59 protein-coding genes, 2 tRNA genes and 1 pseudogene (1 of these 62 only partly in view) are annotated in these 54,696 nt (G+C 71.3%); 26 read left to right on the forward strand and 36 right to left on the reverse strand.

The features are described from left to right. Window positions 1–200 (forward strand): annotated as a pseudogene (locus NH339_RS02800) (hypothetical protein); the annotation flags it as partial. Window positions 201–233: 33 nt separating this feature from the next. On the opposite strand, the gene NH339_RS02805 reads toward NH339_RS02800, so the two are convergent. From NH339_RS02805 to NH339_RS02820, 4 genes are all read right to left on the reverse strand, one after another. Then, window positions 234–992, reverse strand: a complete 759-nt coding sequence (locus tag NH339_RS02805; protein ID WP_253022247.1) for an SDR family oxidoreductase — start codon at window positions 990–992, stop codon at window positions 234–236. Window position 993: 1 nt separating this feature from the next. Then, entirely contained in the window at window positions 994–1,809 is an 816-nt protein-coding gene (locus NH339_RS02810) for an SDR family oxidoreductase (RefSeq protein ID WP_253022249.1), read from the reverse strand. Between the two features lie 203 nt (window positions 1,810–2,012). After that, window positions 2,013–2,861, reverse strand: coding sequence for a rhomboid family intramembrane serine protease (locus tag NH339_RS02815; protein WP_253022251.1), 849 nt, complete (start codon window positions 2,859–2,861; stop codon window positions 2,013–2,015). Between the two features lies 1 nt (window position 2,862). Beyond that, entirely contained in the window at window positions 2,863–3,387 is a 525-nt protein-coding gene (locus tag NH339_RS02820) for a peptidylprolyl isomerase (protein ID WP_067853058.1), read from the reverse strand. A gap of 118 nt (window positions 3,388–3,505) precedes the next feature. On the opposite strand from NH339_RS02820, the gene NH339_RS18325 reads away from it, so the two are divergent. Then, window positions 3,506–3,628, forward strand: a complete 123-nt coding sequence (locus tag NH339_RS18325; RefSeq protein WP_256474899.1) for a hypothetical protein — start codon at window positions 3,506–3,508, stop codon at window positions 3,626–3,628. Beyond that, on the forward strand, window positions 3,625–4,407 hold the full coding sequence (locus NH339_RS02825; protein ID WP_253022253.1) for an enoyl-CoA hydratase/isomerase family protein: 783 nt from the start codon (window positions 3,625–3,627) through the stop codon (window positions 4,405–4,407). The genes NH339_RS18325 and NH339_RS02825 overlap by 4 nt, the downstream gene beginning before the upstream one ends. 3 nt (window positions 4,408–4,410) lie before the next feature. On the opposite strand, the gene NH339_RS02830 is transcribed toward NH339_RS02825, so the two are convergent. The 5 genes from NH339_RS02830 to NH339_RS02850 all read right to left on the reverse strand — a co-directional run bounded on the left by NH339_RS02830 (window position 4,411) and on the right by NH339_RS02850 (window position 9,254). Continuing rightward, the gene (locus tag NH339_RS02830; protein WP_253022255.1) at window positions 4,411–4,749 is read right to left on the reverse strand and encodes a DUF3817 domain-containing protein; all 339 of its coding nucleotides are present in this window, start codon (window positions 4,747–4,749) and stop codon (window positions 4,411–4,413) included. Continuing rightward, complete coding sequence (locus tag NH339_RS02835) at window positions 4,746–5,564, reverse strand: SURF1 family protein (RefSeq protein WP_253022257.1); 819 nt, start codon at window positions 5,562–5,564, stop codon at window positions 4,746–4,748. The genes NH339_RS02830 and NH339_RS02835 overlap by 4 nt, the downstream gene beginning before the upstream one ends. A 2-nt stretch (window positions 5,565–5,566) precedes the next feature. Then, window positions 5,567–6,841, reverse strand: coding sequence for a serine hydroxymethyltransferase (gene glyA, locus NH339_RS02840; RefSeq protein WP_253022259.1), 1,275 nt, complete (start codon window positions 6,839–6,841; stop codon window positions 5,567–5,569). Window positions 6,842–6,951: 110 nt separating this feature from the next. Further along, on the reverse strand, window positions 6,952–7,602 hold the full coding sequence (locus tag NH339_RS02845; protein ID WP_253022261.1) for a response regulator transcription factor: 651 nt from the start codon (window positions 7,600–7,602) through the stop codon (window positions 6,952–6,954). Between the two features lie 29 nt (window positions 7,603–7,631). Beyond that, window positions 7,632–9,254 (reverse strand): GAF domain-containing sensor histidine kinase, encoded by a 1,623-nt coding sequence (locus NH339_RS02850; protein ID WP_253022263.1) that lies wholly within the window; start codon window positions 9,252–9,254, stop codon window positions 7,632–7,634. Between the two features lie 269 nt (window positions 9,255–9,523). On the opposite strand from NH339_RS02850, the gene NH339_RS02855 reads away from it, so the two are divergent. The 7 genes from NH339_RS02855 (at window position 9,524) to NH339_RS02885 (ending at window position 17,150) form a co-directional block, all read left to right on the forward strand. Continuing rightward, window positions 9,524–11,080, forward strand: a complete 1,557-nt coding sequence (locus tag NH339_RS02855) for an ABC transporter substrate-binding protein (RefSeq protein WP_253022265.1) — start codon at window positions 9,524–9,526, stop codon at window positions 11,078–11,080. An 84-nt stretch (window positions 11,081–11,164) separates the two neighbouring features. Then, entirely contained in the window at window positions 11,165–12,259 is a 1,095-nt protein-coding gene (locus NH339_RS02860; RefSeq protein WP_253022267.1) for an ABC transporter permease, read from the forward strand. Next, window positions 12,259–14,952 carry a dipeptide ABC transporter ATP-binding protein gene (locus tag NH339_RS18760; RefSeq protein ID WP_253022269.1) on the forward strand — a complete coding sequence of 898 codons (2,694 nt, stop codon included), beginning with the start codon at window positions 12,259–12,261 and terminating at the stop codon, window positions 14,950–14,952. The genes NH339_RS02860 and NH339_RS18760 overlap by 1 nt, the downstream gene beginning before the upstream one ends. A gap of 241 nt (window positions 14,953–15,193) precedes the next feature. After that, window positions 15,194–16,054, forward strand: coding sequence for an oxygenase MpaB family protein (locus NH339_RS02870; RefSeq protein WP_253022271.1), 861 nt, complete (start codon window positions 15,194–15,196; stop codon window positions 16,052–16,054). 96 nt (window positions 16,055–16,150) lie between these two features. Beyond that, window positions 16,151–16,564 carry a hypothetical protein gene (locus NH339_RS02875; RefSeq protein WP_253022273.1) on the forward strand — a complete coding sequence of 138 codons (414 nt, stop codon included), beginning with the start codon at window positions 16,151–16,153 and terminating at the stop codon, window positions 16,562–16,564. Continuing rightward, window positions 16,561–16,950, forward strand: coding sequence for a phage holin family protein (locus NH339_RS02880; protein ID WP_253022275.1), 390 nt, complete (start codon window positions 16,561–16,563; stop codon window positions 16,948–16,950). Before NH339_RS02875 ends, NH339_RS02880 begins: the two co-directional genes overlap by 4 nt. Continuing rightward, window positions 16,947–17,150 (forward strand): DUF3618 domain-containing protein, encoded by a 204-nt coding sequence (locus tag NH339_RS02885; RefSeq protein ID WP_253022277.1) that lies wholly within the window; start codon window positions 16,947–16,949, stop codon window positions 17,148–17,150. The genes NH339_RS02880 and NH339_RS02885 overlap by 4 nt, the downstream gene beginning before the upstream one ends. Window positions 17,151–17,152: 2 nt before the next feature. Here NH339_RS02885 and NH339_RS02890 read toward each other — a convergent pair whose 3' ends face one another. Then, on the reverse strand, window positions 17,153–17,644 hold the full coding sequence (locus NH339_RS02890; protein WP_253022279.1) for an FBP domain-containing protein: 492 nt from the start codon (window positions 17,642–17,644) through the stop codon (window positions 17,153–17,155). 81 nt (window positions 17,645–17,725) lie between these two features. On the opposite strand from NH339_RS02890, the gene NH339_RS02895 reads away from it, so the two are divergent. After that, window positions 17,726–18,310, forward strand: a complete 585-nt coding sequence (locus NH339_RS02895) for a TetR/AcrR family transcriptional regulator (protein ID WP_253022281.1) — start codon at window positions 17,726–17,728, stop codon at window positions 18,308–18,310. Between the two features lie 18 nt (window positions 18,311–18,328). Here NH339_RS02895 and NH339_RS02900 read toward each other — a convergent pair whose 3' ends face one another. Then, a complete protein-coding gene (locus NH339_RS02900; RefSeq protein ID WP_253022283.1) occupies window positions 18,329–18,967 on the reverse strand; it encodes an MBL fold metallo-hydrolase in 639 nt (212 codons plus the stop codon). Then, on the reverse strand, window positions 18,967–20,055 hold the full coding sequence (locus NH339_RS02905; RefSeq protein ID WP_253022285.1) for an S-(hydroxymethyl)mycothiol dehydrogenase: 1,089 nt from the start codon (window positions 20,053–20,055) through the stop codon (window positions 18,967–18,969). Before NH339_RS02905 ends, NH339_RS02900 begins: the two co-directional genes overlap by 1 nt. A gap of 266 nt (window positions 20,056–20,321) precedes the next feature. Between NH339_RS02905 and NH339_RS02910 the strand changes: the two genes are divergently transcribed. After that, entirely contained in the window at window positions 20,322–20,786 is a 465-nt protein-coding gene (locus NH339_RS02910) for a PGPGW domain-containing protein (protein ID WP_253022287.1), read from the forward strand. A 19-nt stretch (window positions 20,787–20,805) separates the two neighbouring features. Here the strand turns inward: NH339_RS02910 and NH339_RS02915 are convergent, their stop codons facing one another. Continuing rightward, a complete protein-coding gene (locus NH339_RS02915) occupies window positions 20,806–21,150 on the reverse strand; it encodes a GNAT family N-acetyltransferase (protein ID WP_253022289.1) in 345 nt (114 codons plus the stop codon). Between the two features lie 26 nt (window positions 21,151–21,176). Then, window positions 21,177–22,166, reverse strand: coding sequence for a pirin family protein (locus NH339_RS02920; RefSeq protein ID WP_253022292.1), 990 nt, complete (start codon window positions 22,164–22,166; stop codon window positions 21,177–21,179). Window positions 22,167–22,248: 82 nt separating this feature from the next. Here NH339_RS02920 and NH339_RS02925 point away from each other — a divergent pair, with 82 nt between their 5' ends. Continuing rightward, window positions 22,249–23,073, forward strand: a complete 825-nt coding sequence (locus tag NH339_RS02925; RefSeq protein ID WP_253022294.1) for a DUF3152 domain-containing protein — start codon at window positions 22,249–22,251, stop codon at window positions 23,071–23,073. Between the two features lie 241 nt (window positions 23,074–23,314). On the opposite strand, the gene NH339_RS02930 is transcribed toward NH339_RS02925, so the two are convergent. Together NH339_RS02930 and NH339_RS02935 are read right to left on the reverse strand one after the other, a co-directional pair. Next, on the reverse strand, window positions 23,315–24,229 hold the full coding sequence (locus NH339_RS02930) for a cation diffusion facilitator family transporter (RefSeq protein ID WP_253022296.1): 915 nt from the start codon (window positions 24,227–24,229) through the stop codon (window positions 23,315–23,317). Then, a complete protein-coding gene (locus NH339_RS02935) occupies window positions 24,229–24,624 on the reverse strand; it encodes a metalloregulator ArsR/SmtB family transcription factor (protein ID WP_308207020.1) in 396 nt (131 codons plus the stop codon). Before NH339_RS02935 ends, NH339_RS02930 begins: the two co-directional genes overlap by 1 nt. Window positions 24,625–24,811: 187 nt before the next feature. Between NH339_RS02935 and NH339_RS02940 the strand changes: the two genes are divergently transcribed. Beyond that, the gene (locus tag NH339_RS02940; protein ID WP_253022298.1) at window positions 24,812–25,369 is read left to right on the forward strand and encodes a copper resistance protein CopC; all 558 of its coding nucleotides are present in this window, start codon (window positions 24,812–24,814) and stop codon (window positions 25,367–25,369) included. A 21-nt stretch (window positions 25,370–25,390) separates the two neighbouring features. Here the strand turns inward: NH339_RS02940 and NH339_RS02945 are convergent, their stop codons facing one another. The 5 genes from NH339_RS02945 to NH339_RS02965 all read right to left on the reverse strand — a co-directional run bounded on the left by NH339_RS02945 (window position 25,391) and on the right by NH339_RS02965 (window position 30,825). Then, the gene (locus NH339_RS02945) at window positions 25,391–25,999 is read right to left on the reverse strand and encodes a response regulator transcription factor (RefSeq protein ID WP_253022300.1); all 609 of its coding nucleotides are present in this window, start codon (window positions 25,997–25,999) and stop codon (window positions 25,391–25,393) included. Continuing rightward, window positions 25,996–27,114: a sensor histidine kinase gene (locus NH339_RS02950; protein ID WP_253022302.1), complete on the reverse strand. Its 1,119-nt coding sequence runs from the start codon at window positions 27,112–27,114 to the stop codon at window positions 25,996–25,998. Before NH339_RS02950 ends, NH339_RS02945 begins: the two co-directional genes overlap by 4 nt. A gap of 17 nt (window positions 27,115–27,131) precedes the next feature. Continuing rightward, window positions 27,132–27,908 (reverse strand): ABC transporter permease, encoded by a 777-nt coding sequence (locus NH339_RS02955; RefSeq protein ID WP_253022304.1) that lies wholly within the window; start codon window positions 27,906–27,908, stop codon window positions 27,132–27,134. Beyond that, complete coding sequence (locus NH339_RS02960) at window positions 27,905–28,852, reverse strand: ABC transporter ATP-binding protein (RefSeq protein ID WP_253022306.1); 948 nt, start codon at window positions 28,850–28,852, stop codon at window positions 27,905–27,907. The genes NH339_RS02955 and NH339_RS02960 overlap by 4 nt, the downstream gene beginning before the upstream one ends. 89 nt (window positions 28,853–28,941) lie before the next feature. Then, entirely contained in the window at window positions 28,942–30,825 is a 1,884-nt protein-coding gene (locus tag NH339_RS02965) for a penicillin-binding transpeptidase domain-containing protein (protein WP_253022308.1), read from the reverse strand. Window positions 30,826–30,932: 107 nt separating this feature from the next. Here NH339_RS02965 and NH339_RS02970 point away from each other — a divergent pair, with 107 nt between their 5' ends. The 3 genes from NH339_RS02970 (at window position 30,933) to NH339_RS02980 (ending at window position 33,993) form a co-directional block, all read left to right on the forward strand. Further along, the gene (locus tag NH339_RS02970; RefSeq protein ID WP_253022310.1) at window positions 30,933–31,769 is read left to right on the forward strand and encodes a hypothetical protein; all 837 of its coding nucleotides are present in this window, start codon (window positions 30,933–30,935) and stop codon (window positions 31,767–31,769) included. Between the two features lie 35 nt (window positions 31,770–31,804). After that, window positions 31,805–32,278 carry a GNAT family N-acetyltransferase gene (locus NH339_RS02975; protein WP_253022313.1) on the forward strand — a complete coding sequence of 158 codons (474 nt, stop codon included), beginning with the start codon at window positions 31,805–31,807 and terminating at the stop codon, window positions 32,276–32,278. Between the two features lie 239 nt (window positions 32,279–32,517). After that, window positions 32,518–33,993, forward strand: a complete 1,476-nt coding sequence (locus tag NH339_RS02980) for a M4 family metallopeptidase (protein ID WP_253022315.1) — start codon at window positions 32,518–32,520, stop codon at window positions 33,991–33,993. Here NH339_RS02980 and NH339_RS02985 read toward each other — a convergent pair. The 4 genes from NH339_RS02985 to NH339_RS03000 are packed head-to-tail and all read right to left on the reverse strand — an operon-like array spanning window position 33,980 to window position 36,601. Further along, window positions 33,980–34,636 (reverse strand): SDR family NAD(P)-dependent oxidoreductase, encoded by a 657-nt coding sequence (locus NH339_RS02985; RefSeq protein WP_253022317.1) that lies wholly within the window; start codon window positions 34,634–34,636, stop codon window positions 33,980–33,982. The two genes, NH339_RS02980 and NH339_RS02985, sit on opposite strands and share 14 nt — an antisense overlap. Further along, window positions 34,633–36,000 (reverse strand): ThiF family adenylyltransferase, encoded by a 1,368-nt coding sequence (locus tag NH339_RS02990; protein ID WP_253022319.1) that lies wholly within the window; start codon window positions 35,998–36,000, stop codon window positions 34,633–34,635. The genes NH339_RS02985 and NH339_RS02990 overlap by 4 nt, the downstream gene beginning before the upstream one ends. Continuing rightward, window positions 35,997–36,362: a hypothetical protein gene (locus NH339_RS02995; protein WP_253022321.1), complete on the reverse strand. Its 366-nt coding sequence runs from the start codon at window positions 36,360–36,362 to the stop codon at window positions 35,997–35,999. Before NH339_RS02995 ends, NH339_RS02990 begins: the two co-directional genes overlap by 4 nt. 2 nt (window positions 36,363–36,364) lie before the next feature. Beyond that, window positions 36,365–36,601 carry a hypothetical protein gene (locus NH339_RS03000; RefSeq protein ID WP_253022323.1) on the reverse strand — a complete coding sequence of 79 codons (237 nt, stop codon included), beginning with the start codon at window positions 36,599–36,601 and terminating at the stop codon, window positions 36,365–36,367. A 285-nt stretch (window positions 36,602–36,886) separates the two neighbouring features. Between NH339_RS03000 and NH339_RS03005 the strand changes: the two genes are divergently transcribed. After that, window positions 36,887–37,252, forward strand: a complete 366-nt coding sequence (locus tag NH339_RS03005; protein WP_253022325.1) for a helix-turn-helix transcriptional regulator — start codon at window positions 36,887–36,889, stop codon at window positions 37,250–37,252. 6 nt (window positions 37,253–37,258) lie between these two features. Next, a complete protein-coding gene (locus NH339_RS03010; RefSeq protein WP_253022327.1) occupies window positions 37,259–37,834 on the forward strand; it encodes an ImmA/IrrE family metallo-endopeptidase in 576 nt (191 codons plus the stop codon). An 88-nt stretch (window positions 37,835–37,922) separates the two neighbouring features. On the opposite strand, the gene NH339_RS03015 is transcribed toward NH339_RS03010, so the two are convergent. From NH339_RS03015 to gyrB, 6 genes are all read right to left on the reverse strand, one after another. Then, a complete protein-coding gene (locus NH339_RS03015; protein WP_253022329.1) occupies window positions 37,923–38,111 on the reverse strand; it encodes a hypothetical protein in 189 nt (62 codons plus the stop codon). Between the two features lie 119 nt (window positions 38,112–38,230). Continuing rightward, window positions 38,231–38,303, reverse strand: a tRNA-Ala gene (locus NH339_RS03020). A gap of 151 nt (window positions 38,304–38,454) precedes the next feature. Next, window positions 38,455–38,532 (reverse strand) — tRNA-Ile (locus NH339_RS03025). Window positions 38,533–38,605: 73 nt separating this feature from the next. Continuing rightward, complete coding sequence (locus tag NH339_RS18765; protein ID WP_253022357.1) at window positions 38,606–39,442, reverse strand: DUF3566 domain-containing protein; 837 nt, start codon at window positions 39,440–39,442, stop codon at window positions 38,606–38,608. Beyond that, window positions 39,439–42,057 (reverse strand): DNA gyrase subunit A, encoded by a 2,619-nt coding sequence (gyrA, locus tag NH339_RS03035; protein WP_253022359.1) that lies wholly within the window; start codon window positions 42,055–42,057, stop codon window positions 39,439–39,441. Before gyrA ends, NH339_RS18765 begins: the two co-directional genes overlap by 4 nt. Window positions 42,058–42,112: 55 nt before the next feature. Then, complete coding sequence (gene gyrB, locus NH339_RS03040; RefSeq protein ID WP_370201035.1) at window positions 42,113–44,143, reverse strand: DNA topoisomerase (ATP-hydrolyzing) subunit B; 2,031 nt, start codon at window positions 44,141–44,143, stop codon at window positions 42,113–42,115. 220 nt (window positions 44,144–44,363) lie between these two features. Between gyrB and NH339_RS03045 the strand changes: the two genes are divergently transcribed. After that, a complete protein-coding gene (locus NH339_RS03045) occupies window positions 44,364–45,206 on the forward strand; it encodes a phosphatase PAP2 family protein (protein WP_253022362.1) in 843 nt (280 codons plus the stop codon). Window positions 45,207–45,905: 699 nt separating this feature from the next. Here NH339_RS03045 and NH339_RS03050 read toward each other — a convergent pair. The 5 genes from NH339_RS03050 to dnaA form a co-directional block, all read right to left on the reverse strand. Beyond that, the gene (locus NH339_RS03050) at window positions 45,906–46,424 is read right to left on the reverse strand and encodes a DUF721 domain-containing protein (protein WP_253022364.1); all 519 of its coding nucleotides are present in this window, start codon (window positions 46,422–46,424) and stop codon (window positions 45,906–45,908) included. Between the two features lies 1 nt (window position 46,425). Continuing rightward, entirely contained in the window at window positions 46,426–47,559 is a 1,134-nt protein-coding gene (gene recF / locus NH339_RS03055; RefSeq protein ID WP_253022366.1) for a DNA replication/repair protein RecF, read from the reverse strand. 3 nt (window positions 47,560–47,562) lie between these two features. Continuing rightward, on the reverse strand, window positions 47,563–48,483 hold the full coding sequence (gene gnd, locus NH339_RS03060; RefSeq protein ID WP_253022368.1) for a phosphogluconate dehydrogenase (NAD(+)-dependent, decarboxylating): 921 nt from the start codon (window positions 48,481–48,483) through the stop codon (window positions 47,563–47,565). A gap of 46 nt (window positions 48,484–48,529) precedes the next feature. After that, entirely contained in the window at window positions 48,530–49,672 is a 1,143-nt protein-coding gene (gene dnaN / locus NH339_RS03065) for a DNA polymerase III subunit beta (protein WP_067852972.1), read from the reverse strand. A 451-nt stretch (window positions 49,673–50,123) separates the two neighbouring features. Next, window positions 50,124–51,671, reverse strand: coding sequence for a chromosomal replication initiator protein DnaA (gene dnaA, locus NH339_RS03070; RefSeq protein WP_253022370.1), 1,548 nt, complete (start codon window positions 51,669–51,671; stop codon window positions 50,124–50,126). Window positions 51,672–52,015: 344 nt separating this feature from the next. Here dnaA and rpmH point away from each other — a divergent pair, with 344 nt between their 5' ends. From rpmH to rsmG, 6 genes are all read left to right on the forward strand, one after another. Then, window positions 52,016–52,153 carry a 50S ribosomal protein L34 gene (gene rpmH / locus NH339_RS03075; protein ID WP_067862010.1) on the forward strand — a complete coding sequence of 46 codons (138 nt, stop codon included), beginning with the start codon at window positions 52,016–52,018 and terminating at the stop codon, window positions 52,151–52,153. Between the two features lie 3 nt (window positions 52,154–52,156). Then, a complete protein-coding gene (gene rnpA, locus NH339_RS03080) occupies window positions 52,157–52,534 on the forward strand; it encodes a ribonuclease P protein component (RefSeq protein WP_308207021.1) in 378 nt (125 codons plus the stop codon). After that, complete coding sequence (yidD, locus tag NH339_RS03085) at window positions 52,531–52,848, forward strand: membrane protein insertion efficiency factor YidD (protein ID WP_308207022.1); 318 nt, start codon at window positions 52,531–52,533, stop codon at window positions 52,846–52,848. Before rnpA ends, yidD begins: the two co-directional genes overlap by 4 nt. Beyond that, window positions 52,833–53,804 carry a membrane protein insertase YidC gene (yidC, locus tag NH339_RS03090; RefSeq protein WP_067861118.1) on the forward strand — a complete coding sequence of 324 codons (972 nt, stop codon included), beginning with the start codon at window positions 52,833–52,835 and terminating at the stop codon, window positions 53,802–53,804. Before yidD ends, yidC begins: the two co-directional genes overlap by 16 nt. A 7-nt stretch (window positions 53,805–53,811) precedes the next feature. Next, window positions 53,812–54,285, forward strand: coding sequence for a R3H domain-containing nucleic acid-binding protein (locus NH339_RS03095; protein ID WP_253022383.1), 474 nt, complete (start codon window positions 53,812–53,814; stop codon window positions 54,283–54,285). Window positions 54,286–54,412: 127 nt separating this feature from the next. Continuing rightward, on the forward strand, window positions 54,413–54,696 hold the 5' portion of the coding sequence (rsmG, locus tag NH339_RS03100; RefSeq protein WP_253022431.1) for a 16S rRNA (guanine(527)-N(7))-methyltransferase RsmG. The gene runs 220 nt beyond the window's last position; 284 of the gene's 504 nt are visible here — the first part of the coding sequence; it begins with the start codon at window positions 54,413–54,415; its stop codon lies beyond the right edge, outside the window.

Here is a 54,696-nt window from a genome sequence, read left to right on the forward strand (position 1 = left end):
TGCGGGCCGTGCCGGCCTGGGCGCTGCGGGCGGTCGGCGTCGTCGACGCCGACGTCCGGGCGATGGCCGAGATGTCCTACCTCTTCACCGAGCCGCTGCTCGTCGACGAGGGCGCGACGATCCTGCCCGCCACCCCCCTCGACGTCGCTGCGGCTGCGGTCGTCGACCTGACGCGTCGGGACGTCGTCGCCGGTCGCTGAGACCCGCGCGGACGACGTCCCGCGACCGGGCGGTCAGACCAGCTTGCGCACGACACCGCGCGGCGCGTACTTCATGACCTGCCCGAGCGGGACCCAGGGCCACGCCGGGGTCGCCGCGGTGTCGACCTCCTTCTGGATGGCCTTCACCATCGAGCGGACGCCGGTGGCGGTGTCGACCATGAGTCGCTGCTCCTGCTCGACCTGCTCGTTCATCTCCGAGGCGATGTACCCGGGGAAGAGCGTGGTGACCGCGATGTCGAGGCCCCGGCGACCGACGAGGTCCATCCGGATGCCCTCGGCCAGGTGCGCGATGCCGGCCTTGGTGGCGGCGTACGACGTCATCGAGCCGGGCATCCCGCGCATCGCCGACAGCGAGGAGATGACGACGAGGTGGCCGGCCTTGCGCTCGTAGAAGTGCGCCATGGCGGCCTCGCACTGCGCCATCGCGGCGATGAAGTTGGTCTGGGCCGTCTCCTTGTTGGCCTCGAACTTCCCGGTGCCGATGCGTCCGCCCTTGCCCAGCCCGGCGTTGACGATGACGCGGTCGAGCCCGCCGAGGTCCTGGATGGCCTGGGCGAAGACGTCGAAGACCTGGTCGTGGTCGTTCACGTCGAGCGCGTGCACGACTACCTGGACGTCGGGGTGCGCCGCGGTGATCTCCGCGGCCAGGGCCTCGAGCCGGTCGACGCGTCGTGCGGTCAGCGCCAGGGAGTGGCCCTGGGCCGCGAGCTGGCGGGCCATCTCGGCGCCGAGCCCCGAGCTGGCACCGGTGATGAGCACGTTCGTGCGCACGTCAGTCCCTCCGCCCCATGCGCACGGCCGCCTTCGCCATCTCGCGGTAGTACAGCGGCCGCAGGAACCGCTTGGCGGCGTAGGCCAGCTTGCCCTCGCGGTCGGTCAGGACGATGTGCCGGCCCTTCTCGACCTCCGCGATGACGATGGCGGCGATGTCGGCCGCGGTGCGCTTGGAGCCGTCGATGAGCTTGGCCGCCGACTTCTGCGCCGACTCGTCCTTGCCGCGCAGCGAGGCGGTCAGGTTGGTCTTGAAGAAGGTGGGGCAGACGACGCTGACCTGGATGCCCGAGGGCTTGAGCTCGTGGAACAGGGTCTCGCTGAGGGCCACGACGCCGGCCTTGACCGCGTTGTACTCGCTCATCCGCGGCGGGTGGATCAGCCCGGCCGCCGACGCGGTGTTGACGATCGTGCCAGCGCCCTGCTGCTTCAGGAGGGGGACGAAGGTCCGGCAGCCGCGCACGACGCCGAGCAGGTTGATGTCGACGATCCACTGCCACTGGTCCATCTCCGACAGCTCGATCCGACCACCGGCCGCGACGCCCGCGTTGTTGAAGAGCACGTCGAGCCCGTCCCACGTCTCGACGACGTGGTCGCGCACGGTGCTCCAGTCGACGTCGGACGTGACGTCGAGCGTCCGGTAGGACACCTCGGGGTGGGCGGCCGAGAGCGCCTGCAGCACCTCGGGGACCTCGGCGTGGACGTCGGTGGCGAGCACGCGGCACCCCTGCTCGGCCAGCTGGGTGACGAGGGCGAGGCCCAGCCCGGAGGCCGCGCCGGTGACGAGCACGCGCGTGCCCGGGACGAAGATCGACATGCTCAGATACTAACGGTATCCGAAACCTGTCGTCCACGAGGCGGCCCGTCGCGCGACGCGTGTGCACAGGTGTGGACGGTGCTGTGCACGAGTTACACCGGTGTTGTTCACAGGTGTGGACATGCCTGTGAGCGAGTTACACGCGTGTTGTTCACAGCTGTGGGCAACGCTGGGGAGAACGACAGAGATGTGATTCAGCGCACTCAGCCCAGCAGCTGCTGGGAGCGCACCACGACCGCGAGCACCACGACCGCCCACAGGAGGGCGAAGGCCGCCACCTGCACGAGCGTGCGACGGGTCCGCGGACCGTACGCGAACACCGCGCCGAGGAGCACGCCGGCCACGAACCCGCCCAGGTGGCCCTGCCAGCTGACCGGGCCGAGGAAGCCGATGGCCACGTTCACGGCCAGCAGTGCGAGCAGGCCGCGCACGTCCTCACGCGCCCGGAGCATGAACAGCAGCGCCATGCCGAACAGGCCGAACACCGCGCCCGACGCGCCCGCCGTGCCGCTCAGCGGCGCCGACAGCCACAGCACGAAGACGCCGGAGACGACGGCGGTGGTCACGTACGCCGCGATGAAGCGCACCGTGCCGAGCTTCCGCTCGACGAGCGGGCCGAACAGGTAGAGCGCGTACATGTTGAAGAGGATGTGCAGGGTCCCGAGGTGCAGGAACGCCGACGTCAGCAACCTCCACCACTGCCCGTCGGCCACGCCGACCGGGTACATCGCACCCTGCTGGTACAGCGGGCTGCGCAGGTCACCGGTGAGCAGCTGCACGACGTAGACGACGACGTTGATCCCGATGATCACCAGCGAGACGGCGCCCTCACGCGTCTGCAGCGCACCGCCGGCGACCGTGCGCGGCAGCCGCACCGACCTCGCACCGCGCTGGACGCACTCCGGGCACTGGAAGCCGACGGACGCGTCGTCCATGTCCTGCGTGCAGATGGGCCGCTCGCACCGCTGGCAGGTGATCAGCGCCTCGCGGTCCGGGTGGCGGTAGCACCGGGGCGCGCCGTCGGGGCGCGACCCCGGTGCCGTTCCGGTCATGTCAGCCGCGGTCGATGGTGACCTTCTCGATCACCACGGGCTCGACGGGACGGTCGAAGCCGTCCGTCGGCACCGCGGCGATCGCGTCGATCACCTTCTGGCCGGCCTCGTCGGCGACCTCGCCGAAGATGGTGTGCTTGCGGTTCAGCCAGTCCGTGGGGACGACCGTGATGAAGAACTGCGAGCCGTTCGTGCCCGGCCCGGCGTTGGCCATCGCCAGCAGGTAGGGCTTGTCGAAGCGCAGGTCGGGGTGGAACTCGTCCTCGAAGGTGTAGCCGGGGCCACCGGTGCCGGTGCCGAGCGGGTCGCCGCCCTGGATCATGAAGTTGCTGATGATGCGGTGGAACGTGATGCCGTCGAAGAACGGACGGGTGGCGACCTGGCCGGTGGCGGGGTCGAGCCACTCCTTCGTGCCCTCGGCGAGGCCGACGAAGTTCTCGACCGTCTTGGGGGCGTGGTCGGGGAAGAGCCGCACCACGACGTCGCCGTGGTTGGTGTGCAGGGTGGCGCTCAGCGGGGAAGACACGTCAGTCCTTCGGGGGGATCGTGCGGGACGGGACCTTGACATCTTCCCACGACCCGACAACTGGGGCCGGTCGACGCACCGCGACGCGAGACGGCCTGCCGCCCGCTAGCGTGGGCCCATGCGAGAGCACCCCGTCCGTCTGGTCCTGGCCCTGCTCGCCGTCGTCGTCGGCATCGTCGTCGCGCGGAACCTCACCGCCGACCGCGGTGGCGTCTACGACCCGGCCGAGGCGGGCCGGTGAGCGCGCCCCGCGTCGACGTCACGCGCGTCGACGACGTCGCCGTCGTGACGTTCAGCGCGCCCCCGGTGAACCTGTACTCCCTCGAGCTGCACGACGCGTTCGACACCGCGCTCGACGCGGTCGAGGCCGACCTGCCCCGAGCGCTCCTGGTCCGCGCCGAGGGCACGTTGGTCTCCGGCGGTGTCGACGTCGCCCAGTTCCACGACCGGAAGACGCAGGAGGACACCAAGGACCTCTACGACCGGATGATCGAGCTGCCCGACCGCATCGCGGCGCTCGACGTCCCGACCTTCTTCGCCGCCCACGCGCTGACGCTCACCTGGGCGCTGGAGGTCGCGCTCGCCTGCGACGTCGTGCTCGCCAGCGAGAAGGCGAAGTTCGGCCTGGTGGAGCGGGTCATCGGCCTGACCCCGACGATGGGCGGCACGCAGCGCCTCGCGCAGCGCGCCGGCGTCGGCCGCGCCAAGGAGGTCGTGCTCACGGGCGAGCTGTTCGACGCCGCGACCTTCGAGCGCTGGAACGTGGTCAACCGGGTGCTCCCGGTCGACGGGTTCGACGACGCGGTGCTCGACGTCGTGCGGCAGGTCGCGGTCGGTCCGACGCAGGCGTTCGGCGCGGCCAAGCGGATCCTGCGTGCCTACGAGACCGGCGGCGTGCCCGGCGCGAACGAGGTGACGACGCAGATCGCGTCGGCGCTGTTCGCGACCGAGGACCTGCAGCACGGCATGGAGTCGTTCCTGCAGGACGGCCCCGGTCGGGCCAGCTTCACCGGCCGCTGAGGCTCAGCGAGACGCGGCGAGGCCGTCGTGCTCGGCGCGCAGCACCCGCGTCGTGCGGCGCTCGGCCCAGAAGCTGACGAACGGGATCGTGGCGAGCAGCATCGTCGTGATCGTGAACGTCGGCGACCAGCGGTGCCGGCTGGCGAGGATCGCGATCAGCACGAGCAGCGCCATGAAGAGGAAGCCGTGCACCTGGTCGATGACCAGGAAGACGTCCTGGTGGCGGTTCCACCAGGAGCCCTCGTCGGTGAAGATCTTGCCGAAGAACCCGGCGAACACGACGAGCAGGTTCACGCCCACGACCCAGGCGAGCACCCGGTAGGCGACAGCGATGCGACTCACGGGGCCAGGCTATCGACGGGGTGGTCGTCGGGCCGACGCGCCGTCGTGTGTCGCGCCCGCGCCTCCTCGACCTGGTCGCGACACATCCGCCACCACAGCGCGACGGCGAACACCGCGAAGACCCACCACTGCAGCGCGTAGGCGAGGTTCTTGAGCCCGACCGTCCACGACACGTCGGGGTCGGGCGGGTCGACGGGCGTGCCGAAGCCGGGGGTCGGGTCGCCCGACCCGGCGAACGCGGTCCACTCCCGCACGAGCCCGTAGCCCGACCACAGGCGGTAGGGCAGCTCGTTGACCAGCGACGGCGTCGTGATCGAGGTCGTGACGCGGTCGGCGTCGAGCGGCAGGCCACCGCCCTGGCTCGGCTGCAGCACCACGGCGAGGTTCACGTCGCCGGACGGCACGGGCGGCAGCTCACCGGGGGCGTCGCTCGAGCCGCGCACGACGAGGAGGGCGCCGTCGGAACCGTCGACCAGGAAGGGCGCCACGAGCCAGGTGCGACCGCCGCTGATCTCGCCGCGGACCCACACCTGTTGGTCGGCGGGGGCGAACCGTCCCTGCACCGTGACCCGGCGGTCCTGCAGGTCGGCCGCGAACGGACGTCCGAGACCCCAGACCTGCTCGATCGGCGCCGGCGCGGCGGCCGCCGACTCGCGCACGGCGTCGCCCTGGCGCGACTCGTACGCGCCGAGCTGCCAGAAGCCACCGGCCACGCACAGCGCGACGGCGACGACCGCGAACAGGTGCAGCGGCGTGAGCCGCAGCCACAGCCGCGCCGTCGACGGCGGGCTGGTGGCTGCGGCAGGCTCGGGCACGGTCAGGAGGTGAACGGCGTGAGGTGCGGGTACAGCGGGAACCGCTCGGCGAGGGCGGTGGTGCGCTTGCGCAGGCCCTCGACGTCGAGGTCGCCGGGCGTGAGCGCCTCGGCGATGACGTCGGCGACCTCGCGGAACTCCTCGGCGCCGAAGCCGCGGGTGGCCAGCGCGGGCGTGCCGATGCGCAGGCCCGACGTGACCATCGGCGGACGCGGGTCGTTCGGCACCGCGTTGCGGTTGACGGTGATGCCGACCTCGTGGAGGCGGTCCTCGGCCTGCTGGCCATCGAGCTCGCTGTCGCGCAGGTCGACGAGGACGAGGTGCACGTCGGTACCCCCGGACAGCACCTGGATGCCGGCCTTGCGGGCGTCGTCGGCGAGCAAACGCTCGGCGAGGATCTGCGCGCCCTCGATGGTGCGCTGCTGACGGTCCTTGAACTCCGGCTCGAGCGCCATCTTGAACGCGACGGCCTTGGCGGCGATGACGTGCTCGAGCGGACCGCCCTGCTGGCCCGGGAAGACCGCGGACTGCAGCTTCTTGACCATCTCGGGGTCGTTGGACAGGATCACGCCGCCGCGGGGACCGCCGAGCGTCTTGTGCGTGGTGCTGGACACGACGTGCGCGTGCGGCAGCGGCGACGGGTGCAGGCCTGCGGCCACGAGACCGGCGAAGTGCGCCATGTCGACCCACAGGTAGGCGCCGACCTCGTCGGCGATCGCGCGGAAGGCGGCGAAGTCGAGCTGGCGCGGGTAGGCGGACCAGCCGGCGATGATGACCTTGGGGCTGTGCTCACGGGCGAGCGTGCGCACCTCCTCCATGTCGACCAGGCCGGAGTCGTCGACGTGGTACGGGACCACGTTGTACAGACGCCCGGAGAAGTTGATCTTCATGCCGTGCGTCAGGTGCCCGCCGTTGGCGAGGTCCAGACCCATGATGGTGTCGTCCTTGCGCGCGATGGCGTGCAGGACCGCGGCGTTGGCGCTGGCGCCCGAGTGCGGCTGGACGTTCGCGTACTCGGCGCCGAACAGCTGCTTCAACCGGTCGATCGCGATCTGCTCGACCTCGTCGACGACCTCGCACCCGCCGTAGTAGCGCTTGCCCGGGTAGCCCTCGGCGTACTTGTTGGTGAGGACGCTGCCCTGCGCCTCCAGCGCGGCGACCGGCGCGAAGTTCTCCGACGCGATCATCTCGAGCGTCGTCTGCTGACGGGCGAGCTCGGCGTCGAGGAGACGCGCGACGTCGGGGTCGAACGAGGCGAGCGACTGGTTGTGGTCCATGGGTACCAGGGTAGTCGGCCGTCCCCTCCCCGCGTTCTGTTGGGTTGATGACGGTTTCTGGGCGAGAAACCGTCGCCAACTCCACGAAACGCGGGGACCGCGGGTGGGGGTCAGGCGTCGCCGGCGAGCCCGTGCTTCTCGGCGAGCACGGCGGCCTGGGTGCGGCGCTGCAGGCCGAGCTTGGAGAGCAGCTGGGAGACGTAGTTCTTGACCGTCTTCTCGGCGAGGTACATCTCGGCGGCGATCTGGCGGTTGGTCATGCCCTGGCCGATGAGCGAGAGGATCTTGCGCTCCTGCGGGGTCAGCTCGGCGAGCGGGTCCTTCGGCGCGGGCGCGTTGCGGATGCGCTCCAGCACCTGGGCCGTGACCGCCGGGTCGAGCAGCGACCCGCCGGCCGCGACCTGGCGCACGGCCTGGACGAGGTCGTTGCCGCGGATCTGCTTGAGCGCGTAGCCGGCGGCACCGGCCATGATCGCCGAGAACAGGGCCTCGTCGTCGTCGAAGGAGGTCAGGATGATGACGTTGACCTCGGGGTGCGCGGCCCGCACGTCGCGGCAGACCTCGATGCCCGAGCCGTCGGGCAGGCGGGCGTCGAGGACGGCGACGTCGGGGAGCAGGCGCGGGATCGACGCGAGCGCGTCGGCGGCCGTGCCGGCCTCGCCGACGACCGTCAGACCCTCCTGCGCCTCCAGGAGGTCGCGGATGCCGCGGCGCACGATCTCGTGGTCGTCGAGCAGGAAGATCCGGATCGGCTCGGACATGACAGGTTCACTACCTTCCGTCGCGGACGTCACGACATCTCCTGGGGGACGCTCCAGCGTATCTGCAGACCGCCGTGCGAGGGCTCGGAGAACTCGCAGGTGCCTCCGAGGTTCTGCGCCCGGTGGCGCATGTTGCGCAGGCCGTTGCCGAAGGGCTGCTCGGGGTCGAGGCCCAGCCCGTCGTCGGTCACGGTGAGCACGATGCCGTCGGTGACGTCGAGGTCGATGGTCACCTCGCCTGCGTGGGAGTGCCGCACGATGTTCGAGAGCATCTCCTTCAGCACGGCCGTGAGCTGCTCGGCGACGATGTCGGGCACGACGCTCTCGACGGGGCCGTGCGTGTCGACGACCGGACGGTAGCCGAGCATCCGCTCCGCCTCGCCGACGATCGCGTCGATCTCGAGACGCAGGTTGGCGGGCACGGACGGCGAGCTGAGGTCGAAGATCGTGCGCCGGATCTCCTTGATGGTCTGGTCGAGGCCGTCGACGGCGTCGGACAGCCGCTCGCCGACCTGCGGGGTCACCGAGGCGGAGATGCTGTCGAGGGACAGGCCGATCGCGAACAGCCGCTGGATGACGAGGTCGTGCAGGTCGCGACCGATCCGCTCGCGGTCCTCGAGGATGGCGAGCTTGGCCTGCGACTCGCGCGCCCGGACGACCTGCATGACGAGCGCTGCCTGCTGGGTGAAGCCGTACGGCAGCTCGGGGTCCAGGCTCCACGACGACGGCGGCTGCCCGGCGAACCAGCCCATGACGATCACCGCGGTGCCGTCGTCGAAGTGCAGCGGGTGCGCCTGCACGGCCTGCAGGCCGGGGAACGCCGCCAACGTCTCGTCGTCGATGCGGGTGTCGTCGAGGACGTCGTCGAGCACGACCGGTGCGTGGGTGCGGACGACCTCGCGCAGGAAGGGGATGTCGACGTGGTGCCCGCTCGGGTCGGGCTCGATGCCGGTGGAGGCGGCCACGACGAACAGGTGCTCCTCGGTCGGCACGACGAGAGCCGCGGCTCCGGCCTCGGACACCTCGCAGATCCGGTCGACGATGAGCTGACTGGCCGCCTGGCGCGAGATCGGCCGCAGGAGCGCGTTCGCCACCTCCGTGGTGGCCCTCAGCCAGCGGCGCTGCCGCTCGCTCTCCTCGTAGAGGCGCACGTTCTCGACGACGACGCCGGCGGCCGCCGCGATGGTGACCGCGACCTCCTGGTCCTCCGCGGTGAAGCCGCCGCCGCCGATCTTGTCGGTGAGGTAGAGGTTGCCGAAGACGGTGTCGTGCACCCGGATGGGCACGCCGAGGAACGACGTCATCGCCGGGTGGAGGTTCGGGAAGCCGACGCTCTCCGGGTGGTCGCCGAGGTGCTCGAGCCGCACGGGCCCCGGGTGGTCGATCACGAGACCCAGCAGTCCCTTGCCCTCCGGCAGGCGGCCGATGAGGTCCTGGTGCTCCTGGTCCAGGCCGTGCACGGCGAACGTGCCCATGCGGTGCGACGACGGCGAGTCGAGCACGCCGAGGAAGCCGTATGTGGCGCCGACCAGCTCGCTCGCGGAGTCGACGATGCGCTGCAGCACGTTGTCGAAGGACAGGTCCTGGGACAGCCCGACCACCGCGTCGAGCAGGTGGCTCTGACGCTCGGCCCCGACTCCTGGCTCACGCATGGACGACTCCCTCCGCAGCGAGGATAGGGGCGGCACCGGCTTCGTGGGGCGAGTTGGCGAGAACCGGATGGACACGAGGGACACGAGTCACGACGACGCGGACCATGACGCCCGACGCCGCGGTCGTCACCGAAACGCAACCTGTGCAGGGGTTCTCGTCACCGTCGGACGCGACTAGCGTGCCAGCACACGACGCCCGGGCCCTTCGACGGCCCGGTCACACCTGCTCAGGAAGGCAGCGCATGCACATCCATCGGGGGGCGGCCGCCGTGGCTGCCACGACTCTCGCCGGCCTGGCGCTCGCGGCGTGCGGCGCCGGGAACACCGGCGACACGGACGCCGGCATCCTCGTCGGCACCACCGACAAGGTCGTCTCGATCGACCCGGCCGGCTCGTACGACAACGGCTCCACGCAGGTCCAGACGCAGGCGTACCAGTACCTGATGAACTTCCCTGCGGGAAGCACGGACCTGACGCCCGACGCCGCGGAGTCCTGCGACTTCGAGACGCCGACGGAGTACGTCTGCACCGTGAAGGACGGCCTGACGTTCGCGAACGGCAACGAGCTGACCGCGTCCGACGTCGCCTTCTCCTTCCAGCGCATCGTCGACATCAACGACCCCAACGGTCCCGCCTCGCTGCTCGGCGCCATGAAGAAGGTCGAGGCGCGCGACGACTCGACGGTCGTGTTCACGCTCGCCGCGCCGAACGACGTCACGTTCCCGCAGGTGCTCGCGACGTCGGCGGGACCGATCGTCGACGAGGAGACCTACCCGGCCGACAAGGTGCTCGACGACGCCGCGGCCGTGAAGGCGCAGGGCTTCTCCGGTCCGTACACGATCGGCAGCTACAAGAAGAACGAGCTGGCCGAGTTCACGCGCAACAAGGACTACGACGGTGCGTTCGGCACGCCGAAGAACGACGCCGTGACGCTGACCTACTACGCCGACGCCAACAACCTCAAGCTCGACGTGCAGAACGGCAAGATCGACGTCGCCTGGCGCTCGCTGACGCCCACCGACATCGCCAGCCTCGAGAAGGCCGACGGCGTCACCGTCCACAAGGGCGACGGCGGCGAGCTGCGCTACATCGTCTTCAACCTCAAGACCATGCCCGGCGACGACGACGCCCAGAAGACGGCCATCCGCCAGGCCGTCGCGAGCTCGATCGACCGCGACGAGCTGTCCGAGCAGGTCTACAAGGGCACCTACACGCCGGCGTACTCGGCCGTGCCGGAGGGCCAGACGGCCGCGACCGAGGCGTTCAAGGAGCTCTACGGCGAGAAGCCCGACGTCGACAAGGCGAAGGCGTTCCTCGACGAGGCCGGCGTGGCCACCCCGGTCGAGCTGAACCTGCAGTACAACCCCGACCACTACGGCTCGAACTCCGACCAGGAGTACGCGATGGTCAAGCGCCAGCTCGAGGCGACGAAGCTGTTCACGGTCAACCTGCAGTCGACGGAGTGGACGACCTACTCCGAGGAGCGGGTCAAGGACGCCTACCCGATGTACCAGCTGGGCTGGTTCCCGGACTTCCCGGACCCGGACAACTACCTGACGCCGTTCTTCGCGCCGAACAACTTCCTCCAGTCGCACTACGAGGACAAGACGACGACGAAGCTGCTCGACACCGAGCGCACCGAGTCCGACGCCTCGGCCCGGGCGAAGACGCTCGGCGAGGTCCAGGAGCGAGTGGCTCAGCAGGTGCCGATCCTGCCGCTGCTGACCGGCTCGCAGGTGGCGGTCTCCGGGGACGACGTCGAGGGCGTGGACGACACGCTCGACGCGTCGTTCAAGTTCCGCTTCGCGTCCCTGTCGAAGGGCTGACGCAGGAGGAGGGGGTGGGTCCGTCGGACCCACCCCCTCTCGCGTGCCCGCCCGTCCGACCTCCCTCCACTCCTGAGGAGCCGCATGTCTTCCGCCGAGGTGCTCGCCGCCGGCGAGCCGCCCACCCCCGTCCCGGCCGCACCGTCGGGCTCGCGTCGGGGCCTGCCACCGCTCGCGCGCTACCTGCTCGTCCGGCTGGCGCTCGTCGTGCCGATGATCTGGGTGCTCGTCACCCTCGTGTTCGTGCTGCTGCGCGTGATCGGCGACCCGATCACGGCGGCGCAGGGCGGGCGCCTGACGCCCGAGCAGATCGCCGAGCGCAAGGCCGAGGCCGGCCTCGACCGCCCGCTCCTCGTGCAGTACTGGGAGTACCTGTCGGGCCTGCTGCACGGTGACTTCGGTCGGTCGCTGACCGACAACCAGCCGATCTCGGAGGTGCTGCGCGTCAACGGCGCGGCGACCCTCGAGCTGTCGTTCTACGCGCTCGTCGTCGCGTTCGCCGTCGGTGTGCCGCTCGGCCGACTGGCGGCGCGCTACCGCGACCGGCTGCCCGACGTGGCCCTGCGGCTGTTCGCGATCGTCGCGTACGCCGCGCCGGTGTTCTTCGTCGGTCTGCTCCTGAAGCTGGCGTTCACGCCGTTCGGCTGGCCGTCGTCGGGACGGGCGTCGACCTCGACGCTCCTGACCCTCGAGCAGGTCCACCCGCGCACCAACATCCTGCTCGTCGACGCGATCCTGTGGGGCGACCCGAGCTACGTGCTGGAGGTGCTGCAGTACGCGCTGCTGCCCGCGCTGGCGCTGGGCCTGCTCACCGGCGGTGTGTTCCTGCGCCTGGTGCGCATCAACCTGCTGCAGACGATGCGCGCCGAGTACGTGACGTCGGCTCGGGCGCGCGGCATGGCCGAGGGTCGCGTGATCCGCAAGGTCGCGTTCCGCAACGCCCTCGTGCCCGTGGTGACCGTGATGGGCATGCAGGTCGCGATGCTGCTGGCCGGTGCGGTGCTGACGGAGACCACCTTCGAGTGGAAGGGCATCGGCTACGCGCTCGCGGAGTACCTGAAGGCCCGCGACTTCCTCGCCGTCCAGGGCATCGTCACGGTGATCGCGCTCGTGGTGTGCGTGGCGAGCTTCCTGATCGACGTGATCGTCGCGCTCGTCGACCCGAGGGTGCGGTTCTGATGGCGCGCGCAGGAGTGCAGCGCCTCGTCCCGGGTGTCGTGCGGCAGAGCCACGGCCTGCAGCGGTTCATGCTGCTGCTGGGCTTCGGCCTGGTGCTGCTGTTCGTCGTCGTCGCGGTGTTCGCACCGTGGATCGCCCCCTACGGCTTCGACGCCGACCGCACCAGCGACGGCGTCGTGTTCGGCGCGCAGCAGGCACCGTCGTCGTCGCACTGGTTCGGGACGACCGTCGGCGGCACCGACGTGTTCTCGCGGGTCGTGTACGGCACGCGGACGGCGATGATCGTCATCGCGCTGGCCGTGGTGCTCTCGAGCGTCGTGGGCGTGCCCCTGGGGCTCGTGTCGGGCTACGTCGGCGGTGCGCTGGACCGTGTGCTGGTGCTGGTGATGGACGCGCTGTACGCGTTCCCGTCGCTGCTGCTGGCGATCGTCGTCTCGATCGTGCTGTCGGGAGGGTCGAGCGGGGCCTTCGGCGGCATCATGTCGGCGGCGTTGTCGATCACCGTGATCTTCGTGCCGCAGTACTTCCGGGTCATCCGCAACGCGACGTTGTCGGTGAAGACCGAGCCGTACGTCGACGCGGCGCGCGTCGTGGGGGTGCGGACCCCGCGCATCATGTTCCGGCACGTGTTCAGCAACGTGGCCCAGAACCTGCCGATCATCGGCACGCTCAACGCGTCGGAGGCGATCCTGACGCTGGCGGGCCTGGGCTTCCTGGGCTTCGGCATCGAGCCGTCGGCGGCGGCCGAGTGGGGCTACGACCTGAACAAGGCGCTGCCGGACGCGACCAACGGGATCTGGTGGACGGGCGTCTTCCCGGGCCTGGCGATCGTGCTGGTCGTGCTGGGCGTGACGCTGGTGGGCGAGAGCCTCAACGACGTGCTGAACCCGTTGCTGCGCACCCGTGCGGGCGACGGCTCCGAGAGCGAGATCCAGCTCGACGACGACGCGGCCGCTACCGTCGCCGAGGACGTGCCGACGGACGTGCGCCGTGCGGCGGTGCTGTCGTTGTCGGACCTGTCGGTCTCGTTCAGCACCGACGCGGGGCGGGTGCGCGCCGTGCGCGACCTGTCGTTCGACGTGGCACCCGGCGAGGTGCTGGCCGTGGTGGGCGAGTCGGGCTCGGGCAAGTCGGTGACGGCTCGCGCCGTCCTCGGGCTGCTGCCCTCGACCGCGTCGGTCGAGGGGTCGGCGGTGCTGCGCTCGGGCGACGGTCCGGGCGACGGGCGGCGGACCGGCCCGGCGGGGGTGCCGGGCGACGGGCGGCGAAGCAGCACAGAACGTGAGCTCGTGGGCCGGAGCCAGCGGGAGCTGCGCTCGGTCCGTGGCGACGAGGTGTCGATGGTCTTCCAGGAGCCGTCGACGGCTCTCGACCCGGTGCGCACGGTCGGCTGGCAGATCGTGCAGGGCATCCGCGCGCACCGGTCGGTGAGCGCCAAGGAGGCGCGGGCGCGGGCGGTGGAGCTCCTGGAGCTGGTCGGGCTGCCCGACCCGGAGCAGCGGGTCGACTACTACCCCCACCAGCTGTCGGGCGGGCAGAAGCAGCGGGTGGTGATCGCGATGGCGATCGCGTGCGACCCGGACGTGATCGTGGCCGACGAGCCGACGACGGCGCTCGACGTGACGGTGCAGGCGCAGATCCTCGACCTGCTGCTGAGCCTGCGCGACCGGCTGGGGACGGCGATCGTGCTGATCACCCACAACATGGGCGTCGTGGCCGACGTGGCCGACCGCGTGGTGGTCATGTACCGCGGCCGTCTGGTGGAGACGGCGCCGGTGGACCGGCTGTTCGCCGAGCCGCGGCACCCGTACACGCGGGCCCTGCTCGACGCGGTGCCACACCTCGGCCGCGAGGACGGCCCGGAGCCGGTCGACCCGTCGAACGAGGTGGTGCTCGACGTCGACGACCTCGTCGTCGAGTTCGCCGGACGGCTCGGCCAGCCGGCGTTCACGGCGGTCGACCACGTGTCGCTGCAGGTGCGGCGCGGCGAGGTGCTCGGCCTGGTCGGGGAGTCGGGGTCGGGCAAGTCGACGATCGGTCGCACGGCGGTCGGGCTGCAGCAGCCGACGAGCGGCACGGTCTCGGTGTCGGGGACGGTCGTGTCGGGGCTGTCGGACGCCCGACTGCGGCCGCTGCGCTCGCGGTTCGGGTTCGTGTTCCAGGACCCGGCATCGTCGTTGAACCCGCGGATGAGCATCGGCGACTGCATCGCCGAGCCGCTGCGGGTGCAGACGGACCTGTCGTCGGCGCAGGTGGACGCGAAGGTGGCGTCGTTGCTGGAGTCGGTGCAGCTGCCGGCGTCGTACGCGGCGCGGTTCGGTCACGAGCTGTCCGGTGGTCAGCGTCAGCGGATCAGCCTGGCGCGCGCGATCGCGCTCGACCCGGACCTGCTCATCGCGGACGAGCCGACGTCAGCGCTCGACGTGTCGGTGCAGGCGACGGTGCTCGAGCTATTCGCCGAGCTGCAGCAGCGGGTCGGGTTCGCGTGCCTGTTCATCAGCCACGACCTGGCCGTCGTCGACTCGCTCGCGAACCGGGTGGCGGTGCTGCAGCACGGTCGGCTGGTGGAGCAGGGGTCGCGCGAGGACGTCCTGCGGCGTCCGCAGGAGGCGTACACGCAGCGCCTCATCGCCGCCGTCCCCGTCCCCGACCCGGCCGAGCAGCGTCGCCGGCGCCCCACCCCGATGCCCTGACGTCGTGGGAGATTCCCAGGTCGACCTGGGAATCTCCCACCAGGCACGGTTTCCCGCGGTTTGCCCGGAAAGCTTTCCGGGCCTATCGAAGATTCCCGTGCCTGGCTGACGTGCAGGAAGATTCCCAGGTCGACCTGGGAATCTCGCGCCGCGCACGGTTTTCTGCGGTCCGCCCGGAGAGCTTTCCGGGCGGACCGCAGATTCCCGTGCGAAGTTCGTCAGCTCGGCGAGACTGGAGGGCATGGACCTCGACGTGCGGGACCGGCTGGGGCGGATGATCTTTGCCCGGGTCGCGGGTGACGAGGGACCGCAGCGGCGTGAGCGGATCATGTTCGCGCCGGGGCCACGGCGCTTCGGGCCCGACTCGGCGATCGCGACGGTGCACGGCGACGCGTCGATGTTCGTCGGTGGCATCCGGGCGCTGCTGCTGCAGTCGCTGCACCCGCTGGCGATGGCCGCGGTCGACCAGAACTCGGGCTTCCGCGGCGATCCGTGGGGTCGGCTGCAGCGCACGAGCGGGTTCCTCGCCGTGACCACGTTCGGGACCGACGCCGACGCGACGCGCGCCATCCGGGGTGTGCGTGCCGTGCACGAGACGATCACCGGGGTGGCGCCGGACGGCCGGCCCTACCGCGCGTCGGACCCGCACCTGCTGCGCTGGGTGCACGTCGCCGAGATCGACAGCTTCCTGCGGGCGCACGACCGGTACGGCCGGCGTCCGCTCGACGACGCCGGACGCGACGCGTACGTGGCCGAGGCGGCCGTGGTGGCCCGCGAGCTCGGGGCGAGCGACGTGCCCACGACGGTCGCGGAGCTCGACGCGGCACTCGCCGCGTTCCGTCCGGAGCTCGCGAGCACGACGGCGGCACGGCGCACGGCCCGCTACCTGCTGGTGCACCCGCCCGTGCCGCTCGCCGTCCGCGTGCCGTACGGCGTGCTCGCGGCGGCGGCGGTCGGGCTCATGCCGCGCTGGACGCGCTGGCCGTTGCGTCTGCCGTACCTGCCCGTCGCCGAGGCGAGCGCCGTACGCATCGGGGGCGAGGTCGTCACGCGCTCGATCCGATGGGCCATGACACCGCCGGAGCGCCCGCCGACCCCGTGATGCCTCCCTGCGGTTGCGGGACGCGGCCAGTCCCGGGATGCTGTGGACCTCTGTGTGTTCCACCATGGGGGAGTCGTCTGCGAAGGGGAACCTGACGTGAACAAGCTGTTCATCGCGGCTGCCGGCGTCGCCGGCTACGTGCTCGGCACGCGCGCCGGTCGCGAGCGCTACGACCAGATCCGCACCCAGACCCAGAAGGTCTGGAACTCACCGACCGTCCAGAGCGGTGTCGACCACGCGGCCGACGCCGCCAAGAGTGCCGCCAGCGCAGCCGGCTCGGCCGCCGCCGACGCGGCCTCGTCGGCCGCGAGCGCCGCGGGCTCCAAGGTCGCCGACGTCGTCAAGGGCCACGGCTCGGACGACGCTCGCGTCTCGACCGACCCGGCCGACGCCTCCTACGACGTCGACGCCGCCCTCGCGGAGGCTGACACCGAGGTCACGTCGGAGCGGCCCGCCAACAACCCGCCGACCGCCGCCGACCTGGCCGAGCCGCGGACGAGGCGCCTGTGACCTCCCCGTCGGACGAGTCGACCGGACGGCTGATCGCGCAGGCCACCGAGGACATCTCGACGCTCATCCGCGCGGAGATGCAGCTCGCCAAGGACGACCTCGCCCAGGCGGGCAAGCGCGTCGGCGTCGGCGCGGGGCTCTTCGGCGCCGCGGGCGTCATCGCCCTGTACGGGCTGGGCGTGCTGATCAGCGCCGCGGTCCTCGGCCTGGCGAACGTCACCGATCCGTGGCTCGCCGCCCTGGTCGTGGCCGTCGTGCTGTTCGCGGTCGCCGGTGTGGCCGCCCTCCTGGGCAAGCGGAACGTCACGAAGGTGACCCAGGCGCCCGCCGCCCGGGTGGAGAGCGTGCAGGCCGACGTGGCCGCCGCGAAGGGAGATCACCCATGAGCGACCGCGCCCGCCTCGAGGCCGAGATCGACGCGACCCGCGAGCACCTCGCCGAGACCGTCGACGCGCTCGGCGACAAGCTCGACGTGAAGGGACGCGCCCAGGAGGCCGTCGCCGAGGCCGACAAGGGCCGTATCGCGATCCTCGCCGGCGCCGCCGTGGCGGCCGTCGTCGGCATCGTGCTCCTGCGTCGCGGCTGAGCTCAGTCCGCCCGCACCCGGTCGACGAACTCCAGCACCCGCAGACGCAGGTCGTCGACGCGCAGGTCGGGCGCGCCGGTGACCGACTTCTCGTGCGCCTTGAGAGGTCGGCGCACCCGCGTCCAGCAGGCGAGGTCGCCGCAGACGTACTGGCCGACCGTGTCGCCGGCGCGTCCGCGCGGCCCGGCACGGCGCGCCACCACCAGCCGTGCGGTCGACGTGCCGTCGTCGGTGCGGCACCAGTCGCAGAGCGTGGTGCGGGCCGGACCGATCGAGTCGGCCAACCTCAGCTCCACGCCGACGGGCTCGTCGACGATCTCCTCGCCGAGCACGACGTAGGCCCGCAGCGGTGCCTTCGGGTCGATCCAGCCGAGGTAGTCACGCTCGTCGAGACGCTCCGGCGGCCACGGCGCCGGGAGCGTCATCGTCGCGATCCGGCTCTTGGTGCTGTTGACGATGCTGGCGCGCACCTGGCGCGGGTCGAGCGGCTGCATGGTCCCTCCTCGCGACGTCACTGTGCCTAATATTGTTAGGCATCAACCTAACATACCCAGGCGCGCTGGTAGGGTCGTGACGTGCCCCGAGCCGGACTCTCCACCACCGCCGTCCTGACGGCGGCCGCCGACCTCGCCGATCGCGAAGGCCTCGACGCGGTGACCCCCTCCGCCGTCGCCCGGTCGGTCGGCGTGCGGACACCCAGCCTCTACGCCCACGTCGCCGGGGCCCAGGCGTTGCTCGACGGGGTGACCACCCTGGCCCTGGAGGAGCTGGCCGATCGCGGGACCGAGGCCCTCGCCGGCCGTTCCGGTCGCGATGCCCTCGTCGCGCTCGCCGACGCGTACCGGCTGTACGCGTCACAGCACCCCGGCCGGTACGCCGCGAGTCGACGCGGGACCGACGCCAGCGCGCGCTCCGTCACCGCGGGCCGCCGACACGGCGACCTGCTCGCCGCCGTGCTCCGCGGCTACCCGGTGCCGGAAGGGGAGATCGTGCACGCGACGCGGCTCGTCGGCGCGGCCGTGCACGGCTTCGTCACCTTGCAGGCCTCGGGCGCCTTCGACCACAGCGATCCGTCGGCCGACGTCAGCTGGCACCGGGTGCTCGACGCCGTCGACGTCGCCCTGCGCGGCTGGCCGGGAGCGCGCAGCACCGACCACTGAGCGCCGAGCAGGGAGGGCCTAGTGGCCCCGGTCGATCCACTCCTGCAGGTGCGGCGCCTCGTCGCCGATGCGCGTGTCGTCGCCGTGACCGGTGTGCACGACGGTCTCCGCGGGCAGCGTCAGCAGGTGGTCGCGGATGGAGTCGACGATGGTCTCGAAGCTGGAGTAGCTCCGCCCGGTCGCGCCCGGGCCTCCCTGGAACAGGGTGTCGCCGCTGAACAGGACGCCGAGGTCCTCGGCGTAGAGGCACGTGCTGCCGGGCGAGTGGCCCGGCGTCGCGATGGCGCGCAGCGTGCTGCCGGCGACCGAGAAGGTGGTGCCGTCGACGAGGTCGTGGTCGGGCTTGGCCTCCTGGCCGTGCTCGGCCTCCCAGAGCATCGTGTCCGCGGGCGGGAACCAGATGGGTGCGCCGGTGAGCTCGCGCAGCCGCACCGAGGCGTTGAGGTGGTCGTTGTGCCCGTGCGTGAGCACGATGGCCAGGACGGAGCGCCCGTCGACCGCCGCGGCGATGGCGTCGGCGTCGTGCGGGGCGTCGACGACGACGACCTCGCTGTCGTCGCCGACCAGCCAGACGTTGTTGTCGACGTCCCAGCTGCCGCCGTCGAGCTCGAACTGGCCCGACGTGACGACCTTCTGCACCTGTGCTGCCGGGGACATCAGATCATCACCACAGAGCGGAGGACGTCGCCGTGGTGCATCTTGTCGAACGCCGCCTCGACGTCGTCGATCCCGATGCGCTCGGTGACGAAGGCGTCGAGGTCGAGCCGACCCTGGCGGTAGAGGTCGACCAGCATCGGGAAGTCGCGGCTCGGCAGGCAGTCGCCGTACCAGCTCGACTTGAGCGAGCCCCCGCGTCCGAAGACGTCGATGAGCGGCACCTCGGGGATCTTCATGTCGGGGGTGGGCACGCCGACCAGGACGACGGTGCCGGCGAGGTCGCGGGCGTAGAACGCCTGCTCCCACGTCTCGGGGCGCCCGACGGCCTCGATGACGACGTCGGCGCCGAAGGTGTCGGTGAGCTCCTGGATGGTCTCGACCACGTCGTCCTTCGACGCGTCGACGACGTGCGTCGCGCCGAGCGCCTTCGCCTGCTCGAGCTTGCGCGGGTCGAGGTCGACGGCGATGATCTTGGCCGCGCCGGCGAGCCGGGCGCCGGCCACCGCGGCGATGCCGACGCCGCCGCAGCCGATGACCGCGACCGAGTCGCCGCGACCCACGCCGCCGGTGTTGATGGCGGCACCGATGCCGGCCATCACGCCGCAGCCAAGCAGGCCGACGGCAGCCGGGTCGGCCTCGGGGTCGACCTTGGTGCACTGCCCGGCGGCGACCAGGGTCTTCTCGGCGAAGGCACCGATGCCGAGCGCGGGGGAGAGCTCCGTGCCGTCGACGAGCGTCATCTTCTGCTCGGCGTTGAACGTGGCGAAGCAGTACTGCGGGCGTCCGCGTCGGCACGCGCGACAGTCGCCGCACACGGCGCGCCAGTTCAGGACGACGAAGTCGCCCGGCGCCACCTCGGTGACGCCCTCGCCGACCGACTCGACGACGCCGGCGGCCTCGTGGCCGAGCAGGAACGGGAACTCGTCGTTGATGCCGCCCTCGCGGTAGTGCAGGTCGGTGTGGCAGACGCCGCAGGCCTGGACCGCGACCACCGCCTCGCCGGGACCCGGGTCGGGGACGACGATGTCCTCGACGGTGACGGGCGCGCCCTTGCTGCGGGCGACGACGGCCTTGACGGTCTGCGGCATGCGGTCCTCCTGGTGCTGACGTGCGGACACCACGACGCTATCGGGTCGCGAGGACACCTGCTCGGGGTGCGGCCGGGGTCCGGTGGACCTACCGTTCAGGCACCGACGCGACCCGCGCGTCCGGCGAAGGGGCCCACCATGCGCATCCTCCTGATCATCCTCGTCATCCTGGCGATCATCTACGTCGCACAGCTGGTCCTGAAGAAGCGTTGACCGCTGTTTCCCCTCGCTCGGTAGGCTCTGGCGACCGACGACGAGAGGACGACATGGGCGTCATCCACCACGGCAAGACCATCGCGCTGGAGATCCTCGGCTGGCTCATGGTCCTGCTGGGCATCGCCGCCATCTTCCTGCCCGGGCCGGGCCTGCTCCTGCTGTTCGGCGGGCTCGCCCTGCTGTCGCAGCGCTACGAGTGGGCGCGGCGTCGCGTCGAGCCGGTCAAGGACGCAGCCCTGCGCACGGCCGCCCAGGGCGTGCAGACGTGGCCGCGCATCCTCGCCTCGCTGGCCGGCGTGGTGTGGCTCGTCGGCCTCGGCATCGTGTGGGGCCTGCGACCGCCCGCGCCCGACTGGTGGCCGCTGCGCGACTCGTGGTGGCTGCTGGGCGGCTGGGGCACGGGAGCCACGCTCATCGTGTCGGGCCTGATCGCCCTGGCGACCATCGTCTACAGCTTCCGCCGCTTCCGCGGCCGCTCGATGGACGACGTCCGCCGCGAGATCGCCGAGACCTGAGCCTGCCGGGAGGTCCCGGTCAGGCGGGCCAGTCGACGAGGTCGTCGAACCGACCCGCGTGCTTGCGGAGCCAGCTCGCGACGTACGGGCAGTGCGGGACGATCCGCAGGCCCGACGCGCGGACGTCGTCGAGCGCGTAGGCGACGAGCACGGACGCGAGGCCGCGTCCGCCGTAGGCCTCGTCGACCTCCGTGTGCAGGAAGTCGCGCTGCACGCCCGCGCCGTTCCCCTCCAGGTCGCGGTAGTCGGCGTGGCCGATGACGGTGCCGTCGTCCAGGAGCTCGTAGCGCTGCTGGACGGGGGCGTGGCGCACGACGACCACGCGTCCCTCGTCATCCTGGTGCTCGGTGGGGGGCAGGCTCATCGAAGGTCCTCTCGTCGGGTGCGCGGTCAGCCGCGCGGTCGGATGCGGGCGTTCGGGAGGGCGGGTGCCGGCAGGGGAGCCTCCGGGTCGCCCTCGGGCAGCCCGAACGGTCCGTCGGAGCCCTCCCCGGCCTGCTTGCCGTCGATCTCGGCCTGCCACGCGGCGCGGTACTCGACGACGTCGTCGTGGCTGCGGCCGACGAAGTTCCACCACATGACGATCTGCTCGCCGAAGGGGGGCCCGCCGATGAGCAGCACCCGGCTGTCCTCGGTCGCCCGCAGGGTGATGCGGTCGCGACCCGGCGCCAGGTAGCCGAGCTCGTCCTTCGCGACGGGGTCGGTGTCGGCCAGCACGGCGCCGGTGTCGACGAGCACGCCGTGCTCGAACGTCGGGTCGACGTCGAGCTCGAGGACGGTGCCCCGCTCGAGGCGCAGCTCCGCGCCGAGCAGCGGCGTGTGCGTGACGACGGGGGAGGTGGATCCGAGCAGGCTGCCGAGGAAGACCTGCGCCGACCACGCGCCCTCCGCAGTGCGGCCGTCGACGGTCGGCGGGGCGTAGTGCTCGAAGGTCTTCTCGACGAAGCGGGCGTGCTGCGGCAGCGCCACCCAGAGCTGGGCGCCGTGCAGCACGGTGGTGTCGGCAGTGGACCGCTCGGAGTGGCTGATGCCGCGCCCGGACGTCATGAGGTTCAGCTCGCCGGGCCGCACGTCGGCGTGGAAGCCGGCGCTGTCGCGGTGCTCGACGGTGCCCGAGAACAACCAGCTGACGGTCTGCAGCCCGGTGTGCGGGTGCGGCGGGACGTCCATGCCGCCGGTCTCGGACACGTCGTCGGGACCGTAGTGGTCGAGGAAGCACCAGGCGCCCACGAGCGACCGCTCGCGCTGGGGGAGCGTGCGCCGGACGGTCATCGCACGGGGTCCGCCGAGCGGCACGTCGCGCGGCGTGAGGACCTGCAGACCGGCCGGCGCGTCCGCGCCGCAGACCATCTCGTCGGGCGAGGTCTCGGTGTTGCTCATGGTCGTCCGGCCCTCCTGCTGCGGTGGCTGGCCACCCTGCGGCAGCCGACGCGGCCAGCGTATCCCCGCGTAGGCTGGTCGGGTGACGCAGCGTGATCCCGGACCCCCGCGTCGCCCCGACCCCGACGCGGTCGGGCGGCACCGGGTCCCGCGCGCCCGCACCGTGCGCCGCGGACGCGTGGCCGCACTCGCCGCGTCGCTGCTGGTGACGCTCGTCGTGGTCGTGCTCTCGGCGGTCCGGCCGTCGCCCGAGGAGCGGGTGGCGACCGAGGACACCGCGTCGACCTGGGGCACCGAGGCCACGCTGCCGACCGTCACGCCGTCCCCCTCGCCGTCGCCGTCGGGAACGTCGTCGACAGCCCGTCGCTCGGCCGAGGTGGAGCCCACGACGTTCCCGCAGTCTGGCGCCGGCACGTTCCGCACGGCAGCCGTCGTCGACGTGGCCGGCTCGGGCGGCGGCCGCGACCGCACCTACACGGTCGAGGTCGAGAAGGGACTCCTGCAGGACCGGGCGACGTTCGCGCGCGACGTGGCGCGCGTGCTGGGGCACGAGCGCGGCTGGCGCACCGACGGCTGGTCGTTCACGCAGGTGGCGCGCAACCCCGACGTGCGCGTCATGCTCGCGAGCCCCGACACGGTCGACCGGCTGTGCGCGCCGCTGCTCACCCGCGGCGAGGTGTCGTGCCGCAGCGGTGACCGCGTGGTGCTCAACGTCAAGCGCTGGGTGCGCGGCGTGACGTACTACGGCGACGACCTGACCGGCTACCGCACCTACCTCGTCAACCACGAGGTCGGGCACGCGCTCGGCAAGTACCACGTCGGGTGCCCCGCGCCGGGCGCCAAGGCGCCCGTGATGCTGCAGCAGAGCAAGGGACTCCAGGGCTGCGTCAAGAACCCCTGGCCCTGATCCGACCGCTCCAGCGTTCTCGACCGGCGCCGGGCCCGCATGACACCGGGCCCGGCGGAAGGCGCCGGGCCCGGTGGGCGTCGGACGGTGCAGTTGGGAGTCTCGTCCACGATCCCGAGTGCGAGACCGCACCGTCCGACGTCTCGACCGTCGCACGGCGTGCCGCGGCCACCCGACAGCCCGGCGGGCACCTCCGTACTCCTGCGCCTCGTTTCCGTAGACCTCGACGCGGGGTCTGCGGTCACCAGTCGACGCTGTGGCACTCCGGTGCGCGACATCCCTCGACCTGGAGGGTGGCGTGCTCCACGTGGTGCCGCTCGCGGAGCACCGTGCGCGCGTCGGCGAGCACCCGGTCGAGCGCGGCCGGGCCGGTGCTCGCGCCGGCGGCCACCAGGTGGGCCGTCGCGACGTTCATGCCCGACGTGAGGACCCAGACGTGGAGGTCGTGCACGTCGTCGACCCCCTCGACGGCGCGCAGGTCGGCGACGACGGCGTCGACGTCCATGCCGTCGGGCACGTGCTGGCCGAGGACGGCGAGCACCTGGCGCGCGAGCACCACCGCGCGGACGGCGACGAACACACCGATCGCCAGCGCCACCACGGTGTCCCACCACGTGGAGCCGGTGGTCGCGACCAGCACGCCGGCGACGACGACCCCGACCGATCCGGCCGCGTCGGCCACGACCTCGAGGTACGCGCCGCGCACGACGAGCGACTCACCTGCGCCCGCGTTCAGCAGCACGAGCGAGACGACGTTGACGAGGAGGCCGAGGACGCCGACGACGATCATCGGGCCGGTCTGCACGTCGACCTGGGAGCCGATCCGCGAGACCGCCTCGACGGCGACGTAGACCGAGACGCCGAGCATCACGAGCACGGCGAACCCGGACGCGAAGACCTCGGCCCGGTAGGAGCCGAAGGTGCGGCGTCCGGTGCGGTCGGTGCGGGTGGCGATGCGCGTGGCGGCCAGCGCGGCACCGAGCGTGACGACGTCGGCGGCCATGTGGCCGGCGTCGGAGAGCAGCGCGAGCGACGACGCGAGCAGCCCGTACACGAGCTCGACGACGAAGAACGCGGCGACGAGCGCGAACACCACCGCGAGCCGTCCGCGGTGCCGCTGGCTGGCGGGTCCGCCGTGACCGTGACCGTGGCCCATCAGCCGACCTCCTCCGGTGCGGCGAGCCCGACCAGGCGGGCTCCGGTGGCGAGCAGCTCGTCCGTGGCCTCGGGGTGGGCCAGCCGGTAGTAGGAGGAGCGGCCCTCGTGACGGACGTCGAGGAGCCCACAGTCGCGCAGGCAGGCGACGTGCGCCGAGACGGTCGACTGCGCCAGTCCGAGGTGGGCGGTCAGCTCGACCACCCGGTGCTCACCGAGCTGCAGGTGGCGCAGGATGCGCAGCCGGCCGGGGTCGGCCAGGCCGTGGAACAGCCGAGCGGCGACGACCGAGCCGTCGGCCCCCGTGAGCTCGGCGTGCCGGTGACCCTCGTGCTCCCGCGGTGCGTCGTGCCCGCGGGCGCGGTAGCCGTCGCCGCTGTGGTGATTGATCGCCATTCGTCGATGATAACGCCGCTGGGCGCTGCTGGCGAGACCGCGGTGACCCGTGGGACCCCGGTCGGCTCGTCCGTCGTCGGGGCCGGCTGGCCGCCGGACCCGCCGCGCGCACCGGCACTCAGGCCGCGGCTACTACGATGCGTCGTAGCCGTCGACCGCATCCTGCGGTCGCCCCAGGAGGTCTCTCGTGCGCTCGTTCGTCCTCGGTCTCGTCGCGACCGTCGCCCTGCTCGCCGCTCCGTCGTCCGCGCTGGCCCACGCGTCGGTCGAGTCGTCGGACCCGCAGGACGGCGCTGCGCTGACGGCGCTGCCGGAGACGGTGTCGATCACGCTGAGCGAGGACGTGGGCAGCGGCGCCGTGCTGCGCGTGCTGACCTCGTCGGGCACCCGCCTGGACGACGGAGACGTGACCGTCGCCGGACGTCGCGTCCTCGTGGGGGTCCGCCCGGGCGAGGCGGCCGCCGGCTCCTACCGGATCGTCTACCGCGTCGTGTCGGCCGACGGGCACCCCGTCAGCGGCGAGATCCCCTTCACCGTCAAGCCGTCGACCGACGGTGCGGGCACGTCCGGCACCAGCTCGACGCCGGGCTCCCAGGACGACGTGACCGTGACCGACGTCGAGGACGACCCGTCCCAGAAGTGGGCGCCGCTGTGGGTGATGGGCTTCCTCGTCATCTCCTCCGGTCTGCTCATCTACATCGTCAAGGCCGGGCTCACGTCGTCGGCCAAGGAGGACGAGGACTGACGCGCGCCGCGTCGGTCCCGGTCAGAGCCAGCCGTTGGCCTCGGCCACCCGCACCGCGGCGGCCCGGTTCTCGCCCCCGGTCTTGCCGATCGCGGCCGAGAGGTGGTTGCGGACCGTGCCCTGCGACAGGTGGAGGCGTTGCGCGACGACCGCCACGCTCGCACCGTCGCGGGCGGCGCGCAGCACGTCGGTCTCCCGCTCGGTGAGGGGCGAGTCGCCGCTGACGAGGCTGTCCGCGGCCAGGGTGGGGTCGACGACGCGCAGGCCCGCGTGCACCCGGCGCACGGCGTCGGCGAGCTGTGTGGCGGGCACGTCCTTCACGACGAACCCCGACGCACCGGCCTGCAGCGCCCGCCGCAGGTAGCCCGGCCGACCGAAGGTGGTCACGACCAGCACCCGCGTCCCGAAGCCGGCCGCGACCACGGCGCGGGTGGCCTCGATGCCGTCCAGGCCCGGCATCTCGATGTCGAGCAGCGCGACGTCGGGGCGGTGCTCCCGGACGGCGTCGAGCACGTCGGCGCCGGAGCCGACCTCCGCGACGACGTCGAGGTCGTGCTCCAGCGACAGCAGCGCGGCGAGCGCACCGCGGACCAGGGCCTGGTCGTCGGCGAGCAGCAGACGGATGGTCACGACGCGTCCCTCCCCACGCGCAGGCTGAGCCCGGGCTCGAGCGAGCGCACCACGACGGTCGCACCGACCGCTGCGGCCCGTTCCCGCAACCCGGCCAGGCCGTGGCCACCGGCGGAGCCCTCGTCCAACCCGCGCCCGTCGTCGCGCACCTCGACCGCCCGGGCGTCCACCGTGACGGTGCACCGACGTGCGGCGGCGTGGCGCACGACGTTCGTGACGCCCTCGCGGACCGTCCATGCGAAGAGGTCGCGCAGGTCGCTGGGGACGTCGTCGACCGTGCCCGGCAGCGACGCCTCGACGTCAGCCGCGGCCAGTGCCGTGCGGGCCCGGGCGATCTCGCCGGGCAGGGTGATCTCGCGGTAGCCCTCCACGGCGCGACGGACGTCGGCGAGCGCGTCGCGGCCGAGCCGCTCCAGGTCGCCCACCTCGGCCTGGGCCCGCAGGCGGTCAGCAGGGTCGCCCGACTCGAGCAGACGTCGGGCCAGCTCCGCCTTGACGGTGATCACCGTGAGGGAGTGGCCGAGGATGTCGTGCAGGTCGCGGGCGAAGCGCGTCCGCTCGTTCTCCACGGCCAGCTCGGCGTTCTCGGCCTCGGCGATCAGGAGCTGGGCGTTGCGGCTGATCAGGGCACGGACACCGAAGATCGCGACCGACCCGGCGAGGACGGCGAAGGCGAGCCCGGCCTGGCTGCCCCAGTCCTCGAGCGCCCCGAGACCGAGGGAGCCGACGACCGCGCCCACGACGAGCACGGCGGCCACGACGGGTCGGAAGAGCAGGACGCCGGAGATCGCGACGTAGACCACGCACGCCATGCCGACCTCGCCGAGGAGGGCCACGTCGGCGGCGCACAGCGCGACCAGCCCGACGAACAGACCGAGTGCCTGCGCCGGCGGCGGCGTCCGGTCGGCCATCCAGCGCTCGCGGCGCGCCTGCCACCAGATGAGCATGTAGAGCGAGGCGAACAGGACGGTCACGACCAGACCGCCGACCCCGGCCGCCCCGTCGCGGCGCGCCCAGGCCGCGAGCAGCGGGTCGCCGAGGAAGAACAGCCAGATCAGCGCGAACCACGGACCGTAGCGCCCCGTGGGGACGGCGACGGTCCGTGGCGTGCTCATGTCGGGCAGCGTACGGCTCACCCGCGGGCCGTGTCCCTGCTCATCCGCCAGGCCGCACCGCCCACGAAGACGACCAGCCACGCGACGGCGTTGACGACCGCGTACCAGGGCAGCTCGCCCGTGAGCGGTGCGCGGCTGATCTCCGCCACGCCGAACATCGGGGTGAGCGACGCGACGTGCCACAGCGCGCTGCCCTCGGTGATGGGGATGAACAGGTTGCCGAGGAAGGCGAACAGCGCGAGCCCCGGCCCGAGCAGCTGCATGGCGTTCTCGCCGGGCACGACGTAGCCGACGAACAGGCCGAGGGCGGCGAACACGAAGGAGCAGAGCAGGGCCAGCAGCGCACACGCCAGCCACCGCCCGGTCGGCATCTCCGCCCGACCCTGCGCCACTGCGGCGACGTTGACGACGCCGACCGCCAGCGCGCCGAGCACCAGGGCGCAGGCAGCCTTCGTGGCGATGTACGCGAGCGGGTGCAGCGGTGTCAGGCGCAGCTGCCGCGACCAGCCGACCGACCGCTCGAGCGCGACCGACGAGCCCGCCGACGCGGTGGTCAGCGCGGCGCCGTAGAGCGCCATCGAGACCATCACGTAGGCCGACACGTTGCCGTGCCCGACGCGCTCGTCGCCGCCGCTGCTGCCCGCGAAGGCGAAGAAGAGTGCTGCGGGGAACAGGAGCGAGAAGAAGACGGTGCGCCGGTTGCGCAGCATCCGCCGCAGCTCGAGCGTCAGCAGGACCCGGTTGAAGCCCCCGAGTCGAGGGGCCGGGCGGGTGGCGTCGGTGGCGGTGCTCATGCGGGGGTCCTCTCGTCGGCGCCGGTGAGGCTCAGGAACGCGTCCTCGAGGCCCCGCCCGACGATCTCCAGGTCGCGTGCGGTGGTGCGGGTGAGCAGGTGGCGGGCCACGGCGTCGGAGTCGGTGCCGTGCACGACGACGCTGCTGCCCCGCACGTCGACGCCCTCCACGCCGGGCAGGGCGGCGATCTCGGCGACCATCGCGTCGTCGACGTCGGGGCAGGTCGCCCGCACGGTGCGGCCGACGGCACGGGCCTTGATCTCGGCCGCCGTCCCGTCGGCGACGATGCGACCGCCGCTGACGAGCACGATCCGGTCGGCGTAGGCGTCGGCCTCCTCGAGGTAGTGGGTCGCGAACATGACGGTGCGGCCGTGCCGCGCGTCGTCGCGGATGGCGCTCCAGAACGTGCGGCGTCCCTCGACGTCCATGCCGGTCGTGGGCTCGTCGAGCAGCAGCAGGTCGGGGTCGCTGAGCAGGGCGAGCGCGAACCGCAGGCGCTGCTGCTCACCACCGGAGCACAGCCCGACCCGGCGGTCCGCGAGCGCCGTCAGCCCGGCGCGCTCGAGCACGTCGTCGACGTCGCGCACGTGGGTGAAGAGGCTGCGCACGTAGCGGACCGTCTCGGCGACCGTGAGGTCCTTCAGCAGCCCGCCGCTCTGCATGACCGCGGCGACCCGGCCCTGGCCGACGGCCTCGCGCGGGTCGAGGCCGAGCACGTGGACCGTGCCGGACGTGGGTCGAGCGAGGCCGAGGACCATGTCGAGGGTCGTGGTCTTCCCGGCGCCGTTGGGGCCGAGGAAGGCCACCACCTCGCCGGGGCGGACGACGAGGTCGATGCCGCGCACGGCCTCGACGTCGCCGAAGGAGCGACGCACCTGCTGCAGGCGCACCGCGTCAGATCGGGTCGTCGCGGACCGCGGCGACAGGGTGCTGGTCTGGTTCATGCCTCGAGCATGGTCCGCGCGGCGGGTCCGGTCCCGGATCGCGCGTCACGACCTCACCGTGACGGATGTCAGGGGTCCGCCCCGCCGGGTCAGCGGCGCAGGAACCGCTCGAGCAGCGGGCCCGCGGTGGCCGAGCCGGAGTCGCCGTCCGCGACGAACACGGCGACGGCGAGGTCGCCCTGCGTCGCGATCATCCAGGCGTGCGTGCGTGGTGGCTGGTCGTCGCCGTACTCGGCGGTGCCGGTCTTCGCCCGGACCGGGCCGCCCGGCACGTCGCGCAGGAACGCGCCACTGCCGTCCGTGACGACGGCGCGCATCAGTCCGGCGAGGCTCCTGGCCTGCGCGCGGGTCACGGGCTCGTCGGGTCCCGGCGCCTGCTCCAGCCGCCGGTCGGGCAGGAGCACCGGCGTCACCGTGCCACCGTGCGCGACGGAGGCGGCCACCACGGCCATGGCCAGTGGGGAGGCCTCCACCCGGCCCTGGCCGATGACCGACGCCGCGCGCTCGGTCCCGTCGGCCCGCGTCGGGACCTGCCCGAGGAACGCAGGGATCCCGAGGTCGACGTCCCGGCCGAGTCCGAGCCCGGCCGCCGCGGCCGCGAGCTCGTCCTGCGGTGCTCGCTCCCGCTCGGCGATCATGGCGGTGTTGCAGGACTGGGCGAAGGCGGTGCGCAGTGGGACGTCGCCGAGCGCCGACGCGGGGTAGTCGGAGTAGTTCGTGAACCGTCGGCCGTCCACGGTCAGGGTCGGGGTGCACGGCACCCGGCTGTCCGGGGTGAGGCCGGAGCGCAGGAGGGCCAGGGCCGTCGCGACCTTGAAGGTCGAGCCCGGCGCGTACCGGCCCGTCAACGCCGTGTCGGCACCGTCGCCGCCGGGGCCGCTGGAGACCGCCAGCAGCGCACCCGTCGACGGTCGGATCGCGACGATCGCGCTGGCCGGACCGACGTCGGCGAGGATCCGGTCGGCCGCACCCTGCAGGTCGGGGTCAAGCGTGGTGCGAAGCGGCTTCCCGGCCTTCGGGGCGCTGGAGAAGAGTCGCCGGGACTCAGTCTCGGGGTCGTCGTCGACGGCGAGGACCTCGAGGCCCGGGGTGCCGCGCAGCTGCTCGTCGTAGCGCGCCTGCAGCCCGGACAGTCCCACCTGGTCGCCGGGCCGGACCGCACCGTCGGACTTCTCGACGACCTCCGCGGTGGCCTCGCCGACGGTGCCGAGCAACGGCTGCCCGAACGCACGCGTCGGGGCCAACGGCAGGGTGCCCTCGACGGCCAGCGACCCGGGGATCGCGGCGAGCTCCTGCCGGGTCGGCACGTCGCCGTCGGCGCGCAGGACGAGCCCCTCGACGAACGCCCGGTCGCCGGCCGCCTCGACGCGCGCACGGTAGGCGCCGGGGTCGATGTCGAGCAGCTGCGCCATGCGCTGCGCCGACGTCCCGGCCGCGTCGGACCCGACGGCCGTCTTGTCGATCCCGACCCGCACGACCGGTCGAGCCGTCACGAGAGGCGCGTCGTCGACGCCGAGCACGTCGCCCCGCTCGGCCGGCGTCGTCCGCGCCGCGAGCGTCTCGCCCTCCCTGACCGGTGCGACGACGGACGGCTCCCACCGCACGCGCCAGGTGCCGTCCTGCTGCACGAGGGTCGCGGTGGTCTCGTACGACCAGGTGGACCCGCCGATCGTCCACCGGTGCTGGAGCTCGGCCGTGGCAGAACCGTCGTCCTCCTCGACGGAGGTCACCTCGACCTGGCGCCTCCCACCGACGTCGGCGACGACCCGTTCGAGGTCGGCCTGGTGGCGCGCGCCGTCTCCCGTGGTCGGCACCGACGTGACGTCACCCTTCGACAGCCCCTCGGCGAGCGCCCGGGCCGGATCCTCGGGGTCGGGCCCGCCCAGGCTGCACCCGACCAGGACCCCGGCAGCCACCAGCGGGCCGGCAGTCGCGGCGACGATGCGGAGACGGGCTGGACGACGCTGACGCATGACGGCAGTAGACCAGCCTGGACCAGCAGGGTCGAGGACGACGCGCGGCAGGCTGCACTGGGCCCTGTTCAGGTTGTCCGCAGGTTCGCGTCCCTACGGTCCGACCCATGACGACGCGCACCTTTGCCGCCACCAAGGTCCCCTCCGTCCTGGCGACGTTCTGGGTGGTGAAGCTGCTCACCACCGGCATCGGCGAGACCGGGTCGGACTACCTGGGCACGGTGAGCATCCCGCTCGCCGCAGCCATCGGCGTCGGCGGCTTCGCCGTGGCGCTGTGGACGCAGCTGCGGGCCGACCGCTACCACCCGGTCCGCTACTGGACCACGGTGCTCGCGGTCGCGGTGTTCGGCACGATGATCGCCGACGGTCCGCACGTCGTCCTCGGCACGCCCTACTGGGTCGACTCGCTGGTCTACCTGGTGCTGCTCGGTGCGGTGCTCGCGTGGTGGCGGCGCAACGAGGGCACGATCTCGGTGCACTCGATCACGACCGCACGGCGCGAGCGCTTCTACTGGGGCGTCGTGCTGCTGACGTTCGGGCTCGGCACCGCGCTCGGCGACGCAGCCGCGGTCGACGCCGGCCTCGGCTTCGTCTGGTCGATCCTCGTCTTCGGGGTCGCCATCCTCGTGCCGTGGGGTCTGCGGCGCGCGGGCCTGAACCCGACCGTCGCCTTCTGGTCGGCGTACGTGATGACCCGCCCGCTCGGTGCGTCGGTGGCCGACTGGCTCGGCAGGGGGACGAGGGACGGCGGGGTCGGCTGGGGCACCGGGCCCGTGACGCTCGCCGGTCTCGCGCTGTTCGCCGGGCTCGTCACGTTCCTGGCCCTCACCCACCGCGACGTCGACAGCGCCGTCGACAGGGCCGTCGACCGGGAGACGGGCGATGCCGGCGCCAGCGGTACCCCTGTCGACGACACCCCGCGCGACGCCGTCCCGCAGCGGTGACCTCCAGGGTCGCGCACGGCTCGTAGCATCGCGGTGTGTCCCCCTCCGTGCGCCTGGTCCCGATGACCGCCGAGCAGTTCCCCGCCTATCGCGAGCTGGCCGAGCGGGAGTACGCGGAGAACATCGAGGCGGCGGGGATGATGCCCGAGGAGGAGGCCCGCCGGAAGGCCGCCGACGACTTCGCGAGCTCCCTGCCCGACGGGGTCGACACCGCGGACCACGAGCTCTGGACCGCGTGGGACGACGACCACGAGGTCGGCATGCTGTGGCTCGGGTTCACCGAGCGGTCCGACGGGCTGGTCGCCTTCGGGTACGACTTCATGGTCACCGCGGAGCAGCGCCGTCGGGGCTACGGCCGGGCGATCATGGAGGCGGCCGAGCAGGTGTGTCGCGACCGCGAGGTGGTCGAGGTCGGGCTGTCGGTGTTCGGCTTCAACTCCGGCGCCAGGGCGTTGTACGAGCAGATGGGGTTCGAGGTCACCATCCTCCAGATGCGCAAGCGCCTCTGAGCCGGCCGGCCGCGCCCCACCAGGAAGGCCTCCTGCTACGGAGGCGCCCCGACCCCGCTACTGGTCCTGCGCCGGCGACCACGGCGACGTGCTGAGGCCTCGAGAGCCGCCGACGCCAGGGAACGCCGGAGACGTGTCTGCCGGCACAGGTCGAGGACGTCGACCTCCAAGACGCCGGAGTCCTACAGTTTCTCCAGCGGTGCCGGGACGAGCTCGGCACCCACAGTTCGGGGGAACTCATGACACGAAAGATGATGGGCTGCGTCGCGGCCATCGTGACCGCGACGACAGCCGCCGGCATCGTCGGGCTCGGCACCACGAGCGCGTCGGCACGCGACGGGGCACCGACGGTCGCCGCCGCCGACTCCTACGCCCGGCACCACGGCGCACCGCGCGCGGACCTGCGGCTCGACCGCACCGTCCAGGTGCCCGGCGGAAGCGTCGCGCACTTCCAGCAGTACCTCGCCGGCAAGCCGGTGATCGGTGCCGAGGTCGTCGTCCAGCTCGACGCCCGCGGGAAGATCCACGGCACCACCGGCGCCGTCACGTCGGCGCCGCGCAGCGTCACGGCGGCACCCGCACGGACGGAGGCGAGCGCCGAGCGGACGGCCAAGGCGTCGCTGCGCAAGGCCGGAGCGGCGGAGGTCGACGCGACCGCAGCCGCCGCGACCGACCTCGCCTGGTACGACGCGGGCCTGTTCAAGGGGGCGCCGTCGAGCGGGGCCGTGACGCTCGTGCACGACGTCGAGGTGACGCCGACCGCGGTCGACGCCGTCGGCGGTCGGGTGCTCGTCGACGCGAACGACGGCACGCCGGTCTACACCGAGACCACGCAGCGTGAGGCGACCAACCGTCGGGTGTGCGACGCCCGCAACCAGTACGTCACCAACCTCGACTGCCCGAGCCCGGTGCGGACCGAGGGGTCCGCGGCCAGCAGCGTCTCGGAGGTCAACGTGGCCTACGACCAGCTCGGTGCGACGTCGTCGTTCTACAGCAGCCGGTTCGGGTACGACCTGACGACGCAGATCGGCGGCGGAACACTGCGGGCGACGGTACGCGCCTGCTACCGCGACTCCGGTGGCGACTACGGCTGCCCGATGGAGAACGCGTTCTGGACGGGACGCAGCATGGTCTTCGGCCAGGGCTTCGCCTCCGCCGACGACGTCGTCTCCCACGAGCTGACGCACGGCGTCATCCAGAACACCGCGGACCTGGTGTACTCCTACGAGCCCGGCGCCATCAACGAGTCGATGGCCGACGTGTTCGGCGAGTTCGAGGACCTCGACAACGGCACCGGCACCGACACGTCGTCCGTCCGGTGGCTGCTCGGTGAGGACCTGCCCATCGGCGCGATCCGCGACATGCGCACGCCCGAGCGCGGGAACCAGCCCTCGTCCTACCGCGGCCAGTACTGGCAGAGCGGCTCGAGCGACAACGGCGGTGTCCACACCAACTCGGGCGTCGGCAACAAGGCGGCGTTCCTGATCACCGACGGCGGGACGTTCAACGGCCAGACCATCACGGGTCTCGGTCAGGCCAAGGCCGAGCAGCTGTACTGGCGGACGCTCAACGCGCTGACGAGCTCGGCCAACTACGCCCAGCTGGGCCAGACGCTGAGCTCCTCGTGCTCGGCCCTCGCCTCGAGCGGGACCGCCGGGTTCACGTCGAGCGACTGCCAGCAGGTCGGCAAGGTCGTGACCGCTACGCGGATGTAGCGGGACGGCTGAGGGGATCGCCCGTACCGCCTGCGCGGTGCGGGCGATCCTTTCGTCCACGGTCCTGCCCTGAGGTGTCCACGTACGTGCTGACCGCGAACCTCGGCGCGAGGGCGTCGAACATCTCCTGCTCGGCACGCACCCGCGCCAGGACCTCCGGCGCGGCAGTGGCGCCGTGACCGACGAACTCGCGCCCCGCCGTGACGCCGGCGTACGCCGCGTCGGCGAAGACGTCGACGGGGGCGCCGTGCGGGGCGTCGAGGCCGGACAGGCCCGTGGCCACCGCGGGCGGAGCGAGCTCGGTGACCCGGACGGCGGTCCCGGCGAGCGCGTGGCGCAGGGTGAGCGTGTAGCTGTGCAGGGCCGCCTTCAGCGCGGAGTAGAGCGGCGCGAAGGGCTGGGGGACGAAGGCGCCTCCGGAGGTGACGTTGACGACCTGTGCGGGCGTGCCGCGACGGACCAGGTGCGGGACCAGCAGGTGGTTGAGGTGGACGGGGCCGCTGAGCAGCACGTGCAGCTCCTCCTCCCGCACCGACCACGGGTCGTGGTCGTCCGCGAGGGCGACCCGGCGCTGGATCCCCGCGTTGTTCACCACGACGTCGACGTCGGGCAGGACGTCGAGCACGTGGTCGTTCCTGGTCACCCGACGAGGCTGACGCGCCGATCTCCGGCCAACAGGCGACCCTCCATGCTGCAGGCGCTACCGGTCGTGTACTCGAGCGTACGACGAGTCTGCAGGCTAAAGATGTGCTGAATCGGTGGGCCGACCTCCCAACGCCTGGCGGCAGTCAGCACGACGAACTGCTCAAGAAGTCCGGCGATGACCGTCGCGCTGAACGCGGCAACGTTCGGAGCGCCGTCTTGGCTCTGGCGTCCGGCCTGCTCCAGGTACCCAGGGTTGTCCAGGAGGCCCTGCCGTTCGAGGGTCACCTCCGACATGTTGATCTGTCGGGAGCAAGCGAGGCAGGGATTTCCGGGCACAACCGTCTGGAATCGTGCGCTGGCACGCAGGATTCCACCCTGTGGATGGGGAGCGAGGTCGAGGCCGCCGTCGATGACCGGGATGAGATCGGCATACGCGATGGAACTGAGCACGGCACGGGGCCAGGGCCTGTCGACACAAGAAAAGATGACGTCGTAGTCGAGGGCAGCCGCTACCCCCTGCTGTGTGCACAGGCTGAAGGCGTGCTGTTCGACCGTGAACTCGTCGGCCGTGGCGGCACGTCGGGCGAGGCGGGCGGCGACAGCGACCTTCCTGCGACGCAGTCGAGCGTCCCATCGGGTCGCGCCAACGAGCCGGTCAAGGTTGCGGCGCTCCACGACGTCGGCGTCCATGACCCCGACATGCTGAACGCCGGATGCCGCGAGGCGCAGCGCGACGTCGAGCCCGACACTGCCGACTCCAACGACGAGGACCTTGAGACGAGCCATGTCAGCCTGCGCAGCTTCGCCCCAGGCCGAGACAGTGCGAGCCTGTGCGGCTTGCGCGGCGGGCTTCGGGACGAGCGCGTCGTTCCACGACACCTCGAGGCGGCCGCCCACCACCCGCACCGACTCGCTCCACGTCGGCTCGGTCGTGTCCCACGACCGTGCCGACCAAGCTCCGTCGCCACCAGCCAGCGTGAGCCCGATGAGCGGAAGGCCTGTCACCTCGCGGACCAAGGTGGCGTAGGAGCGCTCAGCGTCGTGGTCGTACCGACTGAGTTGCTGCCAACCGCGTCCTCGCGGGTGGCTGTGCAGGATGGCTAGGCCGCGCCCTGCCGCTGCTGCGGCCGTAGCCTCACGGAGGACGTACTCGCCGCGGATTGTTGCGTTGCCGTGGACGATCCGGTCCTCGCGTCCTGGCAAGAGGACATCATCGATCAAGTGTGTGACGCGCCGCGCCCCGGTCGACACAGAGTAGGTGGCAAGACAGATGTCCTCGTCGCCATCTGGCCGCAACAGGTGGCTCCGGAGAGCCGTGTTGAGTTCAGCGGTCATCGCGACTGACAGCGACGCCCCGGTCACAGCGCCTCCCCAAGGACGCCGCGCACGTGAGCCAGCCAGACGTGGATGGCGGGACGGTCGGTGTCCCACTGGCCGGTGTCCCGCGAGTGACGCCTCCAGCCGGGCGGGCAATACTGCCCATCTGCGTTCGTCGCGGCGAACTCGACGTCGTCCTTGAGGTGCACCCAGTGCGGCGGCGCGGCCGGCCACCCTGCGAGCTCCGCGACCGTGACGCCAGTACGAACCGTCTGGCCGGCGAAGGCGCCGGCGACTGGGACGAGGTCGTAGTAGACGACGTCCCCGTCTCGCTCGGGGCGTAGACCCTCTCGGTGGAGGTCGGCGACGAAGCCGTCCGCGCCGTCCGTCACGGTCGTGGTGGACATGGTCAGGCGACCGGGGCGCTGTGTCGGACGGTGACGAATCGGTCCCCGTCGTCGATGTCGACGACCTTGCGATCCTTGTACGTCTTGGTCTCGCCGTTGCGCTTGACCTTCGCGAGGTCGTACTCGTCCGGGTTGAGACCAGCGAGACGGAGAAGCTGAGCGGCCTCCTGGTCGTCGTCGCGCGTCTCGTACTGAGTGCCGTCGATGGTGAAGTGGATCTTCTTCCGCTTCTCGTTCATGGAAGTTCCTCCTGTGAGTTGTCCTACGGGCTATTGCAAGGTCGGTACCGCTGGTCTACCTTGCAAAGGTGACGCTACCCGGGTTTGTTCGACATTTGCAACCTATTCGACTCTTGCAAATGTTCGCGACGCCTTCTCGCACCGCGAGTAGCGACCGGCCGACACGAGGCCGATGAGCCGAAAGCGCTGCAACTGCAGCACCGAGACGCGTGACGCGTCGCCGCCAGTTCCGTCTCGGGACTTTGGTCACAACTTCCCAAACTTCGCTCAACGCCAGGAACGTGAATGTCCGAACGCGCAACCTTCGACCACGACAGCTTCTTCTCCGCCATTGACAAGACCCGAGCCAGCGAATCCAAGACATGGCGACAAGTTGCACTCGAAGCCGGGGTCAGTCAGTCCACTCTGACCCGACTTGCCCAAGGAAAAAGGCCCGATGTGGACAGCCTCGCCGCCCTCGTGTCATGGGCGAGGCTCAACGCCAACGACTTCGTACTAGCTCCCGACGACCCGGACGCCGAGACACCAACCGTGGCACGCATCGCCACGTTCCTTCGCGCAGATAAGAGCCTCAGCCCCGAAGCAGCCCGCGCGCTCGAGACGGTAATCGAGGCGACATACGCCGCCGTGGGCGGCGGGAAGAAGCTCTAAGTCGCGGTGGCCTCCTACAAGCTCCCGGGTGCCTTCACGAAGATGGCCGAGGAACTCGCCCTCGAGATCCGCGATGAACTTGGCCTTCGGCCCTCCGACCGCCTTCGTCCGCTCGAACTCCTCGAGCACCTCGATCTGCCCGCCATGCCAACTTCCGCACTGATCGCTCTCGCGCACCCAGGGATCGCGGACGCGGTCGAGTTGCTCGCGAAGAACGGGAGTTTCTCGGCTCTCACTGTGTTCCGGGGCACCGAGCGTCTCGTCGTCTTCAATGACACGGCGACGGCAGGCCGGCAGGCCGCCGACATCACGCATGAAGCAGCCCACGGACTGCTCCTCCACGAGCCGACAACCGCGATCGACGAGTTGGGCTGCCGCGCGTGGGATGACCGCGTCGAGGCGGAGGCAACCCACCTCGGCGCGTGCCTACTCATTCCGGCTCGCGGCGTCCGCTACTGGGCAAAGGTCGGCAAGGGAATCGACGAGATCGCGCAGCACTTCGGCACGAGCATCGAACTCGCGCGGTGGCGGTACAACATTAACGGCGGCCGGCGCATCGCCGCCAGCAGTTCTCGGCGTTAGTCCGAGGTTGAGGCAGGCGCTGTCCACTGACGAACAGCGACGACGCCTCGCACCGGCTCTGCAGATTGGGTAGCCGGCGGGACGACTCTCAGGCGCCGGTCGACTCGATCAACTCGGTGACGCGAGCTCTCGCAACTTCCTCACCTAGCCACTGGATGACCCTCACGACAGAATCGACGTCGAGAAGGACCGCGGCGACAAACGCGACGCCCACGACGTCGCGGGCGCGGCGAGGCGCGGCACGGAGCAACGGCGGCACCCACTCGACCCACGACATGTCGCCATTCTGAACGCGAGCACCGACACCTAACTCACAGACGCGCGCATCCAGGTTCTGGCGGACCGTGCGCACCTTGGGCGAGGGGTAAGACCCGCCGACGGCATCGAGGCCTTCGGTGGAGCTGAGGGGACTCGAACCCCTAACCCCCTGCTTGCAAAGCAGGTGCGCTACCAATTGCGCCACAGCCCCTCGCGGGATCAGACCGAGTCGGTGGCCTGCTCCCAGGTGGTGCGGGTGGCGGCGGTCCCGTCGTCGCGACGAGCCACGGCCCACAGCACCCCGAGCGCGGCGAGGACGACCGCGAGAAGCTTCTTCATCGCCGTCCTCCTCGGGCGTCCGGTGGTGGGCCTAGCTGGACTTGAACCAGCGACCTCTTCCTTATCAGGGAAGCGCTCTAACCGAGCTGAGCTATAGGCCCGCAACAGCGATGAACTCTACCCCACGCCCGGGCGACCGGGCGAACCGGGGGCAGCACCGCCGGAGTTCGCGGATCAGTGATCCGTGAACGTCACCTCGATGCCGCCCAGCAGCTGGGCGGCGAGGTTGTACAGGTGGGCGGCGATCGTGGCGATCGCCGTCATCAGCACGACGTTGACCGCGCTGAAGATCAGCGTGAGGCCGACGAGGCGACCCAGGCCGAGGTAGTCGGTGAGGTCGAAGCTGCCGGCGCTGTCGGACAGCACGTTGGAGACCGTGCCGTTCAGCTGGTCCCAGATGCCGGTGAGGTCGAGGACCACCCAGAAGATGGTGACCGCGACGACCGAGACGATCATGAGGGCGACCGAGACGACGAACGCCAGACGGGTGACCGACCACGGCTCGACGTGCGTCAGCCGCAGCCGGGCCTGACGACCCGACGCCGACGCCGCTGCCGGCGAGGCGGAGGCCTTCGGCTCGTCCTTGACGGCAGGGATGACCGCCGTGCTGTCGGGCGACTGCGACGTGGTGCCGGCGTAGTCGGCAGCGGTGGGGGTCTTCTCCCGGGCCGCCGCACCCTTCTTGGCGGGGGCCGACTTCTTGGCAGGGTCGGGCCGGCCGACCGGGCTCGGCGTCGCCTTCTTCGCCGTGCTGGGACCGTCGGTGGACGGCTTGGACGCCGCAGGCTTCGCGGGCGAGGCGCTCCCCGACGTCGAGCCGCTCGGGCGACCACGGCCGGAGGCCGGGCGGGCGGGACCGGCGGGACGGCGGTTCGCGCCGCCCTGCGTCGCGTCCTTGCTGCCACCGACGGGCTTGCCGTCACGGTCGAGGCGCGGGATCTGCTGCGTCCGCGCGGCGTCACCGGCGCCCGAGCTGGGTGCCCGGTCCTGAGGCTTCTGCTGGTCGCTCACTCGTCGTGCCCCTCGTCAGTCGTGTCAGTGACCTCGGTGCCCGTCTCGTCGGGCGTCACCGGGTCCACCGTACCGGCCGGGGCGTCGTCGGCCTCGCTGTCCGGCTCCGCCGCGCCGCTCAGGTCGGTGTTCCGTGCGATGGTCACCACCCGGTCGTCGCCCTTGAACTTCACGAAGGTGACGCCCATCGTGCCGCGACCCTTGGCCGGCACGCCCGCCACCTGGCTGCGCGTGACCTGGCCCCCGGCGGTGACGGAGATGACGTCGTCGGAGTCCTTCAGCACCAGTCCGCCGACCAGCTCGCCGCGGGCCTCGGTGATCTGCATGGCCTTGATGCCCAGGCCGCCGCGGCCCTGCAGGCGGTACTCGTCGATCGAGGTCTTCTTGGCGTAGCCGCCGTCGGTGACGGTGAAGACGTAGAGCCGGTCCTCCTCGGGCACGTCCTCGACGGCGACGTCGGCGTGCTCGTGCCGGATGACCGTCATGGAGAGGAGCGCGTCGTCCTCGCGGAACTTCATGCCCGTGACGCCGGACGTCGCGCGACCCATGGGCCGCAGCTGGTCGTCGTCGGCACGGAACCGGATGGCCTGCGCCTTCTTGCTGATGAGCAGCAGGTCGTCGTCGGGTCCGGCGATGTCGGCGCCGATGAGGGCGTCGTCCTCGTCGCGGAAGTTGATCGCGATGACGCCGGCCTGGCGCGGGCTGTTGTAGTCGGCCAGCCGGGTCTTCTTGACCAGGCCCTTGCGGGTGGCGAGCACCAGGTAGGGCGCCTGGTCGTAGTCGCGGATGGCGAGGACCTGCGCGATCTCCTCGTCGGGCTGGAAGCTCAGCAGCCCGGCCACGTGACCGCCCTTGGCGTCGCGGCCGGCCTCGGGCAGCTGGTAGGCCTTCGTGCGGTACACGCGGCCGGCCGTCGTGAAGAACAGGATCCAGTGGTGGGCCGTGGTGGGGAACAGGTGCTCGACGAAGTCGCCGTCGCGCAGCTGCGCGCCGCGCACGCCCTTCCCGCCGCGACCCTGCACCCGGTACTGGTCGGTGCGGGTGCGCTTGGCGTAGCCGCCGCGGGTGATGGTGACCACGACGTCCTCGTCGGGGATGAGGTCCTCCATCGACAGGTCGCCGTCACCCGGGACGATCGGCGTGCGGCGGTCGTCGCCGTACTTGTCGACGATCTCCGCCAGCTCCTCGCTGACGATGGCCCGCTGACGCTCCTCGCTGGCGAGGATGGCCTTGAAGTCGGCGATCTTGGCCTCGAGGTCGGCGAGGTTGTCGATGATCTTCTGCCGCTCGAGGGCCGCGAGGCGACGCAGCTGCATGTCGAGGATCGCGCGCGCCTGCAGCTCGTCGATCTCGAGCAGCGCGATCAGGCCGTCGCGCGCCTCCTCGACGGTGGGGCTGCGGCGGATGAGCGCGATGACCTCGTCGAGCGCGTCGAGCGCCTTCACGAGACCACGCAGGATGTGGGCCTCGGCCTCGGCCTTCTTGAGGCGGTAGGCGGTGCGCCGCTGGATGACCTCAATCTGGTGGGCGATCCAGTGCGTCACGAACCCGTCGAGCGTGAGCGTGCGCGGCACGTCGTCGACGAGCGCCAGCATGTTGGCGCTGAAGTTCGACTGCAGGTCGGTGTGCTTGTAGAGGTTGTTGAGCACGACGCGAGCCACGGCGTCGCGGCGCAGCTCGATGACGATGCGCATGCCGGCACGGTCGGACGACTCGTTGCGCAGGTCGGAGATGCCCTGGACGCGGCCGGCGTTGACCAGGTCGGCGATCTTGCGCATGAGCGCGTCGGGGTTGACCTGGTAGGGCAGCTCGGTGACGACGAGCTGGATGCGACCCTTCGTGTCCTCCTCGATGTTGACCACGGCACGCATCTGCACCGAGCCGCGGCCGGTGCGGTACATGTCCTCGATGCCGCGCGTGCCCACGATGAGGCCGTGCGTCGGGAAGTCGGGGCCCTTGACGCGCTCGATGAGCGCCTCGAGCAGCTCGGCCTTGCCGGCGTCGGGGTGGGCGAGCGCCCACTGGACGCCGTCGGCCACCTCGCGCAGGTTGTGCGGCGGGATGTTCGTGGCCATGCCGACCGCGATGCCGGCCGAGCCGTTGACGAGCAGGTTGGGGATGCGCGCGGGCAGCACCGTCGGCTCGGAGGAGCGGCCGTCGTAGTTGGGCTTGAAGTCGACGGTGTCCTCGTCGATGTCGCGCACCATCTCCATGGCGATGGGCGCGAGCTTGCACTCCGTGTACCGCATGGCGGCCGCCGGGTCGTCGCCGACGGAGCCGAAGTTGCCCTGGCTGGCGATCATCGGCGCCCGCATGACCCACGGCTGGGCGAGCCGGACGAGGGTGTCGTAGATCGCCGTGTCGCCGTGCGGGTGGTACTGACCCATCACGTCACCGACGATGCGGCTGCACTTGGAGAAGCCGCGGTCGGGACGGTACCCGCCGTCGAACATCGCGTAGAGCACGCGCCGGTGCACCGGCTTGAGCCCGTCGCGGACGTCGGGCAGGGCCCGCGACACGATGACGCTCATCGCGTAGTCGATGTAGGACCGCTGCATCTCGTCCTGCAGCTCGACAGGCTCGATGCGGTCGCGCTCGATGGGGGTGTCGGTCATGTGTCGGTTCTCGTTTCAGGAAGGCGTCGCGGGAGCGGGTGGGCGGCCGGACGGCCTAGATGTCGAGGAAGCGGACGTCTTTGGCGTTGCGCTGGATGAAGCTTCGACGCTGCTCGACGTCCTCGCCCATGAGGATCGTGAAGATCTCGTCGGCCATGGCGGCGTCGGCGAGGGTGACCTGACGCAGCACGCGGGCGTCGGGGTCCATGGTGGTCTCCCACAGCTCGCCGGCGTTCATCTCGCCCAGACCCTTGAACCGCTGCACCGGCGCCTCCTTGGGGAGGCGGTAGCCGGCCTCCTCGCCGGCCGCGAGCAGCGCGTCGCGCTCACGGTCGGAGTAGGCGAGCTCGTGGGCGTGGTTGGTCCACTTGATCTTGTACAGCGGCGGCTGCGCGAGGTAGACGTGACCGTTGTCGATCAGCGGCTTCATGAAGCGGAACAGCAGCGTGAGCAGCAGCGTGGAGATGTGCTGGCCGTCGACGTCGGCGTCGGCCATGAGCACGATCTTGTGGTACCGCAGCTTGGCGATGTCGAAGTCGTCGTGCACGCCCGTGCCGAGCGCGCTGATGATCGCCTGGACCTCGGCGTTCTGCAGGATCTTGTCGATCCGCGCCTTCTCGACGTTGAGGATCTTGCCGCGCAGCGGGAGGATCGCCTGCGTGCCCGGGTCGCGGCCGTTCTTGGCCGAGCCGCCGGCGGAGTTGCCCTCGACGACGAACAGCTCGCACTTCTCGGGGTCACGGCTGGAGCAGTCGGCCAGCTTGCCGGGGAGACCGCCACCGCCCAGGAAGCCCTTGCGGTTGCGGGCGAGGTCGCGGGCCTTGCGCGCGGCGAGCCGGGCGGAGGCGGCGTCGATGGCCTTGCGGATGACGATCTTGCCCTCGGCCGGGTTGCGCTCGAGCCAGGCGGCGAGCTCGTCGTTGACGACCTTCTGCACGAAGCTGCGCGCCTCGGAGTTACCGAGCTTCGTCTTCGTCTGGCCCTCGAACTGCGGCTCGGCGAGCTTGATGGAGATGATCGCGGTGAGGCCCTCGCGGATGTCCTCGCCCGACAGCTCCTCCTTGCCCTTGAGCAGGTTGTTGGTGTCGGCGAACCGCTTGACGGTCGTGGTGAGCGCGGTGCGGAAGCCCTCCTCGTGGGTGCCGCCCTCGTGGGTGTTGATCGTGTTCGCGAACGTGTGCACCGACTCGCTGAAGGAGTCGTTCCACTGCATCGCCAGCTCGAGGGAGAGGCCGTTCTCCTCGTCGTCGCGCTCGATGGAGATGACGTCGCCGTGGATGGGCGAGCGGGTGCCGACGTTGATGTGGTGCACGTAGTCGACGAGTCCGCCGTCGTAGCGGAAGCGCACCTCGCGCTCGAGGTCGTCGGCACCGTCCTCGTCGTCGCTGCCGAGGTCGCGCTCGTCGCGCAGGTGGATCTCCAGGCCCTTGTTGAGGAACGCCATCTCGCGGAAGCGGCTCTTGAGGGTGTCGAAGGAGTAGTCGGTCGTCTCGAAGATGTCGGCGTTGGCGTAGAACGTCTGGGTCGTGCCGGTCTCGTCGGTCGCCTCGCCCTGCTCGAGCTCGCCGGTGGGCACGCCGTTGTCGAACGTCTGGCGCCAGACGAAGCCGTCGCGCTTGATGACCGTGTGCATCGTGGTGCTGAGCGCGTTGACCACGGAGATGCCGACACCGTGCAGACCGCCGGAGACCTTGTAGCCACCGCCACCGAACTTGCCGCCCGCGTGCAGCGACGTCATGACGAGGGTGACGGCCGGGATCTTCTCGGTCGGGTGCATGTCGACGGGGATGCCGCGACCGTCGTCGACCACGCGCACGCCGCCGTCGTCCTGCAGCACGACCTCGATGTGGGTGGCGTGGCCCGCGAGCGCCTCGTCGACGGAGTTGTCGACGACCTCGTAGACGAGGTGGTGCAGACCGCGCTCGCCCGTGGAGCCGATGTACATGCCGGGACGCTTGCGGACGGCCTCGAGACCCTCGAGCACCTGGATGTTGCTCGCGTCGTACGAGCCCTCGACCTGGGAGCGGGAGACCAGCTCCTCCGCGATGGGCTCGGGCGTGGTCTCGTCGTCAGGAGAGGTGGTCACTGTTCCAGTATACGGGCGATTGTGTGGCTCCCAGCGCACCTGCCCTCGTGTCACCGCGGGCTCGGCAGGTCCAGAGTGGTGCTGAGCGGGCTCGCAGCCCCTCCAGGAGCGCCGCGCGGGGTGGGGACCCATGCCCCGATCGCCCCCGAGGGGAGTTCGGGCGTCTGAGGCCCGTTCGCGCGCCTCGACGCAGTTGACCCCGTCCGTCATCGTAGGAGGCATGACCCTCGTGGACCCCGACGTCGCTCCCGCGCCGGCCCGATCGACCCGCCGGACGGGCTCGAGCGTGCGCGGCACCGCCGCCGTCGTGGCCCTCGGCGCGACGCTCGCGTGCACGGTGCTGGCGTGGTTCGTGCTGCGCACGCCGCTCGGGCAGCGCCTCGACGAGCGCGCGATGAACACCGTGGTCGCCGGTCGCGACACCCAGCTGCAGGTGCTCAGCGTGCTCGGCTACGTCTCCATCGGCGCGATCGTCGTCGTGGCGCTCGCCTGCGTCGTCGTCGCGCTCGTCCGCGGTCGCGCCGCCCTCGCCCTCGGTGCCCTGACCGTGATCGCGGGTGCCAACGTGACCACCCAGGTCCTCAAGCACGCCCTGCTGACGCGGGCCGACGTCGTCGACGGGGTCGTCGCCCCGGTCAACAGCTTCCCGAGTGGCCACACCACCGTCGTCGCCGCCGGGGTCGGGGCACTGTGCCTCGTGTCGCCGCGCTGGATGCGGCCCCTCGTCGTGCCGTTCGGCGCGTTCGCCGTGACCCTCACCGGCGCATCCACGGTGGTGGCCGGGTGGCACCGACCCTCGGACGTCGTCGGCGCCGTGCTCGTGACGACGGCCTGGACCGCCGTCGTGTCGTGGGTCCTGGGTCGCGAGCACGTGGCCGTCCGCGGCACGTGGCTGCTCGCCCTCGTCGGCGCCGTCGCCGCGATCGGCGCCCTCGTCGCCATCGGCGTGCGCCCCTCCTACGGCTGGGACGGCTTCACCGACGCCGCCCTCGTCCTCGGCGCCGTCGGCGTCACCCTCGGCCTCGCCGTCGCTGCGGGGAATCGGGCGACGCCGACGTCTTAGGACGGGTCGGGTCGCATTCTCGCCGGTGGGGTGGTGCGCGGCCTGCGGTCGTCGTGACCGCGCTGGTGCGATGCCTGCGGGGGTCTCGTCCTGCTGGTGCGCGGCCGCAGGGGGCTTGTGCCTGCTGGTGCGCTGCCTCGGCCTGCGCTGGGGGCGGTCTCCGAAAGGGCCTCGACCGGCAGCGGGCCTGGGGGTGGCTCCGGGTCTCGGGGTCTGGCCCGCGCTCGCCCTTGGACGCATGATTCTTCGTTGGTGCGTTCTGGAGCCACGGTTCTTCGTTGGTGCGTCCTATCGGTGGATCTGCAACCGCAGGAGCGCTCCTCCGGTTGCAGATCCACCGATGGCGAGCGCGGGGCGGCAGGGATTCTCCCTTCGCGTGGAACGGTCCACGAGAAGGGAGAATCTCGCGTCACCCCAACGCAAAGGGCACCCACGATTTCTCATTCGAGCGTTCAAGGCCGAACGCTTCTGCGTTCACGACGGGATCCCGTCGCCAACGCAGAAGCCTTGGCCCTCCCGCACACGAACGCAGCATCGTGCGTCCCCAGCACCCACCCGCAGCCCGAGACCCCGGACCAGCGCGCCCGCCAGCCACCCGGTCGAGGCCCCTTTCGGAGACCACACCCAGCGCGAGCCGAGGCAGCGCAGCAGCGGGACGAGACCCCCTGCGGCAGCGCACCAGTAGCCCAGGCCCAGCGATCAGCCGTACGTGTCCCGCGGACCGCGACCCTTGACCGACCGGGGGCCGCGCTTCCAGGAGGGGGCCTGGGGGCCGCGGACCTCGATGCGGAGGACGGCGCCGTCGCCGAGCTCCTCGTTGAGGCGGGCGACGAGGCGGGGGGCGAGCAGGCGCAGCTGGGTGGCCCACGCCGTGGAGTCGGTGGTCACGTGCAGGACCGCGTCCTCGTAGCCGTCGACGGTCGAGTGGCGGGCGACCTCGGGGCCGACGATGGAGGCCCAGTCGGTGAAGACGCGCTGTGCCGACAGCCGGTCGTCCCAGCCCTGCTGGCGGACGAGTGCGCCGAGGGCGTCGGCGACCGTCGTCGGGTCCTCCCGACTCTTGCGGCGGCGAGGGGTGGAGCCGTCGGTGCGTCGACGACGGGGACGCAACGGAGCGCCCGTCCCGCGGTAGCTGTCGGCGATCTCGCGGGCCAGGCCGAGCGGGTCGTCGGAGTCGGGCGGCTCGGTCCCGTCGTCGTCGGGTGGGGTGCCGGACACCTCAGGCCTCCGTGACCTTGCCGGCGTGCACGTCGAAACGGTGCCCGGCGAGAGCCGTGGGCACGTCGTCCGCGACGGCCGCCGTGACGAGCACCTGCTCCGCATCGCCCACGAGCTCGGCGAGCTGCTCGCGACGACCCTCGTCGAGCTCGGCGAAGACGTCGTCGAGGATCAGCACGGGGTCGTCGCCGTCGTCGTCGCGCAGGAGGGTGAACGACGCGAGACGCAGCGCGAGTGCCAGCGACCACGACTCACCGTGGCTGGCGTACCCCTTCGCGGGGAGCTCGCCGATGGCCAGCTCCACCTCGTCGCGGTGCGGTCCGACGAGCGTGACCGCCCGGTCGAGCTCGTCACGTCGACGCTCCTCGATGCCGGCGAGCAGCGCCTCGCGGACGCCCGCCGGACTCTCGTCGTCAGCGACGACGGACCCCCGGTAGCTGGCCGTGACGTCACGACGCTCGGGAGCGGCGCGCGTGGCGACCGTGCGGTAGGACTCGACGAGGAACGGGGCGAGGTCGTGCAGCAGGGCGATGCGGGCGGCGACGATCTCCCCGCCCAGCGACGCCAGCTTGTCGTCCCAGATGTCGAGAGTCGACAAATCTACTTGTCGGTTTGTATATCTGGTGGAGCGCGCCGACTTCAGCAGCGTGTTGCGCTGGCGCAGCACGCGCTCGTAGTCGGCCTTGACGCCCGCGAGGCGCGGCGTGCGCAGCACGAGCAGGCCGTCGAGGAAGCGCCGACGGTCCGACGGGTCACCCTTCACGAGGGCCAGGTCCTCGGGCGAGAAGGTCACCGTGCGCAGGACGCCGACCAGGTCGCGCGTGCGCGGCAGCGCCGCTCGGTTCACCCGCGCCCGGTTGGCCCGACCGGGCGTGATCTCGAGCTCGAGCAGCGCCGTGCGGTCACCACGCACGACCTCGGCCCGCACGACCGCTCGCTCCGCACCCGCCCGCACGAGGGGGGTGTCGGACGAGACGCGGTGCGAGTCGAGCCGGGACAGGTAGTCGATCGCCTCGACCAGGTTCGTCTTGCCCTGGCCGTTCGCCCCGACGAACGCGGTCGGCCCGGGCTCCAGCGCGATCTCGACCTCGGGGTAGGACCGGAAGTCGTGCAGCGAGAGGCGGGCGACGCGCATGCGTCAGGAGTGGTCGGCGTCGAGGTCGGCCGGCGCGTGCCCGGTCTCCTCGGCCGCCTGCACGGCGTGGCCGCCGAACTGCTGACGCATCGCGGCGACCGCCTGCATGGCGGGCGACTCGTCCTGGCGCGAGACGAACCGCGCGAACAGCGACGCGGCGATCGTCGGCGCCGGGACGGCGTGGTCGATCGCGGCCTCGACCGTCCAGCGACCCTCGCCCGAGTCCTCGGCGTACCCGCGGATCTTCGACAGGCCCGGGTCGTCCTGGAGCGCCTTGACGAGCAGGTCGAGCAGCCACGAGCGGACGACGGTGCCGACCCGCCAGGAGTCGAAGACGTCGGTGACGTTCTCGACGAGCTCGGCCTTCTCGAGCAGCTCGAAGCCCTCGGCGTAGGCCTGCATCATCGCGTACTCGATACCGTTGTGGACCATCTTGGAGAAGTGGCCCGCGCCCACGCGACCGGCGTGCACGAACCCGGACTCGCCCTCGGGCTTGAGGACGTCGAAGACCGGCTGGACCTTCGCGATGTCGTGGGCGTCGCCGCCGGCCATCAGCGCGTAGCCGTTCTCCAGGCCCCAGACACCGCCGCTCACGCCGCAGTCGACGAAGCCGATGCCCTTGTCGGCGGCCAGCGCCGCGTGCTTCTCGTCGTCGGTCCAGCGGGAGTTGCCGCCGTCGACGATCACGTCGCCCTCGCCGAGCAGCTCGAGGAGCTCCTCGACCGTGGCACGGGTGATGTCGCCCGCGGGCACCATCACCCACACGACCTTGGGCGAGGGCAGCTCCTCGACCAGGGCCTGCAGCGAGTCGACGTCGCTGACGTCGGGGTTGCGGTCGTAGCCGGTGACGGTGATGCCGCCGTTGCGCAGACGGGTGCGCATGTTGCCGCCCATCTTGCCGAGTCCGACGAGTCCGAGGTGCATGGAGGTCCCTCCAGGTGACGACGTGTGGTGCGGTGCGGTGGGCGGGTCAGCCCTGGAGACGCACCGGCATGATCAGGTAGCGGAACGCGCCGTCGGGCGCGTCACCGATCTCGCGGACGCCGGAGATGGCGGCCGGCTTGGTGTGCTGGGTGAACGCGAGGTGCACGACGGGGTCGGACATGACGCCGAGACCCTCGAGCAGGTAGCCGGGGTTGAAGCCGATCGAGATGTCGGCGCCGTCGATGGTGGCCTCGATCGACTCCGACGCCTGCGCGTCGTCGCCGCTGCCGGCCTCGAGCAGCACCTGGCCGTCGGAGAACGTCAGCCGGACGGGCGTGTTGCGCTCCGCGACGAGCGAGACGCGCTTGACGGCGTCGACCAGGTCCGACGTGCGCACGTGCGCGACGGTCTCGGACTGCGCCTGGAAGAGCTGGCGCACCCGCGGGAAGTCGCCCTCGAGCAGGCGGGTCGTGGTGCGGCGGGTGCCGTTGCCGACCGTGCCCTCGAAGCCGATGAGACCGTCGCCGGTCTCGCCCGAGGAGATGGCGATGGTGATGTCGGAGCCGGAGACCAGGGACCGCGCCGTCTCGCCGAGCACGCGGGCAGGTACCAGGGCGTGGCCGGAGGCGTCGCTCGCCTCGGGCGACCACTGCAGCTCGCGCAGGCTGGCGCGGAAGCGGTCGGTGGCCATGAGGGAGATCGTCGAGCCGTCGATCTCGAGCCGGACGCCGGTGAGCAGGGGAAGCATCTCGTCGCGACCTGCGGCAGCACTCGCCTGCGCGACGGCCGTCGCGAACTCGTCGGCCTTGATCGTGCCCGAGGAGGTCGGCATCTGCGGAAGCTGCGGGTACTCCTCCACGGGCATCGTGGAGAGGCTGAACCGTGCGCTCCCGCACGAGACCTGGACCTTGGTGCCGTCGAGGCTCACGTCGATCGGCTTCGACGGCAGCGACTTGACGATCTCCGACAGCAGCCTGCCCGAGACGAGGGCCCGGCCGTCGTCGGCGACCTCGGCGGGCAGCGTCGCGCGGGTGGAGGTCTCGTAGTCGAACCCGGACAACGTCAGACCGTCGCCGGCGGTCTCGATCAGGAGCCCGGCGAGGACGGGCACGCTCGGCCGGGTGGGCAGGCTGCGTGCGGTCCACGCCACGGCGTCGGCGAACGTGTCGCGATCGATGCGGAATCTCACGAATCGAGGCCTTTCGGGCATGAGAAGACTAGGACTGCATCCTGCCACGGACACGGTGTGAAGCGTAGGTCGGGCGAGACGTCCTGAGGACGTCGTCCCGCTCGTCCACACCCAGGCCGTCCCGTCACTCTTGCGGGGGATCCGGACATGTAACTCCCTCGTCGTCGTCGTAGGCGGTGTGGATCCCGTGGACAACCGGCGTCGGCGCTGGTCAGGCGGCGTGTCGGCCCGTGGACGACCGTGTGGGCGTGCCGTGGACGCACCCCGAGGGGCTGTGCACGTCCGCGCGTCGTTCACACCTCGTTCACACGTCGGTCGCGTCTGTCCACCTGAGGTCGAGACTTTCCCACAGTGTCGTCCCCAGGTGTGCATGAAGCCTGCGGGCACCACGCGACGAGGCCGACGTCCCTCGGACGTCGGCCTGGTGGCTGCGGCAGGTGCCGCGTGGGGGTCAGTTCTGACGGGCCTGCTGCTTGATGCGGTTCGTCAGCTCCGTGACCTGGTTGTAGACGGCGTGCTTCTCGGCCATCAGCTTGCGGATCTTGCGGTCGGCGTGCATGACCGTCGTGTGGTCCCGGCCGCCGAAGTCGGCGCCGATCTTCGGCAGCGACATGTCGGTCAGCTCGCGGCACAGGTACATCGCGATCTGGCGGGCGAGGACGAGGTCGCGGCTGCGGTTCGTGCCGCACAGCTCCTCGATGGTGAACTCCGAGTAGGCGGCGGTCTGCGCCAGGATGACGCCGGCGGTGATCTCCGGCTCCTCTCCCTCGGCGACGAGGTCCTTCAGCACGATCTGCGCGAGCTGGAGGTCGACCGTCGCGCCCTGCAGGTTGGCGTAGGCCGTGGCGCGGATGAGCGCACCCTCGAGCTCGCGGATGTTCGTCTGCACCTTGCTGGCGATGAACTCGAGCACGTCGGCCGGTGCGGTGAGCTTCTCGATCGCGGCCTTCTTGCGCAGGATGGCGATGCGGGTCTCGAGGTCCGGCGGCAGCATCTCGGTCTGCAGGCCCCACTCGAACCGGTTGCGCAGCCGCTCCTCGAGGGTGCGCAGGTTCTTCGGCGGGCGGTCCGACGTCATCACGATCTGCTTGTTGGCGTTGTGCAGCGCGTTGAAGGTGTGGAAGAACTCCGTCTGCGTCGACTCCTTGTTCTCGAGGAACTGGATGTCGTCGACGAGCAGCACGTCGATCTCGCGGTACTTCTGGCGCAGCGCGGCGGTCCGGTTCTCACGGATGGCGTTGATGACGTCATTGGTGAACTCCTCGCTGTTGACGTAGCGCACGCGCGAGGAGGGGTAGAGGTTCAGGACGTAGTGGCCGATGGCGTGCAGGAGGTGCGTCTTGCCCAGTCCCGAGTCGCCGTGGATGACCAGCGGGTTGTACGCCTTGCCGGGTGCCTCGGCGGCCGCGACCGCGGCGGCGTGGGCGAAGCGGTTCGACGAGCCGATGACGAAGTTCTCGAACAGGTACCGAGCGTTGAGCCGCGCCTCGTGGGCGCTGGTCCGGCGCTGCACCGGGTCGGGCTCCTGGGCCCAGCTCGGGACGAACTCGTCGACGTCGATGTCGTCGCCGTCCTCCTCAGGCGCCGGGGGCACCACGGAAAGTGGATGTGTCGACTTGTCGTCATTTTGCGGTCCCGGTGCCTGCGGCGCGGTGTTCTGCGGGCCGGCGGGGTGCGGACGGTCGTCGGCCTGCGACGTCGTGGAGGACGGGCGGTCCCGCGCGCGGTCGGTGAGCGACGGCTCGATCGTGACGACGAGCCGGACCTGCTCGCCGAGGTGCGACGAGAGCGCGTGCTCCAGGGCGGGGCGCACGCGGGACTCCAGCTGCGCACGGCTCAGGTCGTCGGGGACGCCGACGATGAAGATCCCCGGGTGCCGGCTGATCGGCTCCGCGCTGTAGACCCAGACGCGGGCACCGTTCGACAGCGTCGAGACGGCGTGGTCCCACGCCGTGGAGAGCTCGAGGTCGTCCGAGGTCTGCCCTGAGGCGTCGGTCATGCAGGTCTCCCGAGGGGTCGCGTGGTCCACAGAGTTGTCCACACGGTGTGCATCCAGCTACCCGCTGGTCCTGCGCTGTGGAAAAAGGCGCAGAGCGGCGACGCTAGCAGCGGTCGCGAGGTCGTTTCAAGCGGGTTGGGAAGATTGCAGCAGTGCGCTCGGCGTGTCGCGTGGACCGGTTGGTCGCAGGTAGCCTATGGGGCGGGTTTGACCACGCTCCGACCGCCCCGTACCGTGGAGCAGTCGTGCAACACGACCGTTGCCGCATGCCCACGACCGAGATCTTCGCCGTGGGCGAGCGGTGGCCGTCGATCCCCGGCCCGAATCGTCGAAGGACCAAACTCGTGAGCAAGCGTACGTACCAGCCGAACAACCGTCGTCGCGCCAAGAAGCACGGCTTCCGCCTGCGCATGCGCACGCGTGCGGGCCGCGCCATCCTGGCCAACCGTCGCCGCAAGGGCCGCGCGAACCTCTCCGCCTGAGCCGTGCTCGGGCGGCCCCACCGCATGCGTGAGGCCGGTGACTTCAAGGTCGCCGTCCGCCGCGGGGTGAAGGCGTCGTCGCCGACCCTCGTCGCGCATCTCTCGATCGGAACCGACGGAGACACCTCCGTCGGTTTCGTCGTGTCCAAGGCCGTGGGGCCGGCCGTCGTGCGCAACCGCGTCAAGCGTCGTCTGCGGCACCGCGTGCGCGACCACCTCGAGCACGGGGCGCTCGCCTCGGTGCCCGCGGGGTCCCGGCTCGTGGTGCGGGCGCTGCCCCGCGCGGCGTCCGTCGACGGTCCGACGTTGTCGGCCGACCTCACGGACGTGCTGACCTCCGCGGTCGAGAAGGCGGAGCGTCGGGGCGGGGTGCGTCGGTGAGGACCGTGCTCGTCTCACTGCTCCGGGCGTACCGGTTCGCGATCAGCCCGCTGTACGGCCAGGTCTGCCGCTACTACCCGACCTGCTCCGCCTACGCGCTCGAGGCCGTCGAGACGCACGGCGCCGCTCGCGGGTCGTGGCTCGCCGCACGACGTGTGTGCCGGTGTCATCCTTGGGCTGCCGGCGGCGTCGACCCGGTGCCGCCACGCCGCGGCACCGAGATCACGCCCGAGGACGAGCAGCATCCCTCTGAACCTCCCGTCGCCGCGGCGACGGTCACCCCCACCCCTGGAGAACCATGTTCGACTTCCTAGGTTCGATCGGCTCGGCCATCATGACGCCGCTGTACTACGCGGTGTCCGGCGTGCTGCTCGTCTGGCACGAGATCTTCACGCGGCTCGGCCTCGACCCGTCGGGCGGGTGGTCGTGGGCGCTGGCGATCGTCGGCCTGACGGTGACGATCCGCGCGCTGCTCATCCCGCTGTTCGTCAAGCAGATCAAGAGCAGCCGCAACATGCAGCTGCTGCAGCCGCACATCAAGGAGCTGCAGAAGAAGTACGGTCACGACCGGGAGCGCCTGGCCCAGGAGCAGATGAAGCTCTGGAAGGAGCACAACACCAACCCGTTCGCGTCGTGCCTGCCGCTGCTGCTGCAGATGCCGGTGTTCTTCGCGCTGTTCCGCGTGATCGACCAGGCCGCCAAGAACGGTGCCGACGGCGCCCGCGGCTTCATGACGGCCAAGCTGGCCGAGGAGCTGCAGGACGCGGTGTTCCTCGGCGGCCGCATCGCCGACACGCTCGTCAGTGCCACGCACGTCGAGACGCGCATCATCGCGGTCATCATGGTGCTGACGATGTGCGCCACGCAGTTCATCACGCAGCGTCAGCTGATGAGCAAGAACATGCCGCCGGACGCGCTGTCGGGACCGTACGCCCAGCAGCAGAAGCTGCTGCTCTACGTGCTGCCCGTGGTCTTCGCCGTCGGTGGTATCGCCTTCCCGGTGGGCGTCCTGATCTACTGGACCACCTCGAACTTCTGGACCATGGGCCAGCAGTTCTACGTCATCCGCAACAACCCTGCGCCGGGGACGCCGGCGTTCAAGGCGAAGCAGGAGCGCGACGCGAAGCACGGCAAGAACGTGCCGGAGGACCCGCTGAAGGAGATCGAGAAGCCGCACCCCGGTCTGCAGCGCAACCAGCCGAAGAAGCAGACGCGCAACCAGCGGACCTCCGGGTCCAAGCCGAGCCCGAACAAGAAGAAGAGGAAGTGATCCGGTCATGACCGACGCTGCGAAGCTGGAGGCCGAGGGCGACATCGCCGCGGACTTCCTCGAGGAGCTGCTCGACATCGCCGACCTCGATGGCGACATCGACATGGACGTGGAGAACGACCGCGCGTCGGTCTCCGTCGTCGGTGGCGGCCTGGACCACCTGGTAGGTCGTGGAGGTGAGGTGCTGGAGGCGCTGCAGGAGCTGACCCGCCTGGCCGTGTACCGCGAGACGGGTGAGCGGAGCCGGCTGATGCTCGACGTCGGTGGCTTCCGGGCGCAGCGCCGCGTCGCGCTGGAGTCGGTGGCGGCGGGCGCGATCGAGCGGGTCCGCTCCGGTGAGGCCCGTGTGGCGCTCGACCCCATGAGCCCGTTCGAGCGGAAGGTCGTCCACGACGCCGTGGCGGCTGCCGGACTCTCCAGCGAGTCCGAGGGCGCCGACCGGAGTCGTCACGTCGTCGTGCTGCCGGCGGCGGACGCCTGAGGTCCGCATGAGTGTTTCACGTGAAACACCCCCGCCGCCCTCCTCGGCTGCGGGGGTGTTCCATGACCAGCTGCCTCTCATGACGCAGTACGCGGCGATCCTCGCGAACGACGGCGTAGAGCGCGGGATGATCGGTCCTCGCGAGGTCCCCCGTCTGTGGGACCGCCATCTCGTCAACAGCGGCGTGGTCGTGCCCCGACTCCCCGCCGGTGCCACCGTGGCCGACGTCGGATCGGGTGCGGGACTGCCTGGTGTCGTCTGGGCGATCGCCCGGCCGGACCTGAAGGTGACGTTGATCGAGCCGCTGCTGCGCCGGACGACCTTCTTGCAGGAGGTGGTCGACGAGCTCGAGCTGGCCAACGTCGAGGTGCTCCGTGCCCGCGCCGAGGACGTCGATCGTCAGTTCGACGT

It is taken from the genome of Aeromicrobium sp. CnD17-E, assembly GCF_024124745.1.
In the GTDB taxonomy this organism is placed as follows: domain Bacteria; phylum Actinomycetota; class Actinomycetes; order Propionibacteriales; family Nocardioidaceae; genus Aeromicrobium.

What these genes read in the sequence shown, in the direction of transcription:
- NH339_RS02810 (WP_253022249.1), bottom strand. Translation starts at nt 1,809, where the DNA reads ATGTCGATCTTCGTCCCGGGCACGCGCGTGCTCGTCACCGGCGCGGCC.
- NH339_RS02815 (WP_253022251.1), bottom strand. Translation starts at nt 2,861, where the DNA reads ATGACCGGAACGGCACCGGGGTCGCGCCCCGACGGCGCGCCCCGGTGC.
- NH339_RS18325 (WP_256474899.1), top strand. Translation starts at nt 3,506, where the DNA reads ATGCGAGAGCACCCCGTCCGTCTGGTCCTGGCCCTGCTCGCCGTCGTC.
- glyA (WP_253022259.1), bottom strand. Translation starts at nt 6,841, where the DNA reads ATGGACCACAACCAGTCGCTCGCCTCGTTCGACCCCGACGTCGCGCGT.
- NH339_RS02845 (WP_253022261.1), bottom strand. Translation starts at nt 7,602, where the DNA reads ATGTCCGAGCCGATCCGGATCTTCCTGCTCGACGACCACGAGATCGTG.
- NH339_RS02850 (WP_253022263.1), bottom strand. Translation starts at nt 9,254, where the DNA reads ATGCGTGAGCCAGGAGTCGGGGCCGAGCGTCAGAGCCACCTGCTCGAC.
- NH339_RS02860 (WP_253022267.1), top strand. Translation starts at nt 11,165, where the DNA reads ATGTCTTCCGCCGAGGTGCTCGCCGCCGGCGAGCCGCCCACCCCCGTC.
- NH339_RS18760 (WP_253022269.1), top strand. Translation starts at nt 12,259, where the DNA reads ATGGCGCGCGCAGGAGTGCAGCGCCTCGTCCCGGGTGTCGTGCGGCAG.
- NH339_RS02870 (WP_253022271.1), top strand. Translation starts at nt 15,194, where the DNA reads ATGGACCTCGACGTGCGGGACCGGCTGGGGCGGATGATCTTTGCCCGG.
- NH339_RS02885 (WP_253022277.1), top strand. Translation starts at nt 16,947, where the DNA reads ATGAGCGACCGCGCCCGCCTCGAGGCCGAGATCGACGCGACCCGCGAG.
- NH339_RS02890 (WP_253022279.1), bottom strand. Translation starts at nt 17,644, where the DNA reads ATGCAGCCGCTCGACCCGCGCCAGGTGCGCGCCAGCATCGTCAACAGC.
- NH339_RS02900 (WP_253022283.1), bottom strand. Translation starts at nt 18,967, where the DNA reads ATGTCCCCGGCAGCACAGGTGCAGAAGGTCGTCACGTCGGGCCAGTTC.
- NH339_RS02905 (WP_253022285.1), bottom strand. Translation starts at nt 20,055, where the DNA reads ATGCCGCAGACCGTCAAGGCCGTCGTCGCCCGCAGCAAGGGCGCGCCC.
- NH339_RS02910 (WP_253022287.1), top strand. Translation starts at nt 20,322, where the DNA reads ATGGGCGTCATCCACCACGGCAAGACCATCGCGCTGGAGATCCTCGGC.
- NH339_RS02915 (WP_253022289.1), bottom strand. Translation starts at nt 21,150, where the DNA reads ATGAGCCTGCCCCCCACCGAGCACCAGGATGACGAGGGACGCGTGGTC.
- NH339_RS02920 (WP_253022292.1), bottom strand. Translation starts at nt 22,166, where the DNA reads ATGAGCAACACCGAGACCTCGCCCGACGAGATGGTCTGCGGCGCGGAC.
- NH339_RS02930 (WP_253022296.1), bottom strand. Translation starts at nt 24,229, where the DNA reads ATGGGCCACGGTCACGGTCACGGCGGACCCGCCAGCCAGCGGCACCGC.
- NH339_RS02935 (WP_308207020.1), bottom strand. Translation starts at nt 24,624, where the DNA reads ATGGCGATCAATCACCACAGCGGCGACGGCTACCGCGCCCGCGGGCAC.
- NH339_RS02950 (WP_253022302.1), bottom strand. Translation starts at nt 27,114, where the DNA reads ATGAGCACGCCACGGACCGTCGCCGTCCCCACGGGGCGCTACGGTCCG.
- NH339_RS02955 (WP_253022304.1), bottom strand. Translation starts at nt 27,908, where the DNA reads ATGAGCACCGCCACCGACGCCACCCGCCCGGCCCCTCGACTCGGGGGC.
- NH339_RS02960 (WP_253022306.1), bottom strand. Translation starts at nt 28,852, where the DNA reads ATGAACCAGACCAGCACCCTGTCGCCGCGGTCCGCGACGACCCGATCT.
- NH339_RS02965 (WP_253022308.1), bottom strand. Translation starts at nt 30,825, where the DNA reads ATGCGTCAGCGTCGTCCAGCCCGTCTCCGCATCGTCGCCGCGACTGCC.
- NH339_RS02970 (WP_253022310.1), top strand. Translation starts at nt 30,933, where the DNA reads ATGACGACGCGCACCTTTGCCGCCACCAAGGTCCCCTCCGTCCTGGCG.
- NH339_RS02980 (WP_253022315.1), top strand. Translation starts at nt 32,518, where the DNA reads ATGACACGAAAGATGATGGGCTGCGTCGCGGCCATCGTGACCGCGACG.
- NH339_RS02995 (WP_253022321.1), bottom strand. Translation starts at nt 36,362, where the DNA reads ATGTCCACCACGACCGTGACGGACGGCGCGGACGGCTTCGTCGCCGAC.
- NH339_RS03000 (WP_253022323.1), bottom strand. Translation starts at nt 36,601, where the DNA reads ATGAACGAGAAGCGGAAGAAGATCCACTTCACCATCGACGGCACTCAG.
- NH339_RS03005 (WP_253022325.1), top strand. Translation starts at nt 36,887, where the DNA reads ATGTCCGAACGCGCAACCTTCGACCACGACAGCTTCTTCTCCGCCATT.
- NH339_RS03015 (WP_253022329.1), bottom strand. Translation starts at nt 38,111, where the DNA reads ATGTCGTGGGTCGAGTGGGTGCCGCCGTTGCTCCGTGCCGCGCCTCGC.
- gyrA (WP_253022359.1), bottom strand. Translation starts at nt 42,057, where the DNA reads ATGACCGACACCCCCATCGAGCGCGACCGCATCGAGCCTGTCGAGCTG.
- NH339_RS03045 (WP_253022362.1), top strand. Translation starts at nt 44,364, where the DNA reads ATGACCCTCGTGGACCCCGACGTCGCTCCCGCGCCGGCCCGATCGACC.
- recF (WP_253022366.1), bottom strand. Translation starts at nt 47,559, where the DNA reads ATGCGCGTCGCCCGCCTCTCGCTGCACGACTTCCGGTCCTACCCCGAG.
- gnd (WP_253022368.1), bottom strand. Translation starts at nt 48,483, where the DNA reads ATGCACCTCGGACTCGTCGGACTCGGCAAGATGGGCGGCAACATGCGC.
- dnaA (WP_253022370.1), bottom strand. Translation starts at nt 51,671, where the DNA reads ATGACCGACGCCTCAGGGCAGACCTCGGACGACCTCGAGCTCTCCACG.
- yidC (WP_067861118.1), top strand. Translation starts at nt 52,833, where the DNA reads ATGTTCGACTTCCTAGGTTCGATCGGCTCGGCCATCATGACGCCGCTG.
- NH339_RS03095 (WP_253022383.1), top strand. Translation starts at nt 53,812, where the DNA reads ATGACCGACGCTGCGAAGCTGGAGGCCGAGGGCGACATCGCCGCGGAC.